Genomic DNA, 57671 nt, shown 5'->3' with positions numbered 1-57671 from the left:
ACCGAGGTCTAATAGCATTCAGCAAAGACTTGATGAAATAGCACAAAAAGAGCTTGAGCGCAAAAGGGCGCAAAAAAAACTTGATGTTTTTGATGAAGATATTAGTCGTCAGCTTAGTCGTGCAGTAAAAGAGATTTCAGAATTATCTAGCGACATAGATTCGGAAGATATTCGCCTTGATTTTAGTCCAAATGTTACGAATAGATTGCAAACACAATCTACAAAAAAAGATGATTTACAGGTTGCAAATGCACCGATTTTACAGCAAACTTCAAGCACATTAGAAACACTTAATAAACGAGTTGGATCAAAGTTGCAAGAGCGACAGAATCTGCAGGGGGCAAATGTAGAAGAGTTGCGTGGGATAAAGCAAGAGCTAGATAAATTAAATGATAAACTAAAGCTTATTCAAAACATGGTATGGGACGATAAAAGTCCAAAAAGTGAGGGCATAAATATACCCCATGAGTTTGCTGAAATCTATCGTATTGCAAAGAGTAGCGGTATCATTAAAAGTCATCTTGATGCGATTATGAGCCTTAGCCTTGAGCTTATGCCGCTTAAAATGCGTGAAAACTCTTTGACTATCAAGCGTTATTTTAGGGAAGTGCTGCGTAAAATGGTATATTGTCGTCCAGAAAGCAAGGATATGACAAAAAAAATAATGATGCTTGTAGGTCCAACAGGTGTTGGCAAGACTACCGCACTTGCAAAACTTGCTGCTAGATTCTCACTTGAGAAAAAGGCAAAGGTCGGCATTATCACCCTTGATAGTTACAGAATCGGTGCATTGCAGCAGCTTGAATGGTATGCAGAGAGAATGCGTATTAGCATTCAAATGGTGGTTGCCCCAGAAGAGTTTTTACAAGCCCTAGACTCACTTCGTTATTGTGATTATATTCTAGTTGATACTGCAGGTCGTAGTCAAAATGATAGTGAGAGAATTGCACAGATAAAAAAATACTTACAAGGTGATTATAAAATCAATACTTCACTTGTTATGAGTGCGACAACAAAATTTGAGGATTTGCGTGATATTTACGATGCATTTAGTATTTTGAATCTTGATACATTGATATTTAGCAAACTTGATGAAAGTCGCGGCTTAGGCAATATTTTTTCCCTTGCGTATGAGACAAAAAAACCCATCAGTTACTTTTCTATCGGGCAGGAAGTCCCCACAGACTTGGTTGTAGCAACTAATGAGTCGTTAGCTGATTGGCTTTTAGATGGTTTTATAAAACCTATACGATAGCTTTAGATTCTTAGAATCTTCTATACAAATATACATACTTTCACATCAACTTATCGTAACTATATGCTGTAAAATGGGGTTGTGTGTAGTTTTTACACATAGTTTTGTAAAAAAAGTTTTAAAACAAATTGCTAAAAGAATTTCAAAGTGATTATATCTTATAATGTTACGCGGAAGTATGCAGGGTAAATATGGCATACTACTGGCAAATCAAAGCTCATTTTAAGGGAGGCTTAATGCAAGAAGAGAAGGTGATAGAAGGTTATCTTGGCATAACCACAGAACGCAAAAAAAGTAGAGTGCCTGCACGATTAGACTGGTGGCAAAGTGCTACCGGGCTTTTTTTAGGCTTATTTATGATAGCACACATGTTTTTTGTCTCTAGTATTCTTATTAGCGATCAATTCATGTTTACCATCACGAAGTTATTTGAGGGTAGTCCATTTCTTAGCAAAGCTGGAGAACCAAAAATAGTAAGCGGTGTAGCGGCATTTGTATTTATTGTTTTTGTTGCACATGCTTTTTTAGCAATGCGAAAATTTCCTATTAATTATAGGCAATTTCTTGCTTTAAAAGCACATAAGCATGTGATGAAGCACAGCGATACAAGTTTATGGTTTATACAAGCGGCAACAGGCTTTGTTATGTTTTTCTTGGCAAGTGTGCATCTTTATATCATGTTTGCAGAGCCAGATACTATTGGACCAAGTGGTTCTTCATTTAGATTCTTTGAGCAAAACTTTTGGCTGCTCTATATTGTTTTACTTTTTGCGGTTGAATTGCATGGTTCTATCGGTCTTTATCGTCTTTGCATTAAATGGGGATGGTTTGAAGGGCTTGGAATCAGTGGTTTAAGAACTGCAAAATGGCTTATGAGTGCGTTCTTTATTATTTTAGGTCTAGCTACATTCTATGCGTATTTTAGTAAGGGAATGAATCAGGATTTTAAAAGCATTCAAGATGCTAAAGAGTATGACCATGAAAGATTTGGTGTTCATGTTGAAGCAACAAACACAAATGCAATGGCAGACAAAGCTCTTGCTATTGCAAAAGAAAATCTAAGCAAGTAATAGAAAAGGAAGATATATGAAAGTAGTATATTGTGATGCGTTGGTTATTGGGGGCGGATTAGCAGGGCTTAGGGCTTCTATTGCAGCAAAAGAGGCAGGATTAAACACAATTGTATTAAGTCTTGTCCCAGTAAAAAGAAGCCACTCGGCAGCAGCTCAAGGTGGTATGCAAGCAAGTCTTGGAAACTCTGTAAAGAGTGATGGTGATAATGAGGATTTACACTTTGCTGACACGGTGAAAGGAAGCGATTGGGGTTGTGATCAAGATGTAGCAAGAATGTTTGTTACCACCGCTCCAAAAGCAATTAGGGAGCTAGCAGGATTTGGTGTGCCTTGGACTAGAATCCAAAAAGGTGATCGTCCGGCAGTTATCAATGGCGAAAAAGTAACAATTACAGAAGATGACTTCCGCCACGGCTATATCCATTCACGCGACTTTGGTGGCACAAAAAAATGGCGAACTTGCTATACTGCCGATGCGACAGGGCATACTATGCTTTATGCGGTGGCAAATGAAGCTTATAAGCTTGGTGTGGATATACAAGATAGAAAAGAAGCTATTTCTATCATTCATCAAGATGGCAAGTGCTATGGTGCGGTTGTGCGTGATTTGGTAACAGGCGAGCTTATAGCCTATGTATCTAAAGGCACATTACTTGCCACAGGTGGTTATGGTAGAGTGTATAGAAATACGACAAATGCGGTAATTTGTGAAGGTATTGGTGCAGCTATTGCGATGGAGACAGGTGTTGCAAAACTTGGCAATATGGAAGCTGTGCAGTTTCACCCAACACCGCTTGTGCCTAGTGGAATCCTACTTACAGAAGGTTGTAGGGGTGATGGTGGAATCTTGCGTGATGTTGATGGCTATCGCTTTATGCCTGATTATGAGCCAGAGAAAAAGGAGCTTGCAAGCCGCGATGTTGTGTCTCGTAGAATGCTTGAGCATATCCGCAATGGTAAAGGTGTAAAATCACCTTATGGTGATCACTTGTGGCTTGATATTGCTATCTTGGGTAGAGCACATGTTGAGAGAAATTTACGCGATGTGCAAGATATTTGTAAAACATTTGCAGGTTTAGATCCAGCAGAAAAATGGGCGCCTGTGCGACCTATGCAGCATTACTCTATGGGTGGTATTCGCACAAATTATCAAGGTGAAACTTATCTTAAAGGATTATTTGCGGCGGGTGAAGTTGCGTGCTGGGATTTACATGGATTCAATAGGCTTGGTGGAAACTCTGTAAGTGAAGCGGTGGTATCTGGCATGATTATCGGTGGATATTTCACTGATTATTGTGTGAAAGCACAAATTGAAGTGCAAACTTCTGTGCTTGAGAAGTTTATTAAAGAGCAAGAAAGCTATATTGCTTCTCTTATTAATAATTCTGGCAATGAAGATGTCTATGAGCTTAAAAATGCGATGAAAGATATTATGGATAATGATGTGGGTATTTTCCGTGATGGTAAGAGTTTGCAAGAAGCTGTTAATAAACTTGAAGAGTTATTTAAACGCAGCAGAAATATTCATGTGAAAAACAAAAAGTTGCATAATAACCCAGAGCTAGAAGATGCTTACCGCACGCCAAAAATGCTTAAAGTTGCTTTATGTGTAGCGAAAGGTGCGCTTGATAGGACAGAATCTCGCGGGGCACATTCAAGGGAAGATTATCCAAAAAGAGACGATGCAAATTGGCTTAAACGCACACTTACAAGCTGGGAAGATCCAAACCAAACATTACCAACGGTAACTTATGAAGATTTGGATATTATGAAAATGGAGATTGCTCCGGGCTTCCGCGGATATGGTGCTAAAGGTATGATTATTGAGCATCCAAATAGTGCTATAAGACAAGCTGAGATTGATAGAATCACACAAGAGATTCAAGCTAAAGGTGGCGATAGATATGCCCTGCAAGAAGCTCTTATGCCATTTAATTTGCAACCACAATATAAAGCAAGAAATCAAAGATTAGGAGATAGATAATGAGTGCTGAAACTAAAGGAAGAACATTAACTATAAGAGCATTAAAATTTGACCCACAGAGTGCCACTTCAAAGCCACATTTTAGGGAATACAAAATTGAAGAAGCACATTCTATGACTGTTTTTATTGCGCTTGGTATGATTAGAGAGCAGCAAGACCCGGATTTGAGCTTTGACTTTGTATGTCGTGCTGGAATCTGTGGTAGTTGTGGCATGATGATTAATGGGCGACCCGGTCTTGCTTGCAGAACTTTGACACAAGATTTCCCTGATGGCGTTATCACGCTTATGCCTTTACCTGCATTCAAGCTTATTAAGGATTTAAGTGTAAATACAGGTGATTGGTTTGCAGGAATGACAAAACGAGTTGAAAGCTGGATTCACACACAGCATAAACCCGATATTTCAAAGCTTGAAATGCCTATAGAGCCTGAAGTGGCTGATGAAGTTTTTGAGCTTGATAGATGTATTGAGTGTGGGTGCTGTATCGCAAGTTGTGCGACAAAGGTTATGCGTGATGACTTTGTAGGTGCTGCTGGTATGAATAGAATTGTGCGATTTATGATTGATCCACATGATGAGCGAACTGATGAAGATTATTATGAGCTTGTAGGTAATGATGATGGTGTATTTGGTTGTATGAGTCTTATTGCTTGTCATGATGTATGCCCTAAAGAGTTGCCACTTCAAAGCAAGATAGCATATTTGCGTCGCAAGATGGTGGCTTTACGCTAGAATCTTAATGTTGATTCAGAACTATAAAATGTAGCCTTATTATTGACTTGCATAATTGCGAGTTAGCGTGAAGCTAGTGTCTAGTGCGAAACTTTAGAAAAGGCGATAACTGACTTATAGCTTGATATTGAGCAAGAATATCAAGCTTATGTTTAAAGATGTTTTATGTTCACTTCATTTTATTTACAAAAAATCTGTTTTTTTAAATGTCCTGATGCAATATTATATATTTTCTATATTTGACTATTAAGCATAATAGATACGCCAAGTATAAACTTTTATATTTACCTTACTTGCAATAATTTTTGCTACAATCTGCACTTTTATGGCGAGTTTTCGAAGTTGTTTAAAGAAAGGTTTGTAGGCATGAAAGGCATAGTTTTGGCAGGTGGAAGTGGGACAAGACTTTATCCATCTACGCTTATGGTATCTAAGCAATTGCTACCTATTTACGATAAGCCTATGATTTATTATCCATTATCTGTGCTAATGCTTGCGCAAATTAGAGAGGTTTTAATCATTTCTACCCCTAAAGATACACCAAGATTTAGAGAGATTTTTGGCGATGGTAGTTGGCTTGGTATGGAGATTGAGTATTCTATACAAGAGAGCCCTGATGGATTAGCTCAAGGACTTATTTTAGCAGAGCAGTTTGTAGGCAATGATGATGTAGCATTGATTCTGGGGGATAATGTCTTTTATGGGCAGGGCTTTTCGCCTATGCTTTTAGAGGCAAAGCAAGAGGCACAAAATGGCATTGCTACGATTTTTTCCTATCGCGTTAAAGACCCAGAGCGTTTTGGTGTGGTAGAGATAGATAAAGAGGGCAGGGCGTTAAGTATTGAAGAGAAGCCACTTAATCCTAAGAGTAATTTTGCGGTAACTGGGCTGTATTTTTATGATAACAACGCCATTTCTATCGCTAAATCTTTAAAGCCTAGTGCAAGGGGAGAGCTAGAAATCACTGATGTAAATATTGCGTATTTAAAGCAAAATAAGCTAAGATCTCAAGTGCTAGGAAGGGGCTTTGCGTGGCTTGATACGGGCACACACGATAGTCTTGTGGAGGCTTCTACTTTTGTGCAGACTATTGAGTTGCGGCAGGGCTATAAAATTGCTTGTTTAGAGGAGATTGCCTATCATAATGGTTGGATTGATGAAGAAAAATTGCTAGAGCGTGCTTGTGTTTTGCAAAAAAGTGGCTATGGTGAGTATTTGAAAAATCTTTTAGAACATTAGGTGGGGTAGGGCAGTGAAAAGTATTTTAATAACAGGTGGGGCTGGTTTTATCGGTAGCAATTTTGTGTTGTATTTTTTGAAAAAATATCCAAATTATCACATTGTAAATTTAGATCTGCTTACTTACGCTGGGAGTCTAGAGAATCTAAAAGGTGTGGAAAATTTCAGCAATTATACTTTTATGCAGGGCGATATTTGCGATGAAAGCTTGGTGAATGAGATTTTCACAAAATATGAGATTGAAAGTGTGATACATTTTGCTGCTGAATCTCACGTGGATAATTCTATTGCCAATCCCAATGCGTTTATAAAAACAAATGTCAATGGGACTTTTAATCTTTTGCATACTGCTTATTTACATTGGTTTGAAGCACCGCATATTGCAAAAAGAGGCAAGGAAAATTGTGTGTTTCATCACATTAGCACTGATGAAGTTTTTGGCTCTTTGGGCGAGAGTGGGTATTTTACAGAATCTACACCCTATGCACCAAACTCCCCCTATTCAGCTTCTAAGGCATCAAGCGATATGCTTGTGAGATCTTATATCCATACCTATGGATTAAAGGCATTTATCACAAATTGTTCTAACAATTATGGTCCTAAGCAACACGATGAGAAGCTTATCCCCACGATCATTCGTAACGCTCTGCAAGGTGAGACAATACCTATTTATGGCGATGGTAAAAATGTGCGTGATTGGCTCTATGTGGAGGATCATTGCCGTGCTATTGATGTAGTATTTCACTCACAATGCTATGGCGAGACTTTTAATGTCGGTGGGAATTGTGAGCGTGTGAATATAGAGATTGCAAAGCATATTTGTGCGTTGCTTGATGAGATTGCCCCAAGGGCGGATAAAAAGTCTTATCAAAGTCAAATTGCTTTTGTGCAGGATAGGGCAGGACACGATAGGCGTTATGCCATTGATTCTAGCAAGATAGCTAAGATTCTAGGCTGGAAGCCACAAGAGAGTTTCGCAAGTGGGCTAGAGAAGACATTGCGGTATTATGTGAGAAAATATAATGTATAAAGTTATGCAGTTACAAACGATCGGGGATAAACGCGGGAAACTCATCGCTTTAGAATCTAATAAAAATCTCCCTTTTGCGATTAAAAGGGTGTATTACATTTATGATACATTGCCTGATGAAGAGAGGGGATTCCACGCGCATAAGCATTTGGAGCAGCTTGTAGTGGCAATGGATGGTGCGTGTGAGTTTGTCCTAGATGATGGGCAAAAGCGGCAGTCTATATGGCTTAATCGCCCCGATGTGGGCTTATATATTGGCAAAAATATGTGGCGAGAAATGCGGAATTTCTCATATGGTTGTAAGCTAATGATTTTAGCTAGCGATTACTATGATGAGAGTGAATATATCCGCGATTATGATGAATTTTTAAAAGCAGTCAAAGGGTAAAAATGCAACGAGATATAGATAAATATACGCAAGATTATCTAGCGAGTTCTTATGACTTTGAAAGCATTATGGTGTCTTTTCGCCGTAAAAAAGTCTTAGAGTTTTTAGAATCTTATAATGCGAAACATATACTAGAGATAGGTTGTGGCAATGATTCTATAATGAATTATTATAAAGATTTTGAAACTTTTTGTATTGTTGAGCCTTCCAAAGTCTTTGCAGAGAAAGCACAAAAAGATTCTAAGGGTGCTAAAAATATTCAAGTGGTAAATGACTTTGTAGAATCTAAACTTATAGAGTTAAAAACACAAAAATTTGATTTCATTATCCTTAGCTCTCTTTTACACGAAGTGATAAATCCAGAATCTTTTTTAAAAGATATATTTAGCTTGTGTGATAGCGATACTTTACTTCATATTAATGTGCCTAATGCGTATTCATTCCATTTATTGTGGGCGTATCAAAGTGGGCTTATTGAGACAATTGGGGATATTACGAAAGAAGCGAGAGAGTTTCAAAGACATACGGCTTTTTCTCTTTCCACCCTTGTAGATTTTGTTATTAAGGTTGACAAGCAAGCAAGCATTGTAGATAAAGGCTCATATTTTATTAAACCCTTTAATCACAAGAAAATGCAAGAGTGTATGCAAAATGGAATCATTGATGAGAATCTGTTATTAGGACTAGATAAAATGACTGAATATCTACCAGAGTTTGGTGCAGAAATATTTCTAAATTGCAAAGTGAGTGCATGAAATGTTTCATAAGAATAAAAGCAGTCAAAGGGTAAAAATGCAACGAGATATAGATAAATATACGCAAGATTATCTAGCGAGTTCTTATGACTTTGAAAGCATTATGGTGTCTTTTCGCCGTAAGAAAGTTTTAGAGTTTTTAGAATCTTATAATGCGAAACATATACTAGAGATAGGTTGTGGTAGTGATTCTATAGTAAATCATTATAAAAATTTTGAATCGTTTTGTATTGTTGAGCCTTCCAAAGTCTTTGCAGAGAAAGCACAAAAAGATTCTAAGGGTGCTAAAAATATTCAAGTGGTAAATGACTTTGTAGAATCTAAACTTATAGAGTTAAAAACACAAAAATTTGATTTCATTATCCTTAGCTCTCTTTTACACGAAGTGATAAATCCAGAATCTTTTTTAAAAGATATATTTAGCTTGTGTGATAGCGATACTTTACTTCATATTAATGTGCCTAATGCGTATTCATTCCATTTATTGTGGGCGTATCAAAGTGGGCTTATCCCAGCACTTGGCGGTTTAACACATACTGCTAAAAATCTCCAGCAACACACAACTTTTTCCCTTGCAAGTCTTATAGACTTTGTAAATAAAACTAATGGGGGGGGGGGGTAAGCATTATGGATAAAGGCTCATATTTTATTAAACCCTTTAATCACAAGAAAATGCAAGAGTGTATGCAAAATGGAATCATTGATGAGAATCTGTTATTAGGACTAGATAAAATGACTGAATATCTACCAGAGTTTGGTGCGGAAATATTTCTAAATTGCAAAGTGAGTGCATGTAAGGCAAGTATAGGCAAGGTGGATATATGAGAATCTGTCGATACGAGATGAAGCATTGTGCTGATTGGAATGCTTTTAATAAAGATTCTAAAAATGGAATCTTTATGTTTGATAGAAATTATATGGACTATCACGCCGATAGATTTATAGATCATTCATTAATGTTTTATGAAGATTCTAAGCTTATTGCCCTTTTACCTTTAAATATCAAAGATTGTGTATTATATTCTCATCAGGGGCTAACTTTTGGTGGATTTATCACTAATTCCATAATGAAGCAATACAAAATGCTTGAGTGTTTCAAGGCGTTATTAGAGTATATGCGAGAGATTAAGGCACAAAAGATGATTTATAAAGCAATCCCCTATATTTATCACAAATACCCCGCACAAGAGGATATATATGCGTTGTCTCTCTTTGGGGCAAAGCCCTGCCGCACAGATTGCTCTTCAAGCATTAATTTAGCACATTTACTTTCAATGCCAAAGGGTAGAAAAGCACAGATTTCTAGGGCAAAGCGTGAAGGTGTGGTTATAGAATCTTCCACCAACTTCCCCGCTTTTATCACGCTATTAAATGAAGTCTTGCAAACAAAGCATAATACACAAGCTGTGCATTCAGCCAAAGAGTTAGAATTACTTCATAACAGATTTAAAGAAAATATTACTCTCTATATCGCAAAACAAAATAATGAGATTCTAGCAGCTACCCTGCTTTTTATCTATCCAAATCTCGTGCATACACAATATTTAGCAACAAGTGAAAAGGGCAGGGCAGTGGGTGCGCTAGACTTACTTATAAAAACATTGATAGATAAATATGCTACAACAAAACAATACTTTGACTTTGGAATCTCCACAGAGAATAATGGTTTATTCTTAAACGAAGGACTTATCGCACAAAAAGAGGGGTTTGGTGCAAGGACTATCGTGCATAGTTTTTATGAGCTTAGTGCTTTGGCGACTATAACTGCAAATGCCATGACTACTATGGGGGGGGGGGGTAAGTTACCTCTATTTTCGCTACTTTTTTGTTACCACATTTTTCTATACTTTTACTCTTTGTTGTTTGGTATTTTTGCGGTTAAATATTGCAAAAACAAAAGGGGGATTCTATGATTAGAATCTTGCCTTACACAAATGAGTATGCAAACACATGGAATGCCTTTAACAGAGATTCTAAAAATGGAATCTTTATGTTTGATAGAAATTATATGGACTATCACGCTGATAGATTTATGGATCATTCATTAATGTTTTATGAAGATTCTAAGCTTATCGCCCTTTTACCTTTAAATATCAAAGATTGCGTATTATATTCTCATCAAGGGCTAACTTTTGGTGGATTTATTGTTGATTATTCTATGCGACAGCAAAAAATGCTTGAGTGTTTTTGCAAATTGCAAGAGTATATGCGAGAAATTAAATCTAATCGCTTGATTTATAAAAGCATACCGCATATATACCATAAGGTATCAGCTGAGGAAGATTTGTATGCGTTGTTTAGAAGTGGAGCTAAGATAATGCGGATAGATTGTTCCGCTACGATTTATTTACAAAATCCCATTAGATTCAGTGAGTTAAGAAAAAGGGGTGTAAAAAAGGCATTAAAAAATGAAGTGCAAATAGAATCTTCCACCAACTTCCCCGCTTTTATCACGCTATTAAATGAAGTCTTGCAAACAAAGCATAATACACAAGCCGTGCATTCAGCCAAAGAGTTAGAATTACTTCACAATAGATTTAAAGAAAATATTACTCTCTACTTTGCAAAACAAAATAATGAGATTCTAGCAGCTACTTTGCTTTTTATCTATCCAAATCTCGTGCATACACAATATTTAGCAACAAGTGAAAAGGGCAGGGCAGTGGGTGCGCTAGACTTACTTATAAAAACATTGATAGATAAATATGCTACAACAAAACAATACTTTGACTTTGGAATCTCCACAGAGAATAATGGTTTATTCTTAAACGAAGGACTTATCGCACAAAAAGAGGGGTTTGGTGCAAGGACTATCGTGCATAGTTTTTATGAGCTGAATATTAACGGGGGGGGGGGGTAATAACCCTTAAGTGTTTTGCAACTAAAAGCGTTATATCTTGGCATACTCAATACAAAAGATTCAAATACTACTCTAGCAAACCTATTACAAACTTTGCTTTAAACCCCATTACAAAGGGGGCGGCGTGATACACCCACTCTCTGATGTGCAAAGCCAAAATATTGGCAAAGGGACTAGAATCTGGCAGTTTTGCGTGGTGTTACCCAATGCGATTATAGGGGAGAATTGTAATATTTGCTCTCACTGCTTCATTGAAAATGATGTTGTAATCGGCAATAATGTAACGATAAAATGTGGGGTGCAGGTGTGGGATGGACTAAGGATTGAGGATAATGTATTTATCGGTCCTAATGTGAGTTTTACTAATGATAAATATCCAAAATCAAAGCAATATCCTAGCGAGTTTTTAAAGACAACGATTAAAAAAGGGGCTTCTATTGGAGCGGGTGCTGTGATTTTACCCGGGATTACTATCGGTGAAAATGCGCTTATTGGAGCAGGCGCTATTGTAACAAAAGATGTTTGTGATAATGCTAAAGTAATAGGTAATAAAGTTGCTATACGGGGGGGGGGGGGTAACTAATCCCTATTTTACTGCTTTTTCTATCCTTTTAGATTCTGTGCTTCACTCTCTCATTTTAGCTACACATATAAGGCTGTATCGATGAAAATCTGTATAGCTGGAAAGAATAATATTGCAGTGTGGGCGCTAAGGTATTTATTACACATTGGTATTTGCAGGCAGGATATTTTCATTTTACCGAATGCAAGTGATTGTGGGTATGATACTTGGCAATATTCGCTTTTAAAATGTGCTAAAGATGAGAATCTTAAGGTTGTAACATTGCAGGACATATATGCAATGAGTGATTTATTATTTATTTCATTAGAGTTTGATAAGCTTATTGATATAGAAAAGTTTGCAAGTAAGAATCTTTTTAATATCCATTTCTCCAATCTTCCAAAATATAAAGGTGCTTATACTTCCATAATGCCGCTTTTATATGGGGAAAGTGAGGCTGGAGTTACGCTGCATAAAATAGATTCTGGTGTTGATACGGGTGATATTGTCGATCAAATGACTTTTGCTATCGGGCTTCAAGATAGTGCTAGAATGCTGTATGATAGCTATAACAAATACGCGTTTTTGCTCTTTAAACAGAATCTTTTTCATTTATTAAATGGCACTTATTCTGTAAAAAAGCAAAGCTATATGGGTGGGAGCTATTTTTCTAGAAAAGAGATTGATTTTAATAATATTGTAATAAATCTCAAAAAAACAAGCTTTGAGATACATAATCAACTGCGTGCTTTTATCTTTAGAGAATATCAACTGCCTAGTATTTGTGGTGTAAGGATTATGGAATCTGTTTTAACACAAGAGTTTATAGGAAGCAATGTTTTAATTGATAGTAATGAGTATTTTATAATTTCTGGTGTTGATGGATTTAAGATTCTTGCCTATAAAGATACTTATGGGGGGGGGGGGGTGAATACCTTGTAGCTATTTGGAATCTTTTAGCAAAATGTTTGACTACCCTATTGTGTCAATGCTTTTTATCGCAACGATTGCTTTTAGGGGTTGTGCGATGATGGCGGTGATAAAAGGTCGCAAGATTACTTTGCGTTTGGTGGAGGTTTTTGATGCGGAATTTATTTTATCGTTGCGTTCTAATCAACATAAAGCAAGGTTTTTGCACCCTATTGATAGCGAGATTGAAAAGCAAAGGGAATGGATTGTAGATTACAAAAAGCGTGAATCTTTAGGCAAGGAATATTATTTTGTGATAGAAGAGTGTGTGCCACTTGGCTTGGTGCGTCTTTATGATTTTTTAGAGGATTCTTTTTGTTGGGGGAGTTTTATCACTATTGAAAATGCACCTTTTTATGCTGCAATAGAATCTGTTTGTTGTGTTTATGAGTTTGCATTTTATGGACTTGGTTTCACACAAAGTCATTTTGATGTGAGAAAAGAAAATGAACGCGTAGTTGCATTTCATCAAAAGTTTGGTGCAAGTATTGTTGCAGAGGATACACAAAACTATTATTTCCATTTCACACGCCAAGAATACGAGAAAACTAAACAGAAATATCTAAAGTTTATGCCACTTGATATAGATTGCTTTATAGAATCTTTGAAAATTCAGTAAAAAACAGCAGTATTGTAGCAAAAAAAGATAGAATACACTTCTTTGAGATACATAAGCAACTGCGTGCTTTTATTTCTTATTTTAGCTACGCGCGTAAGGCTGTATCGATGAAAATCTATATAGCTGGGGAAAATAATATTGTCGTATAGGTTGCAGACATTTATACGCAATATCAAAATTACAGCGTCTAGAGATCCTAAAAATAGCTTACGACTTAAGCAAGGCAAGATAATCCTTTGCCCTCTGTCTATTTGGCTTTCTGCAAGAAAGGTGTGTGTAGATTGAAAGCTCATCACACACGCCAAAAAGCGACTTTTTCACAGAATCAAAGAAATAATCGCATATTTCAACAATCTCTTTTTGCGTGTTGATATGCTCATAATTCATAATGACATCATAATCTAGCTTGTATTTAAGTCTAAATTCTATGCCGGTTGAGAGTTTATAAGCCATAGTCCATAGGAATCTAGCTTGGCTTGGGATAGCAGCGGAAAACACGCCATCATCTTTCAGTAACAAGCACGAGTGTGCTACTACTTCAGGCAAGTTTGCAATATGTTCTAAAACCGCACAAGAGATGATTCTGTCATAAAATGGGCTTTGGATTTGGGATTTAATGGATTGCGTGGATTCAAGGGAAGTAGGGGATTCTATGTGGGATTTGGCAAATGCACTTATTTTATCGGCATTTGTATTTACCCCCCCCCCCCCCGTTAATATCACTGCTTTGTGCTACTTCTGCAATATCTTTATATATGGCATTGATATGTTGGAGTTTTGGGGAATCTTTATAAAGGGCTTCAAATGGCTCTATAATATCATAATGTGTGAAATCGTTTTCATAGGATATTTGATTAAGCGTTCCTGCACCTATTTCTAGGGTTTTATGTCCGCTAATGCCTTGTGTGTCATTGGCTACTTTGTAATGTAGCCAACGCTCTAGCTTTTGGGCTAAGCCACTTGCTACCCCTTCGCCCTCTCGATTGCTTTTATAAAATTGCTCATAAATCTCTTGGTAGGCTTGTGGTAGTGCCTCTCTTATCTTTGGAAAATTATCAAACATGACTTATCCTTTCTTTTATTGTTTAAATTATTTTCAACTACTCATTGAGATAATCTTGCAATGCTTTAGTGCTAACTCTTGTATTTTCATTATCATTGCTATTTGCCTGCATAGCAATAGCGGCACTCTTTGCACCTGAAATGGTTGTAAAATATGGGATATTAGCACGCAAAACGGCTTCTCTAATAAGCCTTGCATCCGGCTGGGCTTTATTACTGCTTGTGTTAATTACCATGTCGATTTCATGGTTTGCTATCATGTCGTTAATATGCGGTCTGCCCTCACTCACTTTTAGCACCGCCTTAGCCTCTATACCCGCCTCGCTTAGAATCTTATGTGTGCCAAGTGTGGCTACAATCTCAAAGCCGATTTCTTGCAGGGTTTTTGCTAGTCCTGCGGCGTGTTTTTTATCGCTATTTCTTAGTGAAATAAAGATTTTTCCCTTTTTTGGCAGTGGATTCCTACATGCACTTTGACTTTTATCAAATGCGAATGCAAAGCTTTTGCCTATCCCCATAACCTCCCCTGTGCTTTTCATCTCTGGTCCTAGTAGTAAATCAGCTCCCGGCAATTTATTGAAAGGAAAAACCGATTCTTTAACGCTGAAATGTTTTAATGGCTTATGTGTGAATATTTTATTTGTTTTAGAATTACTATTTAGAGATTCCATATCAACATAGCCTACTTCTTCAACCATATTATATTTATCATAAAATCTCAATGCCTCTTCTAATATAGAATCTTTAGATTCTGCTTTTTTTACACTATGATTCCACATAACCCTTGTAGCAATTTTAGCTAAAGGCAGTCCGGTAGCCTTGCTTACAAAAGGCACGGTGCGACTAGCGCGCGGATTTACTTCAATCAAATATAACTCATTATTATAGATTGCATACTGCACATTCATAAGCCCCACTACACCGAGTTTCAAAGCAATTTTAGCCGTGCTTTGCTCTATCTCTTTTAGCATAGATTCTCTAATATTTATCGTAGGCAAGGAACTCGCACTATCCCCACTATGAATCCCCGCTTCTTCAATATGCTCCATTATCCCGCCGATATACACACTCTCCCCATCGCTAATACAATCCACATCAAGCTCAATGGCGTATTCCAAAAACTTATCAATCAGCACGGGAGAGCTATCACTCACGGCAATCACCTCGTCCATATACTGCTTTAGCTCATCATCATCATACACTATCCGCATAGCCCGCCCGCCAAGCACATAGCTGGGTCTAACAAGCACTGGAAAGCCGATTTTATTAGCCACACTATAAGCTTGTTCTTTTTCATAAGCTATGCCATTTTGTGGTTGCTTTAGCCCTAGATTATTTACAAAACTTGCAAATTTTTCTCTATCTTCTGCGGTGTCGATGACCTTTGCACTTGTGCCGATGATTTTGGCATTGATTTTTGTTAGGGAATTTGCAAGTTTTAAGGGTGTTTGTCCGCCAAAATGCACGATTATGCCATCTGGCTTTTCTCTCTCAATCACAGCTCTTACGCGTTCAAAATCAATTGGCTCAAAGTAAAGCACATCGCTTGTGTCATAATCTGTGCTTACCGTTTCTGGGTTGCAATTATACATTATGCTTTTTATACCTAGATCATTTAGGGCAAAGCTTGAATGAACGCAGCAGTAGTCAAATTCTATGCCTTGACCGATGCGGTTAGGACCACCACCAATTATCATAACCTTGGGAAAATTCGTCTCGTGGTGAATTTCGCGGGAATCTGCAGAATTGCTTGTGCGACAGCCCTTTAGGCTAGTCTCCGCACAATTCTTTGATAACCCACGAACTTCACTCGCGATACTAGAATTTTCTGTGTTGCTAGAATCCATATCACTAGAATCTTGGCATTCTGTATTTACAGAATCCGCAATTCTAGGATTTGCGGTGTTGCTAGTGGAGCTTTTTGTGGATTTTAGGGGGGAGCTAGACATAGAGTCTGCGGTTCCCCTAAAATCCACAAAATCGCCGCTATGATTACCCAAAGCCGAATTGCCAACACTCATAAAGTTGCCAATTGTTGAGTAAAGGTAAGGCGTAAGACTTGGAAACTCCGCCGCACAAGTATCCACCTCATTATACACACACTCCACACCAAGCCCAATTCTAGCCTGATACACTTCACTCTCACTTATCTCCATTCCATCATTATGCTTTAGCCAATGGGCTATCATCTTATCGCTAAAGCCATAGCTTTTTATCCGCCGCATAAGAGATTCATCGCTTAGAATCTGCGAAGTAATACTAGATTCAGAATCTACAATCTCTTTTATCTCGTGTAAAAACCACTTGTCAATCTTGCATAGCTCGTGCATTTCCTCAATACTCATTCCAAGCCCAAAGCCTTCAGCGATATAAAGCAGCCTATTTGCATTTGGTCGTCTAATCTCTTTTTTGATAGTTTCTAAATCATTACAGATTTGATTTAGCCCAAAGATGCCTGTCTCAAGGCTACATAACGCCTTTTGCAAACTCTCTTTAAAGCTCCCGCCAATCGCCATTACTTCGCCAATAGACTTCATACTTGTTGTGAGTGTGGAATCTGCCTGTGGAAACTTCTCAAATGTGAATCTGGGTATTTTTGTAACAATATAATCAATGCTAGGCTCAAAACTCGCCGGCGTACCTGTAATGTCATTTTTTATCTCATCTAGGCTAAAGCCCACTGCTAGCATTGTAGCCACTTTTGCGATAGGATAGCCTGTTGCTTTACTTGCAAGGGCAGAGCTACGCGATACACGCGGATTCATCTCAATCACCGTCATTCTGCCATTTTTTGGATTTATAGCAAACTGCACATTGCTACCGCCTGTATCTACGCCGATTTCTCGCAAGATTTTAAAACTTGCATCACGCATTCTTTGATACTCTTTATCCGTGAGTGTTAAAGCTGGTGCGATCGTGATAGAATCGCCTGTATGCACGCCCATAGGATCAAGATTCTCAATACTACACACGATGATACAATTATCAAATTTATCGCGTATGACCTCCATTTCATATTCTTTCCAGCCAAGCAGGGACTCTTCAATCAAAATTTCATTAATGGGGCTTGTTTCTAAGCCATTTTTTGCCACCGCTTTAAACTCATCAATATTATATGCCACGCCACTGCCCCCACCTGCAAGAGTGAAACTAGCCCGAATAATAAGTGGGAATCCTATCTCTTTTGCCGCTTCTAGGGCTTCTTCCTCCGTGTAGGCATAGCGAGATTTTGGCAAGTCCATACCAATCTTTAGCATAGCCTCTTTAAAAGCCTGTCTGTCTTCACCTTTTTTAATCGCACTAGGCTTTGCACCTAAAAACTCTATGCCTTCTAACATTCCTTTTTCATACATACTCATTGCGACATTAAGGGCTGTCTGTCCGCCCATAGTCGGCAAAATCGCATCAACGCTCTCTCTTTTGATAATATCCGCAATAATCTCTTCAGTAATAGGCTCAATATAAGTGCGATCCGCAAAGTCGGGGTCCGTCATAATAGTCGCTGGATTTGAGTTTATAAGCACGACACGATAGCCTAAAGATTTTAGCGTCTTTACCGCCTGTGTGCCTGAATAGTCAAACTCACAAGCCTGACCAATGACAATGGGACCTGAACCAATGAGTAAAATCGTGTGAATATCGGTGCGTTTTGGTGCAATTTTTTGGGTTTGTTGTGTGGGGTTTGGCATATATATCCTTTAAGATTCTGTCTTTTTTTGCAAAATTATACAATAGAATCTTTATTACTTTGTTATATTGAGTGCATTAATATCGCTTAGTTATTGTGAGTAAAACTCACTTTGTTGTGTGATATTTTAGAATCCCTACATACTTAATCAAGGAATACCCCCTTAAGTCTTTTCAGATTATAAAAATTCCATTTATGATTTCTATGGTATAGAAATTCTCAAACAATCTAAAATGAATTTGAAAAAATAAACATAAAAACTTAAGAATCATATACAAAAATTATAACACAAGTTTGCTTGTAATATGTTTTTGTTTGCATGGCATGAATGGGTTACTTTCAAATTTTTTAAACTTACTCTTATACTCTCTTTTACATTTTAAAAGAAAACTTAAACTTATCGTAATAATCCAAATCTAACCTAAACAAAACTCTCATCATTAAGAAAACTATTTTATGAAAGTTTCCACAAACCCCCGAGTTTTTTATCCCATTCGTTCGGGGTGAATTTCTCTGTTCCCCCGCCGTGTGTAAAGGTAAGCTCCCCAACTATGATTTTGCCTTGAATGTTATACAAATCAACTCTTAGCATCGCAAATGGCATAGAAAGTCTTGTAGCTATCGTAAGCATTACCATAAAATTGAGTGGCTTACTAGGTGGCATTGTTGATTGTGGATAGCAAAGAGAGAAAGGCATAAGATTCCAATTCTCATCAAAAACACTTCGCGTATGTTCTACAAATCTATCGGTATCCACTTGTATGCATTGTGTTTTATCAAAGCAGTGGATTTTATAATCACTTGGCACTTTAGCTTCCCCATTTGCGTTAGTCTCAAGCAACATCTCCTCCGCAAAGATTCTAGGCTCTATATCTTTATAATGCCATTCTCTATACATTGTATAAAAATTTGTGTTTAAATGTGTTGTGAGTTTAGTCATAGCTTCATTAAAAGTTTTAGAATCTTTTAAAAAAGTGTCTTTATCTTTCACTAAGACTACACCACCACAATCGTGATTTGTCTTTAATACAAAGCTTTGTGGAAGTTTAGAGAAATCAATCTCATTAACACTTTTATAGATTCCATAGAGTTTTGGTAAGTATTGACATTCATTTGTATTAAAGAGCTCTTGTGTGAGTGTGTCAATAGGTTGGAAAAGCAGGGAATCTTTAGTAAGAAGTGAGTTTAGATTCTGTGTTGCTTGATTGGGTATAGGATTTTGTGGTGTGTTTTGTGTGGTTTCTAGATTCTGTATTGCTTGTGAGAATTTATTACCAGATTCTGTGTTGTTTTGATTTAGGCTATATTTGCCCCCCCCCCCCCCGTAGTTATATGAGTTATATGATTTGTATGAGAAACTAGAGTATTAGCATCTTTGTTAGAGTCTAGTGTATTGTTAGCATTAAAGTCTTTTAATATTGTTGCTATATAGATTCTAGCTTTGAGTTTATCTGCTAGGGCTGTGTATATTGGATTCCTATCAAATAAGATTCTATGAATGATTTTTTCATTAAAGGTTTGTGGATTTTTAAAGTCTGGTGTATAGCCAAAGATTTTTTTATGTCTGTATATGAAGTATTCTTCATCACTCATTTTTGATTCTTTCTTTGCTTGATAGTTTTTATACCAAGAAGTTTTTCTTATAAGTTTTCGTAATCCCATGTGTATCCTTTTGTGTTAATTTGTGGTTTTTTGTGAAGTGTGGGGTATTATAGCATAAAGTTTTGCGTTAATTGTGTTTTGGGATTTTGTAAGAATCTAAGTTGTGTTTTTTTGCTATTAAGCATTAAGTATTTAAAACACTATACACACAATAATAAAAAGCAATATGCACTAATCCTAGAACACATTATTTTCAATAAAACCCATTAAATACCAAATAAATACTTAGTTTTTTGCTATAATCATGGCTTTATTTTACGCAGAATGATAAACTGCAAGTAAGGAGATTATATGAAAACTAGCACAAAACTAATGGCAAAGACAGCGTTGATAGCAGGCTTATGTGTGCCTATAACACTATTAGCAAATGGAGATATGATGCATATGAATACACAAAGTATAGGGCAAAAAGGTGGCGTAGCAGTGAATCTTATAGGCGATTGGCGTGTAAGTCTTATTGAAATAGATGGTGCATTTACTCGTGTGCCAGAGCAAGCAGAGGGTGTATCTATGCAGATTAGTAGCAATCAAATAGCAGGCATTGCGGGGTGCAATAACTTTATGTCGCCCTACACTCTCTCTGCAAATAAGCAACAAATTACAATTAGTGAAGGTGCAAGCACGAGAAAAATGTGTCATCCAGAAGAAGTTATGCGTTTTGAAGATTCTTTCTTGCGTTTATTAAATGGCACATTTATGATTGAGAAAAACTTTGAGGGCATTACGCTTGTGCGTGATAATGTGAAAATCTATCTTGTGAAATAGGCATTCGTATATAATAATCTTATGGCTTTCTAACACATATTTACAATGCTTTTTAAATGTGATAATGTTGCATTATTAAGCTTAGCTAGGTAATAAAGGAAGTCATTATGCAAAATTTAGAAACACCATGTTTTAAACCTCCATTGCCATCACATGTATCAAATGCGATAGATCATAATTGTAAATAATTTACTATACATGTTTCATGGATTCTAGAATCTATACATTTTGCACCCCAAAGCCCTGCACCCGCCCAAGTGGTTGGGAATCTAGATTCTAAAAATTACGCCCTAAACCCTGCAGCCCACCCAAATTCAGCACAGAATCTAGAAACTTTATTTTTACACCCTAAATCCTAGCCTACTTAAGTGTAACTACAGATTTGCGAGTGCATGGATTTGATTATTTTTTTACCATAAGCATTGCAAATCACTCAAAAAATACAAAAAGATTCATAGAGAACACTAACCTCACATACTATTTACATTAGCGACAATTGAGACTTTTTAGAATCTCTCCATTAAATCCATCTTTTTGCAAATATTGCACAATCTCTTCTTCATAGAGTGGGGCGGCAAGTATAATACACTCAATATCTTCATAAGTTTCCTTGCATGGCTTTGCTACAACTATCTTGGAGTTTTGTAGATATTTGCCATGTTTTCTTGTATCTAGGTCATAACAGCATACAATTTTTACTCTATTCTCTAAAGTAAGAAAACTTAATAAAGAATTTCCATGCGCACCAGCTCCATATAATGCTATGCGTTTATACTTCGAGATTGCGATATTAAGCTTTTGTATCGCATTTTGCATTATCGTATATGTATTTTTAGGTAGCATGGCTGGTGTGTAGTCTTTTACATTTTGTGGTGCTTTCTTCTTAAAAAATAGTCCTAAATGCTGATTTCTATAAAGCATAAGCGTGTCGATATGCTCACACCCCATTGCATTAAAAATATTAATCAATGTAGATTGTTGATAATATCCGCAGTGATCATGGAAGATTTCATAGAATCTTGCATTTTCAAAAAACTCTCTTATATTAGGCACTTCTACATAGATGATACCATCTTGTGCGATTAGCTTTACCACATCTTCTAAAAACTCTCGTGGTGTATCAATGTGTTCTAGCAAATGCCTAAAGACAATGCAGTGAATTTCGTGTTTAATGTGTTTTTGCATGGAAGCTAAATTAAAAAAATCTTGTATGTGTAAGTGATTTGTAGTTTTTGCAAACTCAAGGGATACAAGAGATGGGTCAATGGTGTATAAAAATTCACAATATTTTGCAAGCTCCATGGCTAAATCGCCACTTCCGGGGGCTATCTCAATGAGATTTACCCCCCCCCCCCCCCCATAGTAGTAGCACCATTAATAGCGGCACAATGCGATATAATGGCATTTTTAATATTCTGTATAGAAGTATTCATAGAAGTTGAAACAATTTTTCTCGACATATAGCCACTTTTTTGATACTCTTTCCACATAGATTCCCTATCAAAACTTGCGTTAAAGACAAAGCCGCATTCAAAGCATTGCACTAAATCCATCTTAGCCTTACCACATGCATAATCATCGTTCGTGCAATCTGTGGCGACTGAATCTAATCTGCCACATGACACAAAAGTATTGTGATGACTAAAAACAGGTTGAAATTGAGAATTTTTGAAACACATTGGACATTTCATGTTATTTCCTTGTATTGAAATCGATTGCATATACACTACACAATACTGCCAAGCATTATAGTTATACTTTGTGCGGTTTGTATAAATGATTTGCGTTGTTTTATCTTTCAGTGTTTAAGCAAGATTTAGTGAAAGTATTGCAATCAACATTTCAAAATACAATTTAAACATTACTTTTTTTCCATTTTTGTTTATTATATGGATTTTTCGTAACATTTTTATTTAAAAATTTATTTTTTTGTTTATACTCATAAAAGTTTGTAATTTTAGATGGAAGGACTAGTTATGAATGAAGTGGTTGAAGCAGGACAATGGGCGCAAAACTACATGCCAGTTGCTGATAATATTTGGCTAAGTGGTTTTGTAGCGTTGCTGCCTATTTTATTATTTTTGGCATGTCTTGTATGGTTTAAGTTAAAGGGTTGGCTTGCAGCAAGTCTTACCGTTGGGCTTAGTGCGGTTATTGCCTTTGCTGTGTATGGTATGCCTTTAAATATGGTGGTTATGAGCTTTGTGCAAGGGTTTTTGACTGGACTTTGGCCTATTGCGTGGATTATCATCGCTGCGATATTCTTGTATAAAATCGCTGTGAAAACCGGCTATTTTGAGATTCTAAAAGAGAGTGTAATCGCTGTTACACCAGACCAAAGATTGCAAGTTATTTTAATCGCATTTTGCTTTGGTGCGTTTTTAGAGGGTGCTATTGGCTTTGGCGGTCCTGTGGCTATTACTGCGGCGTTGCTTGTTGGCTTAGGGCTTCGTCCTTTGTATGCAGCGGGGTTATGTATGATCGCAAATACTGCACCGGTTGCATTTGGGGCGGTTGGGATTCCAATCACTGCACTTGCAAAAGCAGTAGGACTTGATGCAGGGGATATTGCGGCTATGGTGGGGAGAATGCTTCCACCTTTAACGCTTTTTGTGCCATTTTTCATTGTATTTCTTATGAGTGGATTTAAAGGGGTGAAAGAGACTTTTCCAGCAGTTTTTGTAGCAGCAGTAACTTTTGCAGGTGTGCAGTATTGGAGTTCTAATCACTTAGGACCAGAATTGCCTGATATTATCTCTGCTATTGCGGCAATTGGGGTTACTTCTGTATTCTTAAAGTTTTGGCAACCAGCAAATATTGAAAGAGCTGAAAATAACACAGAATCTAGCATTGCAGTAAAGCAGTATCCACTCTCGCAAATAATCCTTGCATGGATGCCTTTTATCCTTTTGGTTCTTACAATCGGCTTGTGGCAAATGCCATTTTTTGCAGATTTGTTTAAACCCGGAAATGCACTAGCTAGCACAAATATTGTGTGGGCTATACCCGGTCTTGATCAGCTTATTATACAACAAGCCCCCATTGTTGCAAACCCAACAGCACTTGGGGCAGATTGGAAATGGCTTATTATCCAAAATCCGGGCACTGCAATCTTGCTTGCTGCATTACTTAGCATTATCGTGCTTCGTGCGAATGCGACACAAGTTATAGAATCTGCAAGTGAGACTATTAAAGAAATGTCTATCCCAGTGCTTACCATTGGACTTGTATTAGCCTTTGCTATCATCTCTAAAAATAGCGGTCAAGCTGCTACAATGGGATTAGCCCTAGCTCACACTGGCTCACTCTTCCCATTCTTCTCACCTTTTATTGGTTGGGTAGGGGTATTCTTAACCGGTAGTGATACAAGCTCAAATCTACTCTTTGGTCCATTGCAACAAGTTACTGCCAAAGCCCTTGATATGCCTGAAGTGCTTTTCATGGCGGCAAATACGGTTGGCGGTGTCGTAGGTAAGATGATAAGCCCACAAAGCATAGCTATCGCGTGTGCTGCAGTTGGGCTTGTAGGTAGGGAATCTGAACTCTTTAGATTCACTCTTAAATACTCCATTGGCTTTGTTGTGTTTATCGGTATATGGACTGCGATTATTGCATATATAATACCGGGCATTATTGTCGGCTAAATCCCTTGTATTTTACGCTTAGACTTTATTAAAAAGTCTTTGTAAAAAGCAAGCAAAAGATTCTAAAAAAGCAGTATTTTTTGAAATATAAGGTATCATTTCAAAAAATACATAGCAAAGAAACTATATGAGTGTATTAAAAGCAGAAAATCTAAGTAAATCTATCAAAAAAACAAGAATTGTAGAAAGCATTACACTTGAAGTGCATAGCGGCGAAGTCGTTGGATTGCTCGGTCCAAATGGTGCGGGTAAAACAACGACTTTTTATATGATTTGCGGCTTGCTTGAGCCAAGTGGTGGCAAGGTATTTTTAGACAATAGTGATATTTCTGCAAAGCCCCTGCATGAGAGAAGTCATTTAGGCATTGGCTATTTGCCGCAAGAATCTAGCATTTTTAAGGATTTAAGTGTAGAAGATAATCTTTTATTAGCCGCTCAAAGTGCCTTTAAAAGCAAAAAAGAGCAAGAAAATCGCATTGAAGTCATGCTAGAAGCTTTTAACATTGAAACAATCAGGGATAGAAAGGGTGTAAGCCTTAGTGGTGGCGAGAGAAGACGTGTAGAGATTGCTAGGGCTTTGATTAAGAATCCTAAGTTTATCTTGCTTGATGAGCCATTTGCTGGTGTAGATCCTATCGCTGTGCTTGACATTCAAAAGATTATACAAACTTTAGTGGAAATGGATATTGGTGTATTAATCACTGATCATAATGTCCGCGAAACGCTTGGGGTATGCCATCGTGCCTATGTTATCAAAAGTGGCGCGTTATTTGCAAGTGGCAAGGCTGAAGAGATTTATGAGAATCCTTTGGTGAGAAAATACTACTTAGGCGAAAATTTTAAAGCATAAAGATTCTATAAATAAGGAAAAAGATGAACGAATTAAGACATTTAGCAGTCGTTATGGATGGCAATAGACGATGGGCTAGAAAGAATGGAATCCTAGAGAAAATAGGCTATTTGCACGGGGCAAATACGATACAAAAAGTGATTGAAGTCTGCATTGAAGAAGGCATTAAACACTTAACACTTTTTGCTTTTAGCACAGAAAATTGGCAGCGACCACAAGAAGAGATTGACTATCTTTTTAAGCTATTGAAAAAATATCTTGATGAAAGTCTTGAGAGATTCTTAAGTAATGATGTGAGATTTAGAGCGATTGGACAGCTAGACAAACTTAGCCAAGATTTACGCAAAGATATTGCAGACTTTGAAGAGCAAACAAGACACTGCAAAACCTTATGTGTGAATGTCGCTATATCTTATGGGGCAAAAGATGAGATTGTGCGTGCGGTTAAAAGGGTGGTGGATAAGAAGTTAGAGATTACAGAAGAAAATATCAGTGCAAACCTTGATATTAGCGAAGATGTGGATTTATTACTTCGTGTTGGTAGCGCTTCAAGAATCTCAAACTTTTTATTATGGCAATGTGCGTATGCAGAGATATTTTTTAGCAAAACACTTTTTCCGGGTTTAACTAAAAAAGAATGTAAAAGAATTATTGATGATTTTAAACAGAGAGAGAGAACTTTTGGTAAGTAAATGATTTAACAGATTAAATCAGAGATAAAATTATAACTATTTAATTCTTCTGTTATATGACTTCTTTTTATGATTAAGATTATATGAATATCATAAATTCTATGAATGAAATAAAAGATTTTAAAGTGGCTAGATTCTAAATTTCATCAGTATGTCGTATTTAGTATATCATAGGATACAAAAGAATCAAGGCGAGATAAATCGCACCTTGATTCTTTCTTTCAGGGCGTTTAACTTTTCCTAAGAAAAGTTCTACTTTTATCTTATTAAGAAGCTATGAAACTTCCTATCACACTAACCAAGATACCATTTAGCATGATAAGCATGTTGTTTATAGTCTAACAGGCATGTTTCCCCGCCTAAAAGACTATAATGCTAAATAAGAGCTATTTATCTTGCATAGTCTTATATCACCAACTCTCAATACCATATTCACGCACAAGAGCGCCATATCCTTGACTAAGCAGTGCAGTCTTAATTTTCTCAAACTCTGCCTTATCTGCTTGATTATGTGTAGCCTTCAATGCTTTTGCTTTTTGTGCCAACTCTCTTGCATGTGCTGCATCTCTAATTGTCATAATAGACTCCTTAATAAAAAAATCTGCCAAATCTGGCATGTCGGCATTCTACAAAAAAAACAAGTCAAGCAAAAATATAAATACGATAAATAATTCCAAGAGGCTAATGTATCGCACATATATTTCATTCTAAATTTTGCAGTTTTTATGTTTTTATTATACATAAATGAGTAAAATACCAAAATATTTTTTAATAGAAGGATAGCAATGACAATTGAAATGGGCGATCTTAAAAAAGGTTTGAAAATCGAAATCGATGGAATCCCTTATAGAATCACAGAGTATCAACATGTAAAGCCGGGTAAAGGTCCTGCGTTTGTGCGTGTGAAAATCAAAAGTTTTTTAGATGGCAAGGTAATTGAAAAAACTTTTCATGCAGGTGATAAATGTGAAACGCCAAATATTATTGAAAAAGGTATGCAATATCTCTATCATGATGGTGAGCTGTATCAATTTATGGATAATGAAACTTATGAGCAGGTGGGTTTGAGTGAAGAGCAAGTTGGCGATAGTGCAAAATGGCTTTTAGATAGCATGAATGTGAGTGTATTGCTTTATAATGACAAGGCAATATCGGTTAATGTCCCACAAATAGTTGAGCTAAAGATAGTAGAAACTCCGCCAAATTTTAAAGGCGATACTTCAAGTGCGGGTAAAAAACCAGCGACTTTAGAGACAGGTGCGGTGGTGCAGATTCCATTCCATGTATTAGAGGGTGAGACAATAAGAGTGAATACAGAGACAGGTGAGTATATAGAAAAGGTTAAATAGGTTATGAATCTCTCACTAGATACTTTGCTTCCTTTGTTGCAACGAGATTTTTTTATGCGAGTTGTGCTTGCAAGTGTGGAGGTTATACGCCTTTTACATACGCAAGATTCAATATTGCATGAGAGTTTTGGCGTTGGTGCGGGTGGCGATCGTAGTAGTGGGGCGGATTTACTTGCAGAATCTATATTTTCTAAGTTTTTGTTGCCACATTATCATATTGATTCTGAAGAAAGCGGATTATTAAAAGGCGATAGTAATGCAAAAGGCACAATTGTGCTAGACCCGCTTGATGGCAGTAGTAACTTTAAGTCAAATATTCCATATTTTGGTGCGAGTGTAGCCTTGTGTGATGAGAATGGTAGAGTGCGTGAGGCTTGTGTGGTGAATTATATCTCATGTGAGATAGCCTATCTTAATGATGATTTATTAGCTCTTACAAAAATGCCTTGTATTTTTAGTTTGCAGACTTTTATTGCAGATTTGCAACCAGAATATATTGTATATGCAAGCACTGCAAAAAAGCCAACTTCTATGCACTCATGCTATATACCATGTAATTTTACAAGGCTTTTGCAAAATAGCAATACCGCAAAAAAAGATGTCTTTATAGCAAATGCGTGTGATGCGATTAGAGAATCTGCACAATATCTTCCAGCATTTGATACAAACTTTTTACATGCAATGTTTGCTAGTCAAATACTAATCTTTAGACCGCAAAAAGTTATCACAGAAAAGCTTGAATGTGGCATATTTGAAAAGGCTATGCAGCATGCTAAATGGGCGTCTTTTTTAGCAGAAAGCGGTTTGAAATTCCGCAGTCTTGGGGCTATTGCCCTAAGTCTTGCATTTAGCTTTCGCTATTTGTTTGTGCTTTTGCCAACGCAGGTTAGAAAATATGATGGTATGGCAGGATTCTATCTAGCTCAAAATCAAATCATTTGTGGCAATTTAGAATCTTATCATAAGGCTATACCAGCACTAAAGGAATGCAAGGAAGTGATTTCTCATATTTTAATTACAACAGATTTAGATATTGTTGATAAATTTAAAGGAAGGTAAAATGGGTTTTTCAGATTTTTTTAAAAACTTTAAACGAGAAGATTCTAGAGATAGAAAAGATGCAGCCCAACACTGGACAAAATGTCCCAGCTGCGGTGCGGTTATGTATAATAAAGAAGTGATTGAGAGTTCTTATGTATGTTCAAAATGTTCCCATCATTTTAGAATCAACGCACAAGATAGACTGAATCTTATTTGTGATTCTGATACTTTTATTGAATATGACAATGATTTAGCTCCAAACGATCCGCTTGCATTTGTGGATAAAAAAAGCTATACAAAAAGAATTGAAGAGGGCTTTGCAAAGACAAAGAGAAAAAGTGCGGTTATATCAGGGGAAGCCCTTATACATGGCAAAGAAGCACAGATTGTAATCTTTGATTTTTCATTTATGGGTGGTAGCTTAGGCAGTGTTGAGGGTGAAAAGATTGTAAGGGCAATCAATCGTGCTATTAGCAAAAAGCAAGGCTTAATCATTGTATCTACAAGTGGTGGAGCTAGAATGCAAGAATCTACCTATTCACTCATGCAAATGGCAAAAACTTCAGCGGCATTAGGCAAACTTGCTGAAGCAAAACTACCTTATATCTCTGTGCTAACTGACCCTACTTTCGGGGGTGTTTCAGCGTCATTTGCATTTTTAGGGGATATAATCATTGCAGAACCGGGTGCTATGATAGGCTTTGCAGGGGCAAGAGTTATTAAGCAAACAATTGGCACAGATTTACCAGAGGGCTTTCAAACTGCAGAGTTTTTGCTTGAACATGGACTAATAGATATGATTGTATCGCGTAAAGATTTGAAGCATACTTTAAGCGATCTTATTAAAATGCTTGTGCCTTATGAAAATACATATATATACAATTCATAAAAATGAAATGCTAGGGGATATAATGCAGTATTATAGCAAGGCTTGCAAGGGTTTTGGTGCTACACTAAGCTTTTTTAATATGTTTAATAAACGCATACAAGAAGCACAAAAGCAAGATTTTAATATCGCAAAGCAAAGCTATACAATGGCATTTTCTAAATACCTTGATAAGCAAAGCGTTTTACTTGATGCAGAGGGAGAAAAGCTTACTTCAATAGGATTTAGTCGCATGATAGAATCTTATAGCACACAAAGTGGCATTATAAAATTTTTTATTGCAGGGGCATTTGGCTTTGAAAAAGAAGTATTAAAACAGCATAAAACAATCAGTCTAAGCACATTAACTTTTAGCCACGAAATTGCAAAAATTGTGCTTTTAGAGCAGATTTATCGCTCACTGAGTATTATCAATAAACACCCATACCATAAGCTTTAGTAAGGAAAAAGAATGCGTGATGAAGATTTGTTATCATTGAGACAAACATTAGAAAAACGATTAGAATATTTAGATGGATTAAGCTTAAACTTACATAAAAGCTTACAAGAGATGAGTGCGTTAAAACTCAATGAAAATGCAGATATTATCTCTACACAATCACAACTGCGATTTGATGATTCCATGTTAGAACGCAATCAAAAAGAGATGAAAGAAATCAGCGCGTCTCTTGCGAAGTTTGATGATGGAATCTATGGCATTTGTGAAATGTGTGAAGATGAAATTGGCATTGAGAGATTGCAGGCAAAACCGCATGCAAGATTCTGTATTAATTGTCGCGAGATTTATGAAAAAAGCGAAAAGCAAAAGGAGAGAACATGAAGATTCGATATTTTTTTAGTTTTGCATTATTGTTTTTAGTGCTTGTTGGTGCTTATACATTCTATATTAGCACAGATTATTATACACTTCAAAATACGCTTTTAGTGGAGTTTAGTATAACTTTGCCTGTTGCATTATGGATATGTTTGCCTGCAGTATTTTTATTTGTGCTTGCCTTGCTTTTTATGGGCTTTGCATCACTTGTGCAAAAGTTTAAAAGCATGACTTTGCATAGAGATATTGAGAAGCTTTTCACTCAAATACAAGAACAAATGTTAGGGAATCCTGTAAGAGAGAGAGTATTTTCAAACACAGAGTTAAAGACACTTTCAAAGACTTTGCAGAGATTTATTTTATTACCCGATACAAAATCACATAACACAAACTATGAAAAGATAGATTCCATATTTAATAGCTTTAAAGAAATAGAAGATGGCAAAAATGATCCTAAAATACGCTTAAATCCAAGCCACCCACTCTATAATCTCAATGCAAAAAATGCTATCAAAGATGATTCTCAAAAAGCATTTGATACACTGAAACAAGACTTTAATAAAGATTTTATGGGGCAGAATCTTTATACACAAAACAGCACACAAGCAATTTATGATAAGGCATGGGAAGTTTTACTGAATGGGCAACAAAAAGTCTTGCAGAAGGCATTGAATCTAGATAAAAATCATCTCACATACACTACACTTCTAGGGCTTGTGAAAACATGTGCGAAAGGTAATATTAGCATACAAAAAGATATGGTAATACAAACATGCAAAAAAGTAAGCATGAATGAGAGAGAATATCTAGGATTAGCGATTTCTGTATGCGAATTATTACGACAAGATAATATTAATTTCTGGCTTAGTGTCTTTGAAACTTTAAGCAAAGAAGTAGAACAAAGCGTATTAGCCTACTTTTATATCTTGCTTGAAGTCGGCAAAACAAGCGAGGCAATGGACTTAAAACAGCAATATCCAAAAGATGACTTCCTGCCTGTGAGTGCATTTAGCACATTAAAAGAAAAAGGCTATCCATTACTTGTATTCTTTGACCCGCTTTTATATCGAGCAAGAAAGCAAGAAAAAGTGCCAACAGAAAATGTAGCTATGAAGCAAATAGATTATGTGAATCATTAGAATCTAGTCGCATGCTTTTTGTAGAGTGCAAGTGCATTTTTATTAAACAAAATTTGCTAGAATACAAGCGATAATAATTATTTGTTATCGTTTAATATTTTTTTAAGGAGACATTATGTTAGTAACAAGAAAAGCCCCAGATTTTACTGCTCCAGCTGTATTAGCAAATGGTAGTATTGTAAATGATTTTGAATTAAGTAAAAATTTAGGCAAAAATGGTGCAGTCCTATTTTTCTGGCCCAAAGACTTTACTTTTGTATGCCCTAGTGAAATCATCGCTATGGATAAGAGAGTGAAAGCTTTTAATGAACGCGGTGTGAATGTAATCGGTGTATCTATTGACTCTGATGTTGTGCATTTTGCATGGAGAAACACACCGGTAAATGAGGGTGGTATAGGACAAGTTAGCTTCCCTATGGTATCTGATATTACAAAGCAGATTTCAAGAGATTATGATGTGCTATTTGGCGGTGCGGTTGCATTACGCGGTAGCTTTATCATTGATGAGAATCAAATCGTGCGACATGCAACAATCAATGACTTGCCACTTGGTAGAAATATGGACGAATATTTGCGTTTAGTTGATGCGATTTTATTCCATAAAGAACACGGCGAAGTATGTCCTGCTGGCTGGCAAAAAGGTGATAAAGGTATGAAAGCTACAGCTGAAGGTGTTAAAGAATATCTTTCACAAAATAGTGCTAAACTTTAATCTAAGCATTTTTCAAACCATTCCCATCTAAGCAGAATGGCTCAAGTCTATCACAAGATTTGAGTCTTTTGTCTTTCTCACAATACATATATTTATCCCTATCGTAAGTTTTTCTCGTCTATTTTTGATATACTTTCTCTTTAGAATCTTATATTAGGATTAGTCTATATTTAAACCATCTTAAAGGAAATACAAATGAATATTGTTATCCCTATGGCTGGGCTTGGTTCTCGCTTTGCAAAGGCTGGGTTTATAAATCCAAAACCGCTCATTGATGTAATGGGTAAGCCAATGATTGTGCGTGTTTTAGAGAATCTTTATTATCCAAATGCAAACTATATTCTCATCGCACGAAATGAATATCTAGCAAAGACACAACAGGTTATACAAGAGTTACTGCCCAATATGAATGTAAAACTTATTGGTATAGATAAGATTACAGAAGGCAGTGTTTGCACGATTTTATATGCACATAGATATGTGAATAACGATACACCACTACTCATTGCAAACACCGATCAAATCATAGAGCACAATATCGCTGATTTTATTAATGATTGTAAGCAAAGAGAGCTTTGTGGCTCTATACTCACTTTTGAGGACAAAGAGAAAAATCCAAAATGGTCATTTGCAAAAATACAAAATAATTTAGTTGTAGAAGTGAAAGAAAAAGTGGCTATCTCTACACATGCTACCGTTGGGATTTATCTTTTTATGCGCGGAAAGTTGTTTGTTGATAGTGCGATTGATATGATTATAGCAAATGAACGCGTTAATAACGAGTTTTATACTTGTCCTGTTTATAATTACGCAATAAAATCTGGTGCAAAAATCGGAATCTATAATATAGAATCTAACGCCATGCATGGTATTGGCACACCTGAAGATCTAGCCTTGTATGAAGAGTATTGTAAAAATAAGAGACTTTAAAATCATTAAATATAACGATTTCGCGTATTCAAAATTGGAATGCAAGAATGCTTGTTAATATTGCTCTTTGGCAGAAAGTACGGGTAAAAATGTTACGCAATAAAATACATTTGTTTTTTTTATGCTTATTTTTATTTCACTTAATAAAGCTAACCTTCCGCTATATAGATATTAATGAAATAAGCAGCCCGAAAAAAGTATTTACTTTTATACTAAAAATAGCTTTATCTTACCCAAACAGCATCGCAAATTAATAGGTCAGATTAAAAGTTTTGCAAATTTCATGAAAGACTTATAGAATTAAAAATAATGCTAGGTGTTTAAGTTTATGAGTTTAAAGCTTTTTAGCTAGACAATGGCTTTTTAAAACCCTTGTTAGATACACATTTGTGTTTATAGTGATTAAAGCTATATCCTAAGTTTTACTATAAAACACAGCTATGTTATTGGATTTAGGTAAAAACAGATAAAACTATAATGAATATTTATCCCTGAAATCAAGATAAAAAGCAATAACGCCAAATACAGCTGATAGTAGCACAGCGATAACTATAAAGCAGCGGTTCTTAACCATACATCCATCTTCAAACTTATCTAAAATCATAGACAAATAACACGCAAAAGATTCTACTGCAAGGCTTGATACGCAATGTCTTTTCTGTAATGTTTGCCTTTAAAATCTATCTTTTCTACAAGTCTATAAGCATTATCTCTGGCTTCTTGTAGGCTTTTGCCTTTACCAATGGCAACTATGCTTCTTCCGCTATTTGCATGTAATACAGAATCTTTTAAGCTTGTATTTGCAAATACGAGATGTCCATATTCTGTATTTATGTCTTTTGGATTTATATCATTAAAAGTTATTTTTGCTGGATAATCGCTTGATTTAGAATCTTGTGCGTAATCGCTACTAGTCATTACCACGCATACAACACAAATATCATTAAAGAGAATCGACTCTAAACTCTCACCCTTAGCATAGCTATACATAAGCTCTAGGGCTGAAGTCTTTAAAAGCGGCATTAAGACTTCGCATTCTGGATCGCCAAAACGCACATTATATTCAAGTAAGTATGGCTCATTTTTTACCACCATAATCCCTGCAAATATTACGCCTTTATAGGGTGTGTTATTCTCTTTTAGTGCGTTAAAGGTTGGAGTTAGAATCCTATCTTTAATCTTTTCTTCTAAAACTTTATTATAGAGTTTTTGAGGCAGGTTTGTATAAGCACCCATGCCACCTGTATTTGGTCCTTTATCATTATCAAATAATCTTTTATGGTCTTGACATGCTGGTAATACGACATAATCATTCCCATTACTTAAAGCAAATACGGATAACTCATAACCATCTAAAAACTCTTCAATAACGACTTCTTTCCCTGCATCACCAAAGAGTTTGCCCTCTAGCATAAGTAATAATTGCTTCTTTGCCTCTTCTTTAGAATCTAGTATCAATACACCTTTACCACCACAAAGTCCGCTTGCTTTAAGCACGATAGGTAAGGGCAGGGCGTCTATAAAGCTATATCCTATCTCTATATTTTTTAATGTGATTTCCTTATATCTTGCGGTAGGAATGTTTAGCTTATGAATAAAGCTTTTCATATAAGCCTTTGAGCCTTCAAGCCTTGCGTTTGCATAACTTGGACCAAAAACTAAAATATTATGAGATTCTAAAAAATCACTCACACCTTGCATGAGTGGGGCTTCTGGTCCTATGATAACAAAGTCTATATTATGTGCTTTTATATGTGTTAATAACTCATCATGGTTTTTATAGCTAAAATGTCCTGCATTGAAAAATAGCGTTGCGGCTGGATTCTCTGGAGTGAAAAAGATTTTATTTACTTTTTTATCTTGCTGCAAGGCAAGGGCTATGCTGTATTCTCGTCCACCATTGCCGATAATTAAAACATTGATTGATTGTAGTGTATTATATGAGTTTTGCAAAATATGCCTTTGTGTTAGAATCTTATACCCAAAGATCCGCTACTCTCGTGTATTGTGTAAGCCCAACTAAAGCTACAACAAATAGGGTCTTGCGAGTTAATTAGGCGGCAGATCTTAAAGCTTATAAAGCCCTTCACTATAAAAATAGAACAGAAATACCGACACACATAGCTCTAAAGCGTAACCCAAAAATATATTTTAAATAGACTACCAATTATAAAAGAGAAACACGAAACCTCTAGGCAGCAAAATTATAGCAAGTTTTCGCTAAAATTCATTTATTAATTTCGTGTTAGGAAAACAAATGGAATTGCTGTATCATTTTTGTATTTTACATGATTATATGCGGCTTGATAACGCATTGCAAGAGATTCTAAAGATTTCACGCTCACAAGCTAGTCAATGGATAGAATCTAATCTTGTAAAAATGAATGAAAAAAATACAAAAAAATCACAGATTCTAAAAAAAGGCACTTGTATTGAAATCTATACAATAAAAAATACTTCAAAAGCAATAAACACAGATGAGTTAATACAGGGGCTAGATATAGAAGTGATACATGAAAATAGCGATTATCTTATCCTTAATAAGCCAAGAAATCTAGTCGTCCATCATGCCCCAAGTGTGAAAGAAGTTACACTCACTGATTATTTAAGCGCAAAAAATTATGAATTATCAACGATTAATGGAGAAATGAGGTTTGGTATCGTGCATAGGCTTGATAAGGATACAAGCGGTGCGATTTTAGTAGCAAAGAATAATGCTAGTCATTTGCGTTTTGCTGAAATGCTGCAAAATCGCACAATGGGTAGAATCTATATCTGCGTGATTAATAAAGCCTTGCAACATAACACTTTTGTGGAATGCTATATGGGGAGAAATCCTAATAATCGCTTGAAAATGGCAAAGCTTGATAAAGAAAAATATCCATTCGCAAGAGATTCTAAAAGTGAGTTTAGAAAGATTATGGAGAGTAAAAATGGGGTATTTGAGCTTATTGGTGTGCGGCTTTTTAGCGGTAGGACACATCAAATACGGGTGCATTTAAGCACACTGCAACGCTATATCTATGGTGATATGCTCTATAGCCCAGAGAATCTAAAAAGCACATATAAGACAAAAATGCTACTACACGCACAGCTACTTTATTTTGATGGAAATGTTTTTAGTGCAAAAATACCCAAAGATTTGCTAAAATTCCTAAATGAAAATTTTATTAACTATGAAAGTAAGCTAGAAGCATTTTTATCTCAATGGCAAGATGAATTAAGAAAAATTGCAAGAAACTAGATTCTAAATACGAAATATTACAAGGAGCATAGTATATGATTTATGTATATAGACAATGCCTTATTATGTTATTTTTATTATTGCATGTAGTGGTATTTTCTGCATGTTCAAGTTCAAAAATCTTTAGTTTTATTGGTATAAAAGATGAGATAGACCCTAATTTACCTGTGGTTAAAACCTTTCGCGCATTGCCTGATGTAACCTCTGTTGGCTTTGAGTGGAAAACACCAGAAGATACGACAAATATTGATGGCTATGTGATTTATCGCGAGAATAAAAAGAAGGAATTTGAGACAATCGCTGTTATAAAAAATGCCTTTTCAACGCATTATTATGATGATAAGCTAGAACCACAAACTGAATATACCTATGCGATTGCTGCGGTAGGAAAAGATTCTAAAGTATCAAAGAAAAGCACACCACTAAAAGTAAAAACTTCTTTTATAGATCCTGTGAGCTTTGTATATGCCTCGCAAGATTACGCACAAAAGATTAAGATTTTTTGGAGTCCTAGTCCAAATCCTATTGTAAAGAACTATATTATTGAAAAGCAAGAGAAAAAGGGGAAGTTCATTGCCATTGGTTCGACAACAAATCGCATGTTAGTAGAATTTTTTGATAGAAATATAGAAAATGGAGCAGAGCATACCTACAGAGTTATAGCACAAAGTCATGATGGCACAAAATCTGTGCCAAGTCAGCTAGTAGTCGGCAAAACAAGGGCATTGCCGCCTGTTGTAGCAGGCATTAAGACCACGCAAAATAGATTGCGTGAAATTTGGCTAGAATGGGATAAAAGTGATTCCAAAGATGTGATTGGCTACAATGTGTATGTATCAAATACTCTAAATGATAATTATAGAAAAATCGCTTTTGTAACAAGGGAATCTTATACTGACAAGATAGATTCACACGGGGCTATAAGATATTATAAAGTCAGTGCGATTGATAAATATAAACTGGAATCAAACTTGCAAGAAAATGGCGTTGGCGGACAGACACTTCCACCACCACTCGCTCCAAACCTAACAAAAGGTGCGATAGAAAATACAAGTGCAATAATCGCATGGGAAGGGGCAAGTGATAATCGTTCAACGAGCTATATTGTATATCGTAGTGGCAGTGATGGCACAAACAATAAATTTAATCAAGAACAAAATACAAGCTTTACAGATAGAAGTATAAAAGAGGGTGTAAGCTATACCTATCATGTTGTCGGTGTGGATAAATATGGTATAGAATCTACTCGAAGCAGACAAGTTACCCTGCAACTTGCACCACAACCAGCAGCACCAAATATACCAGTTTTACAACCAGCACAACCTGTATCGCCAGAGCCACAAAATGCAAATACAGCTAAGCAAGATTCAACAAAAAAGTAGGGCTTAGTGTATGCCGCATTTTATTAGCAAAGACATGTTTATATATGATAACGATATAGCATACGATGATTTTATTATAAAAGAAATGCTTGTGAATAAGAGATTTAATAATCTTTTTTAATCCCCATAATCCATGAAGAAGAGATGTTTTTTATACGATGTGTGAAAAGGGCAAATGATTTTTTATATAAGGTTGATAAAATCACGCGTCCTAGCAATCTTTTATTCATTAAAAAAGTATTGCAATTTATCGCATCTCATCTTAATGTAATTACACATAATTTAAATCAAACGCAAAATAAGCATACAAGAGGTATGCAGTTGGGTTATTTAGTGAATCTTGAAAGACTTTCTACATTAACGCCAGATTATATTGAAATAGGTTTTGGTAGTGGGCGACATATCCTTGATTTAGCGAAGAAAAATCCACAGAAACTAATTTTGGGCTTTGAGATTCATACACCTTCAGTAAGACAGGTTATAAATGCGATAGAATTATATAATTTAGAGAATCTTTTTATCTGTGATTTTGATGCAAGGCTTGGCATTCAAGCCTTAAGTAAGAAAAGCGTAGAGACCATATTCCTGCATTTTCCAGTCCCTTGGAATAAGGCAAAGCATAGAAGAGTATTTCACAGAGAATTTTTAGAAAATAGTTTTAGAATCTTAAAGGATACAGGGCATATCAATCTGCGTAGTGATGACTATGAATATGTGTTAGATAGTATGAAAGAAGCGATGAGTGCGGATTTTACGCATTTTGAGATTCTAAAAAATAGAGATATAGATATTGTGAGTAAATATGAGGCAAGATGGAGTAATATGAAAAAGGATATTTATGAAATGCGTATTTTCCAGCATGATTTTAGACAGCAAAATCATGATAGCCTTGAGGGCGTGTTTTCTTTACCGAGTTTAGAAAGAAAAGTAGATTCTATAAATACTAGAAATCAAGAAATACAGAATCTAGATTCTAAAAACATGCGCCCTAAACCCTGCCCAGATTTGGTAGAAAATCTAGAATCTACAACAAATTGTCATGTTGAGCGTAGCGAAACATCTAATACAGAATCTACAAGGGATTTTTCGTGCTTACGCACTCAAAATGACAAGAAGCTAGACTTAACTAAAAACACAGATTCCATAAACAATAAAAGCCAAGCAATACAGAATCTAGATTCTAAAACTTACATATTAAACCAAAATTTAGAATCTAATCTTTGTCATGTTGAGCGTAGCGAAACATCTAATATAGAATCTACAAGGGATTGTACGCAAGATTCTAAAATGGAATCTAAAAAAGATTTTTCGCCTTTTTCAAAGGCTCAAAATGACAAGTTTCCAGATTCTAACACAACACAACACAACAAAATTCTAGAATCCCTATGCAATAAAAAATGGATACAAGATTCTATATTCATTAGTATCGGCGATATATACTCCACGCAATCTAGTACAAATGAAAATATAAGCATTGCTAATCTTACTTTTGGTAGCTTTTATATGCCTTTTAATACTTATTTAATCCTAGATTCTAATCATAAATTACATTATCTAAAAAAGCCCTTATCTATCCGCTCTCATTTACAAGCACACAAATTTTTATGTAAAATATTGCAAGAAGCCATAGAATCTGCTTCTATCACGCTAGATTCTAAGCAAGATTCCAATAAACTAGAATCTACTAAAAAAGATTCTATAAAAACAGCAAACTAGCATAAAGGTTATAAATGGATACGATTATAAAAGCAAAGCAACTTTGTCTAGGCTATAAACGCACAGGGCTTGTGATAAAAAATGCAAGTTTCAATATATATCCCAAAGATTTTGTGTTTATTTCAGGTGCGAGTGGTAGCGGTAAAAGCACACTTTTGCGTTCCATTTATGGCAATATCAGCGTGCAAGAAGGTGAGCTTAGTGTTTTGCATTCTAATATGAAAAAGATTAGCAGTCATAAACTCATGCTTTTGCGGCGTAAAATGGGGATTGTTTTCCAAGATTATAAGCTTATACAAGATTGGAATGTAGAAAAAAATATCGCATTACCTATGATTATTAATAAATTTCCAAAAACAGAGATAAAAACCCAAGCAGAAAAATTACTCTCTCACATTAGCCTTTTACATAAAGCAAATAAATATCCGCAGGAATTAAGCGGTGGAGAGCAACAAAGAGTAGCTCTAGCAAGGGCGATCGCACATAGACCAAGGCTTATTCTCTGTGATGAGCCTACAGGGAATCTTGATGATTATTCTAGCGATATGATTTGGGGACTTTTGAAGTCATCAAACGAGCAATTAAACATTACAATAGTCGTTGTAACGCATAGAATCCCAAAGCATTTGAATCTAAAATATAGAAAAATAGAAATTAAAGAAGGTTTAATACATGAATACGCTTAAACAACACCTATCATTACTTATACCGCTTATTACCATGCTTTTTAGTTTGCAATGTCTGCTTATTTTAGAGCGTATTGTAGCAAACCAAGAAAGATTTATTACACAAAAATATGCTATTGGAATCACGGCTAAAAAGCCCATTAGCTTTGATTCTGTGCGTAAAAAAATAGTTGAAGCAAAGGCATTAACAGAGATTAATCCAAAAGATTCTATTGCAAAACTTACAAAAGATATTAATGATACAAATCTTACAAATTTAACAAGGCAATTACCCTATTTTTATAGCTTAAGCTTAGAGTATTTTCCAAGCACAGAGAGATTAAGCACGATTGAAGCAGTGTTGAAAAAAAATCCTAATGTATTATCCGTTGATACTTTTTCAAAAAGGCATTTAGAAAACTATACTTTATTGAGTTTTATTAAGTTTAGCGTTATTACTTTTGCGGTGATTCTAGCAGTTGTTAGCTTTATGCTTATGTTAAAGCAAATTGAGATATGGCGTTATGTCAATAAGGATAAAATGGAGATTATGGATATTATGGGGGCAAATATTTGGATACGCAATAGAAGCTTATTTAAACTTGCCCTAATAGATTCATTTTTAGCAAGTTTCTTTATTGTTATCCTTGTGTTTTATATAGCAAATTTGCAAATCACACTTGAAACATTACAAGCATTAAATATAGGATTAAATATATTTCGCATTCCACCAGATTTTATAAAGCTATTTTTGGCTGCTTTCATATCATCTAGTTGCTGTGTTATATTTGTGATATTATCAAAGGCGCGTGCATGAGAGAATGCCTTGAGCGATTTATCCTTATTAGTGCATTTTTATGCTATGGTGCTATGGCAGTAGATTTAAATGAGATTAATCAAAATATACAAAAAAATGAAGCACAAAAAAGCAATATCGATAAACAAAGGGCAAATCTTAATCTAAAGTTAAGCACATTGGGACAAAACATCAACAATAATATGCAGCAGATTAAAAAGCTTGACACAGAGATTCAGAATCTTGCAAAAAATATTGAAAGCAATAAAGACCAAAATAAAAGCCAAGAAGCAAGACTGCAAACCCTTGAAGATAATCTAGCAACACTAAATGTTTCTTTAAATCAATCACAAACAAAGCTTTCAAATCTCATACTCCAACACATGACTATTGCCTATGTGCTTGATGATGAAGAGAGCCTAAACCTTGAAGATATGGTAACAAGAGAAGCCTTTAAGATTCTAAAAAAGCAAACAACAAACGAGATTAAAGAGATTGAAAAGCAGCAAAGAAGCATAGTAAAGCAGATTAATGATATTAATAGCAGCATTAAGGAAGTAACGCAAATTATTACTACACAGGAGACAAGACACCAAGATTTGCAAACAATGATAGCTAAACAAAAGATTCTAGTAGATAACATGCGTAATGAAATGCAGGTTTATAACCAGCGATTAAAAGCCATTGATATGCAAAAAAAAGAGCTTGATAAACTTTTGGGACAGTTAAATATCTTAAAGAAAAATACACAAGAAGAAATCCGTAAAAAACAAGAAGCAGAGAGAAAAGCAAAGTTAGAGCGAGAAAGACTAGCAAAGCTAGAAAGGGAGAGAAAGAGAAAAATAGAAGAAGAGAAAAAGAGAGCAGCCCTAGCGAAAGCAGAAGCAGAGAAAAAGGCGAAAGCAGAAGCAGAGAAAATCGCAAAAACAGATAGCAAAAAAGCACAGCAATTCTTAGGTGAGCAAAATAAGGCGATACAAAGAAAGTATGATGCGGCAGTGAGTTCAGCTGAAGCGTCAAATACTATTAATAGCTTTGAAGAGCTAAAACGAGTAGATAGCGTATATCAGCGTCCAGAAACTGCAAAATATACAGGCAAAAGGGCAGGGTCCCCACTTGATTCTTATGTGATAGAGCAGGCATTTGGCGATTATATTGATCCCGCTTATAAGATTAAAATCTTTAATAATGGCGTGGTGCTAAAACCAAAGAAAAATGACGCACAAGTCTATAATATTATGGATGGTAAAGTCATCTATGCAGAAGAGATGCCCGGACTAAAAAAGGTTGTGGTTGTAGAGCATGCAAACTCAATGCATACAATCTATTCTATGCTTGATAAGATTGCCCCCACTTTAAAGAAAGGCTTTGTTGTAAAAAGGGGATATGTCATTGGGCGCATTCATGATAGATTGAATCTTGAAATCGTGCAAAATGGAAAGCATATCAACCCCGTAGAAGTTATGGCAAAGAATTAAAAGTGAGTGTAAATGACAAAAAAGGAACGCATTGTAAATATTAAAAACTTATTTTTAGAGCATTATAAAGACGCACAAACTGAATTGCAATATACAAATTTATATGAGTTATTAATAGCCGTCATGTTATCAGCCCAATGCACTGATAAACGCGTAAATATGGTAACACCAGCCCTATTTAGAGCCTATCCTAGCACAAAAGAATTAAGCAAGGCAGACTTAGGGAGTGTCGCAGAGATTATAAAATCTGTCTCTTTTTTTAATGCAAAAGCAAAGAATCTAATCGCAATGGCAAAGAAGGTAGAGATAGAATTTAATGGCGAGATTCCCACAAATCAAAAAGATTTAATGTCGCTTAGCGGTGTTGGACAAAAAAGTGCAAATGTTGTATTAGGTGAGTTTTTGGGTATGAATTACATGGCAGTTGATACACATGTATTTCGCGTTAGTCATCGACTCGGTTTAAGTAAAAGTAAAAGTGCGATTGATACAGAAAAGGATTTGACAAAAGCTTTTAAAGAGAATCTTAATATTTTACACCAAGCCTTTGTGCTATTTGGTAGATATCAATGCAAGGCATTAAAGCCTATGTGTGATGATTGCTTTGTAGCAATGTATTGTGTAAGTAAGGCAAATTTTAAACCGCAATGAAATTTCAGAATCTTTAAAGAATAGAATCTCTATAAACTAGGGCAGGGTAGGGCGAGATTCTCAAAGTCTTATTTTATAAGATTTTTTTGCATAGATAATATACATATTTACCACACATTAACCTATATTTAACTCAAAATATAACACTAATTAAAAATTGAAAAATAACAGACTAAACTTATAAAATATTGTATTTTTTCTGTTATAATGGCAAAACTTTTTCAGTCAAAAAACATAGATCATTATTGTTTCAATTTTTATTATTTTCAAAAGGAATTGTATATGCTAGAATGGATGCAAAAGCACAAGAAATATTTAGTTATTACCGTATGGGTAAGTGCTTTGGCATTAGTTTTTGCAAGCATGGTAGAGTGGGGTGGTGGTGGCTTCTCCGCAGTATCAAGCGATAGCGTTGCAAAGGTTGGCGACATATATATTAGCCGTCAAGAATATCAAAGAAAATATAATGAAATTTATGATAATGTTGCTGAATACATGCGTCAAGTGGGGCTACCAGATGATGGTAAGCCTATGCCAGAAATAGAACAAGAAGCCTTTAGAATCTTAGTGCAAGAAAAACTGCTAGAAATGCTTGCAAAAGACATTGGTGTAAGCATAACTTCAAATGAGATTCTAGAAGCTTTGCTTAATACGCCTGAATTTCAAGATGCAACACATACTTTTAATAAAGAACAATACGAAAAGCTATTACAAGCAAATCGTTGGAATACCGCTGATTATGAAGCGTTTGTAGCAAAGGCTTTGTTGCAAGAAAAAATGCAAAATTTTCCATTAGCACCAGTTTCTACACTTGAGACAAACGCTTTTATGAGTGCGGGTAAGATTAAAGATGTTGCGGAGTTAAGATTGCTGCATAAAGATTCTGTGCTAAAAAATGCTGTATTGCAAACAACAGATTCGGAGGTTCGATCCTATTGGGAAAGAAATAAAGAAAAGTATTATAAACCAGCAAGTTATAAGATAGCCTATATGGCACTTGATATGGGTGAAATTAATCCAGATAAGCAAGTGCTTGAGAAGTTTTATAAAGATAATGAGAGAAAATATAAGAATCTAACATTTGAGCAAGCCTTAGAGGAAGTGGAAGCAGACTATCGCAAAGCGATTTTAGGTTTTGCTAGTTCTTATATGGCGACTATAAGCAAAAATATTGCTGAAAATAATAAAGATTTACAGATTAAAACAAGCAATGTTATCACCACAATGGAATCTCAAAGCATTGCTTTATTACAAAAGCATTTTGATGGTGATTTAGATATTAAAGATATAGCATTACAAGATATTCCATTGTATAGTTTGCAGCTTAATGATGATGGAAGTGATCATTCTGCTTTGATTACTGCAGTAAGCGGTGGTGAGGGCTTACTTGCACCTTTAGAATATAGCAAGGATCATTGGATTATCCCTTATATTACCGAAAAGATTCCAAAACAAGCACTTAGTTTTGAGTTAGCAAAAGAGTTAGCTAGTAGGGATTTAATGGCAGAAAAGCAAAATGATGAGTTTAAGAAAATGGCATATACTAAGCTTTCACAAATAAGTGGAGAGAGTCTAGGAAATGTCGTGCCACTACATTTATCGTTATGGCAAGAGCAAAATATGCAATCTCATAAGCAATTACTCTCGCTTGGTCTAAATGATATGGATATACGACAGGCATTAGATTATATCATGCGACATAATAAAAAAGAGGGCGTTGTGTTTCTTGGTAGCGACAAAGCACTTTTATTTAGAGTTGTTAAGCAAGAAATGCCTAATTATGCAGATCTAGTAAATATTACAAATGCAGAAGATGAAGCCCTGCAAGAAGCAAAGGTGAGAGATCTTAGAAATGCTATGTTTGAATATGCTATGAAACATTATAGGGTTATTGACTATAGGAGGCAGAATTGAATAAGATTATTCTAGGTGTTGATGTTGGGTCAACAAAAATCTGCTCTATTATTGCTGATGTTAGGGGTTCTGATGTGCAAATCATTGGGGCTGGGACATGTAAGACACAAGGTGTTAAGAAAGGTGCAATTGTAAATATAGAGCAGGCTGGCAGTGCCATTAGAAAGAGTATCCACGAAGCAAAGCTAATGGCTGGAGTGGATGTCTCAAAAGCCATAGTATCCTTGTCTGGTGCGCATACAAAAAGCATAAATGTAAGCGGCAGTGCTAATGTAATGGATAGAGAAGTTAATATCGACACTATCAATGCCGCATTGAGTTTTGCTGTGCATAATGCTGGGATTCCAAAGGATTATTCAATCGTGCATGTGCTTCCCCATCATTTTAGATTGAATGATAAAGAGCATGTAGAAGATCCTATAGGTATGACGGGTAGTCGCTTAGAAGTTGATACCCATATAGTTACTGTGCAGACTGCGAGTTTAGAGAATCTCAAAAAGGCTATTCGATTGGCTGGAGTTGAGATTGAAAACATTGTTCTTGCGTCTTATGCAGCATCAATTGCGGTATTACATGAAGATGAGAAAGATTTGGGTGTAGCATGTATTGACATGGGAGCGCAAACTTGTGAGCTTATGGTCTATGATGGTAACTCTATGTGCTATAACGATTTTCTTGGCGTAGGTTCTAATCATATCTCAAGCGATATGGCGAGATTTCTTAATACGCCTTTAAAAGTTGCTGAAGAAATTAAGATTAAATTTGGGAATCTTTTGCCTAGTGCAGAAGAGCAGGGCAGGGTGCTTGAAATCCCGCGTATAGGCAATAATGAAGAAACCATTGATGTTCCTTTGCGTGATATATATTGTGTCATGGGTGATAGGGTAAAGGAAACCTTGCGGATATTATCAGATTCTATTGGCACGAGTGGATTAAAAAAACAGATAACAGGCGTGGTGCTTACAGGTGGAATGGCAAATTTAAAGGGCATGCGAGAGTTTGCTTCTGCTGCGTTTAGCCCGCTTTCTGTGCGTTTGGCGCGTCCTACTGAGATAGATGGCTTATTTGATAACTTAAAAGATTCTAGTAGTTCTGTTGTGGTGGGGCTTATTCTTTATGGTGCAGGAAACTTCACCAACTATGAAAAAGATTCACAAAATAATATTAGGAGTAGGCATAATGCGTTAAATATGGTAGAATCTGATTACGAAACACAAACACAGACAATGCAAACAGACTCTAATTTTCAGATAGATTTGCGGGATTTAGATCAGCCCAATGCTGATGGACTTGAAAATCAAGCTGGGAATACAAGCAGTTCGCAGGACGAAAAGCCCTCATTCTTACAACGAATCAAGGCTTGGAGTAAAGATTTATTTTAAACAATTAAAGGTGAAAATATGAATAACAATGAAGTAGATTTACGAGAAATACCAAACGAAGAAATAGGACATGCTCCAGTTATAACAGTTGTCGGTGTAGGTGGTGGTGGCAATAATACTATTCGCCATTTAAAGAATAAAGGCACTTTTTCAAGCATTCGTTTAATGATAGCAAACACTGATTTGCAGCACATGCACAATAGTCCTGTGTCAAATCATATTGTTTTAGGTAGAAAGCTTACAAAAGGCTTAGGTGCAGGTATGAAACCTGAAAAAGGTAAACAAGCCGCAGAAGAGAGTTATGATGATATTAAACAAGCGCTTCAAGGCTCTGATCTTATCATCATTGCCGCTGGACTAGGTGGTGGGACTGGGACTGGTGCTGCCCCTGTTTTTGCAAAAGCCGCACAAGAGACTGGTGCATTAACTATTGGCGTTGTTACAAAACCTTTTGCCTATGAGGGCAGTCGCCGTGCGAAGTTGGCAGAAGAGGGCTTAAAAGAGTTGCATGAAGTTTGTGATTCTATCGTTGTTATTCCTAATACAAAACTGCTTAGTGTAATCGGTAAAAATACAGGTTATAAAGAAAGCATGAGTTATGTTGATGATGTTGTAGCGCGTGCGGTGAATGGAATCTCAAGTGTGATTTTAAATAACTCTGATGAGGGAATCAATGTGGATTTTGAAGACTTACGCACGGTTATGAGTCACAGAGGTTTAGCATTAATGGGTATAGGTGAAGGGCAGGGTGAGAATGCCGCTGATGATGCAATCACCAATGCAATACATTCACCACTTTTTGACAATATGTCTATTAATGGTTCTATGGGTGTGATTGTGAATTATGAGTTTAACTCTAATTTCCCATTTGTTGCGATTTCAGAATCTATGGCAATCATTCAAGAAGCCGCAAGAGACGATGCGGATATTATTTTCGGGACTATGCCACGAGATGATTTTGAGATGGATAAAGTGCGTGTTTCTATTATCGCAACAGGCTTTGAAACAAATAAACAGCAAGAGATTCCAGCAAAGCCACAAGTTGCAACGCAGGTAGCACAACCACAACAAGAAGTAGCAGGGCAGCAGGCACAAAAAGAACCGAATCTATTCACTTCTACACCAGATATTTTTGTGCATAGAGCGACAAAAATTAGCAGTGGCGATTATGATGACGATGATTTGGACACGCCAACATATATTAGAAACCAAAAAGATTAAAGTATTAAAATTATAAATATGCAAACTTTTATTGTATTGCATTTAGGGGTATGGATTTGATACACCATCATGAAACTGGTGAAGTTTTACTAGAAACTCGCAATTTATACAAATCATTTAACAACAAAACACAAGGTAAAATTCAGATTCTAAAAGGTATTAACTTTTCTCTTAGAGAAAGCGAAGTTGTTTCAATTATCGGTCCTAGTGGTTGCGGTAAAAGCACTTTTTTACGATGTTTGAATGGGCTTGAAAGTATTGATTCTGGGGAAATTATCTTCGATGGAAAAGCAATTCAAGCAAACTCAAATTGGCGTGTGTTGCGGCAACAAATTGGTATGGTTTTTCAAAGTTATGAGCTTTTTCCACATTTAAGTGTGCTTGATAATGTATTATTGGCACCTTGTAAAATACTTAAAAAAACCAAAGAAAGTGCCACAGAAGACGCACTAAAATGGCTAAAGCGAGTTGGATTAGAAGAAAAAATACATCATTATCCACGAGATCTAAGCGGCGGACAGAAACAAAGAGTAGCAATCGTTCGTAGTCTTTGTATGAATCCAAAAGTTATGCTTTTTGATGAAGTAACTGCAAGTCTAGACCCAGAAATGATAAAAGAAGTGCTTGAAGTTATAAAGTCGTTGGCAATTGATGGCATGAGTATGGTTATTGTAACTCATCAAATGCGATTTGCTGAAGCAATCAGTCATAGAGTTATGTTTTTTGATGGTGGTGTTGTGGCTGAAGAGGGTCAGGCACAAGAGTTCTTTAAAGCACCAAAAACAAAAAGAGCCAAACAATTTTTAACAATTTTTGATTTTGAGTGAAATACTATAAATAATAAATTACGCAGAATTTGCAACTCCATATTGAATAACAGGTTTAAAGTTGCATGTTTTTTGCTTTCTAAAGATGGAAGGGGAGAGATAGAGCCTTGAATAAATAAAAATTTGAAAATTAAAGTTTTCATATATTTTTATTTATCATTCTCGCATCTCACAGATAGGCGTAGCAAAACATGTATGGGATTATCCGCTAGAAACCCATATTTTTATGTAAGCTTTAGCTTTATTCGTGTTTTTTTGCTGGACTTATATCTATATATTAAACAATAAAATTTCTTACCGATCATCAATAATAAAAGCATAATAAATTCTTTGCTATTATTGATTTAACATGCTTTTGAATTTATCTACACAGAAATCGATGGAATCCACCTTAACCTAAACCTATATTGCAAAAAACATAACACAATGGAGTTAAAAATATCCATAAGATAAATTGATAAGAAATAAAGAGAGATTTAAGCAAGAATTAAACTTCAATCTTGCAACGCTATGTAATAAAACGATAGCAAATATACACACAACAACTTTTCTGTAATGTCGTTGCAAAAATATTAAAGCAAATATATAAGAGATTTGTGTAGTAGCTTATATATTCATGCCGCCATAAATTTGTGCCTTATCCTCTTCTCTATCATCAGCCTCTAATTTATCTTCGATGATTGTTCTGATCTCATCATATTTCTTTGCTTTTGCATAGTTTGCAAGCCAACTATCTACCCATTCAGGCGTTGTGCCGCGAGAATTCCAGCCTACAACCCCAGTATATCCCGCATTTACCATTGCCGCAAATTCTTTTTTTTTCAGTTTCAGCACTTTTAGCTGATGTTCAAAATTTTCAATAGTCATTTCAACCTCACTTAATTAAGATTACTTTCACAAGAACTCATCATTTTGTAACACTCTGATTCTGCATTCGTGTAAAAGATTAACATGAAATTTTATTTACTTTTTATCAATTAATTACTAATAATCATAAATATTTAGTAAAAATATATAGAAATTTTGATTATATTGACTATAAAATTACCATATAAATAACTTTAAATGCTTTTAGTATCATTAAATACATCTAGTAATAGAGTAAGGCTTGTTGTAAGAATAGATTGCACCGCCCTACCCTATTCCATAAATGAAATAGCTTTGAAACTCCAAAACCCTTAAATTATAGAATCCTTTGTATTCCATTATGCAACCTCAATGCAAATTAAAAATATAAAACTAAGGCTATTTTTCATTATCTCTTGAATCGTTTTTTTTTTTTTGTAGAATAGCTGACATCAAAATATAAGGGACTAGCATGGGTATTATCAGTAAAGAGATAGATGGCAATAAGGAAGTAAGAAAGATATTGGGTATCCCCCTACTCACGACACATAAAAAACAGATTCGAAACAGCATAAGAAAGCGATATAAATTATTTGGTATCCCAGTATATCAGCGTAAGAAGAAAAAATACAGCAATGAGAGCATTTTACTCAACATGCAGGAAAAGGTAAATCGAGTTGAATATCTCATAGATTCTCTATGGCTATCAAACCTGCAAAATGAAACATTCTGTGGGCAGCTTGGACAAGACGCCCTAGCCTATTCTATTCTGCATAAAAAGAAACGAGGCTTTTTTGTCGATATAGGCGCACATGATGGAGTGAATATTAATAATAGCTATTTATTTGAGCGACTTGGGTGGAATGGATTTTGCGTTGAAGCCAATCCAAAAACCTTTGAAGAATTAAAGAAAAATAGAAAATGTGATACCTATAACCTTGCGATTTTCTCCAAAAATATCGGCACAACAACCCTTGTAGCTTCAGATTCTGAATGTTCTGTGCTTGATACATTAGAGCTAAACTTGACACAGCACCATAAAGGTCGCCTTGATGAGTTAGGGCAAACTAAGACTTTTTCAGTGCAAACTGCAACTTTTAATGAAGTTATGCAAAATTACCCCAATATTTTTCATATAGATTTTATGACTTTAGATGTTGAGGGTGGTGAAATGGAAGTGCTAAAAGGCATAGATTTTGACAAATATAGCTTCAGCGTGATGACAATAGAGCATAATTACACAGAATCTAAAGAGCAAATAATAGACTTTTTACACACAAAAGGCTATCGCGTATTGCTACAAAATGCGTGGGATATTATGTTTGTAAAATCTTTATACGTTGAATATAAATATTAATTTAGTTTCTAAATATAATTACATTGTATGGCTATCTGCCAAACAAACCAAAAATATGTCAAAACTTTACACCACACACTAGATTCTAAGCAACAATAAAACAATATTCACACAATAAATATGCTACAATAAGATTTTTCTACAACCAGAAGGATACACAAATGGACAAAGAAAAGTCAATGAAAGAGTGGCAAGACAAGGCAAAAATATTAATAGAATCTTTGCCCTATATCCAGCTATTCCGTGGCAAAACAATGGTGATAAAGTATGGCGGAAGTGCCATGTTAAACGAAGAATTGCAAAAAAGTTTGATACGCGATGTAGCCCTACTTCATTCAATCGGATTCCAACCCATTATCGTGCATGGCGGGGGCAAGGATATTGATAAATGGCTAGAAGTCGTAAAGATTGAACGAAAGTTTAAGGACGGCTTAAGGGTTACTGATAAAGATACGATGAAAATCGTTGAAATGGTGTTAAATAAAATCAGTAAAGACATCGTGGGTATGTTATGTGAGTTTGGCGTGCAAGCATGCGGCATAAGTGGCAAAGATGGCAGAATGCTGCAAGTGCGACCAAAGGATAGTGAGAATCTTGGCTATGTTGGCGAAGTAGTGCATGTGGATACGACACTTGTAAGTGCGATTTTGCAAGATGGCTTTGTGCCTGTGATTTGCCCTGTTGGTATAGGGAGCGATCATAATAGCTACAATGTTAATGCCGATGATGCAGCATGTGCGATTGCTGAAGCCCTACATGCTGAAAAGCTTGTGTTTTTGAGTGATATTGAGGGCGTGTATGAGGATTATGATAATAAAGATTCTTTTATTTCAGAGCTTAGTTTGCGTGAGGCACAAAATCTTATCGACACAGGCAAAGTAAGCGGCGGTATGATACCAAAGTTACAAAGTTGCATACATGCTATTCACAATGGCGTTTCTCGTGTGCATATACTCGATGGAAGAGTGCAGCATTGCCTACTTCTAGAGTTTTTTACAAATAAAGGCATAGGCACAGCAATATTAAAGAAATAGATTCTATCTTGTATTCTTAAATCTTGCTTGGATTTATCACATATTGTTTAGATAGTTAAATCCCCCCTACCCCTTTTAGTATATTGAGATTTAAAATGTTTAGAGATTGGATTCCTAGCTTTAATGGGATACAGGATCAATTAGATTCTAAGTTCTTTGCGTTTGTTGCAAATCTTTATTTTGTGTGTTGAGTAAAAAACATATTTACGGAATCTAAACTTTGTTTAGACACACATATACATAGAAGTTTCGTGTTCTTCAACGCAACAAGCTGTTTTAGAATTCAGATTTCATGCAAAATAAAATCTAAGTTGAGAATGCAATAAATTATAGATATATTGAACAATAGTGTAACAGCAAGTTGTATCTACACTTATAATGTCTTGCATTATTAATATAAATGTGTCATAAATCCAATTTACTCTCTACGCATTTTAAACATTAGCTTTTATAGCTTCATAATAAAATAGGAAATAAGGTAAATTTGCTTATTGTGTTTAAAAAACCGCTTTTAAGATTCTAAGTTGCTAAATTTTACAAAGATACTCTAACTTATGGCTGTATGTTTGAATCTCTAAAGATTGTGATACATAGCATAATGCTATAAAAATTACTCTCAAAATGCCAATAAGCTATTTTTCAGAATCTCTAGGCTTTGTTTGCTTTTTTGGCGGTGGATTCCACAATCTTAGCTTCATTGTTGTGCTATTAAATGCTCTCTCCATTCTGCCTTCTGCTTGATAGTCGATGCTAAATCCAGCTTTAATATCGACTTGCCCATCTTTATCGACTTTTAAGGCGTAGATTCCATGTGTGCCAATCGGTATGGTATTAATATTTGTGATAGTTGTGCCAGCAGGGATTGTGAGTGGCTTTTGACTACTTGCGATTAAGTTACCATTAAGATATAAGCCTGTATTAAAGATAACCAAAGGCTCATTTGTAAGATTTCTAATATTAAAAATAACCGCACTATTTGTGATTTTAAACGCACTTGCACTTACCGCAAGATTGTAGTCTTCAATGATTATTGGGGGGATTGTAATCTCTCTCATTGCAATTTGAGCGGGAGTTATGCCCTGAAAATTTGGAGTATTCATATCGCCTTGTGCGTTTGTAAGGATATTAAGCGTTTGTCTATCGCTATTTAATGCCGCATAATGCAAGGGCGTGTTACCATCACTCTCATCTTGTATATTTACTTTTGCCCCAGCGGTTACTAAGAGTTGTGTTATATAGGCATTTTTATTACGCACGGCTTCATGCAATGCGGTCTTTCCATGATTTATCGCATTGACATCAGCCCCACCCATGATAAGTAAATATGCGATTTCTAAATGATTATTTTTCACCGCGGTATATAAGGGAGTGTTTCCCTGCCATCTAGCATTTACATCAGCTTTTAGGTCAAAGCCACTTTCCACATCGCTTAAAACATGGCTAAACAGCAAATAATCATATTGATTTGCCTTTAAGATTCCAAAAATAAAACATAAACAAACATAGATTTTTTTCATTTTATTCCCTTTTAGTTATATAAATGCTTCTTTGCAAGAGATGAAATTTTATCATAAATAGAATCAAAATCGACACCATACACACGACTATTTGCAATGCTGGTAATAAAATTTGTATCGCCTATGAAACGCGGGACAAAATGCAGGTGTAAATGCTCTGGGATACCTGCCCCTGCTGCTTTTTTGATATTTATCCCCATGTTTATACCGCTTGCCCCATACTCTTCTAACATGGCGATAGCCTTTTGTGATAAGGTATTTAAATGTTGCCATTCTTCTTGTGATAGAAGTGTTGGTGTGTCAATATGTTTATGTGGGATAAGCATGAAATGTCCGGGCATATATGGATATAGATTCATAACGCCAAAGCATATAGAATCTCTATAAAAGACACGATTTTTTGTATCATTATGTGGATTATTTGCTATATCACAAAATACACATTCTTCACTGCAATCTGATGAAAAGTAGCCACTTCGCCATGGTGAATAGATATGTGATAGCACAATAACCCCTTAACTTTATAATTTATTGTGTTTTAGCAAATGTTATTCCATATTTAAGTTTTAATGGAATGCTAATTGCTTAAGTCGTTGCTAATACTCTAAACAGAGATAAACACAAGCTGATTAGCCTTGTGAAAATTAAGAGAAGGTTGCGATAATGAGAGTAACATTTGGGACAAAATACAATCAAATGCTAAATAATAATGGCAATATTACCTCAAACCTTAATGATATGAATACAAAGATTGCAAGTGGTAAAAAGATTCAGTATGGTTGGCAAGATGCAAGTGTGTCAAATCAGAATCTAAAGCTAGAATATGATGAGACGACTTTGCAGCAAGGCATAGATGTAGCACGCACAGCAGAGACTCAAACTCTAAATACAGATAAGGCTTTGCAAGAGATTTCACTTGCGATGGTGCAGTTTAAAACAAAGCTTTTACACGCAGCAAATGACTTGCATACGCCAACTTCAAGGGAAGCATTAGCAAGAGATTTAGAGGCTACAAAAGCACATATTATTAGCATTGCAAATACTTCTGTGGGTGGGAAGTTTATCTTTGCGGGAAGTAAAGTCGATGTGCAGCCTTTTGATTCTGTGGGGAATTATTATGGCAATGATGAAGAGTTAAGCGCACTTGTGAGTTCTAAGAATCTAGTCCCATTTAATATTACAGGTGAAGAGCTTTTCTATGGTTTTGATAATGATAAACACAGACTCATTACAACAAATGGGAGAATGCTTAATCAAACGCGACTTCACCCAGCAATTATGGATAATTCCGAAAAGCATAGTGAGCCAACTGAAGTATATATCAAAGAAGATGATACGCTTAGAGACTTAATAGGCGATAATGATAATAATCCACGAAATAACGGAAAAGAGTATTTCTATGTGCAAGGGGTAAATAGTCGCGGTCAAAGCTTTAAAGAAAAGTTTGCCCTAGATGTGGGCTTTACAAATCCAAAGAATGCTACGACGGTTAGAGACTTGCTTGATAGAATCGGCAAGGCATTTGGCAATACGCATGCGACAAAAGTCGTTGATGTGCGGTTGAATAACTGGGGGCAAATTGAGATTAAAGACTTAAAGCCCGGTAGCTCTAGTATTGACTTTCACATGATTTCAAGTGAAGCTGATGTAGAGAATCTAGCCGACCTTGAGAAGCTTGGGGCAAGAGTGCAGGTATATAGCAGTCAGAATCTTACTTCAGAATTTAGTGCGAGTAATCTTAAAGGTGTGAATGATTTATATGATAATCGCCTTACACATATCCCAACGACACTTATCCGCAAAGATAATGTAATGACAGAGATAGACACAAAGCTAGAGGATATTCTATCCGTGCCAACAAGATATATTAAAATCACAGGCACACCGCCAAATGAAAAAGATGGCACGATTAGCAATAGAGAGTTAGGTGAGCCTTTATTGTTTGATATAAGAGGGCAGGAAGTAAGAGATTTATTTGATGCGATTAAAGAGTATTTTGGTGGTAATATTGATGTGGAATTAGACCATGGACAAATAAATATCTATGATAGAAATGTGCGAAATAAAAGCACAGATACACTAAAGCCGCCATTTGATGGAGAAAGGGGCTTTTCTATACGCCTTGAAACGCTTGGTGAGAGTGAAGAAGAGGTGAATGGCTTTACCTCAAGTCTTGGTGTGAGTTATACAAAGACTGGATTCCAACAACTAGGCTCAAAGATTAGAGGCAATATTTCACAATCTCTATCAGGGACTTCTGTGCTTGCAAACGATCATACAAAGCTTATTGAAGTAACAGATGGCTCACTCAATGGCAAAACCTATGGTTTTAAACTGCACGATCATAATGGGATAGAGCTTGAAGCAAGTATTACTTTTACAAAACAAGGAAGCTTTTTAGAGCTACCCGCACAACATAGTGATAAAACTATAAAGATTCCATTATTTGATCCTTATGATGAGCCACCAGCAGTAACCATTAGCGATGGAGATTCTGTAACTTATAGGCAGCTTATGGACGCTATGTCTATTGCGCTAAATTATAGTAATGAAGATGATAAATCTCTTAGTGCAGCACAAGTAAAAGGCGGTAAGCCCACTCAAGCACAAAAAGATGCGTATGAAGAATTGCTAGATAGAGCAAAATCAAACATTACCATTGACTTTGATAGCGAAGGAAAGATTGAAATTCAAGATAATTTAAGGGCAATTACTCGTATGACAATGATGTTTTATGACAAAGCACAAGACGACTTTAGCCCGGAAGCTATCCGTTATTCAAATGCGAATGTAAGACTTAATGCAAATGGTTCTCTTGTAGTAGATGATCCAAAGATTCACTTCTTTAGAGGGCTAGATGATGCGATCCAGTCTGTAAGAGATGGAATCTATCGTGCAGGGGCATTACATGGGCAAAGATATGATGATACAATGAAAAGTCTTGGTATCCAAAATTGCATTGAATTAATCGATCATTTAAGCGATCATATAGAAAAAGTCATATCTAAAAATGGAGCTCATACTCGCACATTCCAAAACTCTGTGGCAAGAAATGAGATTATTAAAACGCAAGTAAGCGGTATTAAAGGCGATACGATAGGAGCAGATTTGGCAGAAACTTATAATAAATTCACAAATCTAAGTAATAACTATCAAGCTGTGCTATCATCAACAAATCGCATTAATAACCTTTCACTTGTGAATTATCTTAATTAAGATTCTAAAGAATCATAATCACAAGGAAGTGCAAGGGTAAGGAAAAGTATGTATAAAGCTATATTACTAAGCATAGGCACTCCAACGACACTTGGAATCTATTATGAAGATATGAGTCCAAATGAAGATAAAATAAATAAAGCGAGTTTAAAAGAAGCGGTATATACTGATAAAGCAGATAATGAAAGCACACTAGAAAATAAAGCCCCAAAGCTTATTTTCATTTTGCGTATAGATGGGAAGACAAGCGATGTTTTACCCTTGCTTTTTGTATCACATAGTTTAGATAAAAAGACTACTTATACAAGTTTAGAATCTTTACTCACACCTGAAGTGCTATCTAAATGCAGTTTAGCTGAATGCTTGATTGATTCTAGTTTTTTAAAAGAGAATAAAGAGATAAAGCATATTTTAGAATCTCTTGATATAAAAGATTCCATAGATTCTACATATAGTAATCAAACTAATTCAGCCAATCGCCCAAATTGTATAGACAAAGGTGCGAATTTAGAGAATCTAGACACTAAACACAATATATACTTGAATGAAAAAATAGATTCTAAAACCAACATAGATTTTATAAAACTTGATTGTAATCTCACTAAAGCCTTATATCTACTCTCATATTTTATGCCCTTAAATGCGATCTATTATTCCCGTGGGGTTGGGAGTTTGAGTGCTATAAAGCTTACGCATGTATTTTTACATACCCTTGCTTTAAGTAGCGATATTAAGCTATATGCTACAAATAGTTTCTATTTTGCTCAAACAAATGAGATAAAAGCATTTGCAAATATGTCTTTTTATCTTAAACCAGATTCTAAACATGTGGTTATCACGGATTCTAATGTTAAAGATTATATTCATATTGCCCCAAGTAACATAAATGCAAGTAACATAAATGATAGTTTAGATTTATCAACACTATTTTTACCATACAGACTTATACATAATGATTTTTTAGAATCTTGCACACCACTTTATGTAACCCCAGCAGTTTAAAGCAATACTCACAAAAACATGCTAAAATCACACAATACTTTACACATATAAGGCAAATCCATGCAAAGCGTAAATACACAGCAAACAACAAAGCCAGATTCTCTAACACTTAATAATAAGACAATACTAATCACAGGGGCAGCAGGATTTATAGGTAGTAATCTTGTAGAATATTTTGCTACACATCATAAAGACTGCAAGATTCTAGCCCTTGATTATTTTCGAGATTCTAAGACTTTTCCTAATGGCAATCCCACAACACTAGGGCATTTTAAGAATCTCTCTCTTTACCCAAATGTTGAGGTCTTATCACTTGATATTGCAAATGAAAAAGAGTTAAAATCATTGCAAAGAGACTATGGCAAGATAGATTATATCCTGCATGAAGCCGCAGTTTCAGATACCACTTGCATGGATATGCGTCATGTTATGCAGGTAAATTTCAATGCTTTTAAAGCCCTAATCAAACTTGCTATGAAGCATGAAGCACATATTATATACGCAAGTTCAGCCGCAGTCTATGGTAATACAGAGATTCCAAATAGCGTTGGGACAAATGAGATTCCAGAAAATATCTATGGCTTCTCAAAGCTTTGCATGGATAAGGAAAATGTGAGATTACAAAAGAGTTTGCAAGAAAAGGGCATAGGGCTTATAGGTTTGCGTTACTTTAATGTATATGGCAGATATGAGTTTTATAAATACAAGACTTCATCTATGA

General features: G+C 35.7%; 55 protein-coding genes (2 of these 55 cut by a window edge). 43 read left to right on the top strand and 12 right to left on the bottom strand.

All coding sequences use genetic code 11. From position 1 onward, the window contains the following. From flhF to XJ32_RS00450, 15 genes are all read left to right on the top strand, one after another. Nucleotides 1-1255, top strand: the 3' portion of a protein-coding gene (flhF, locus tag XJ32_RS00515) for a flagellar biosynthesis GTPase FlhF (protein ID WP_034565430.1). The gene continues 194 nt to the left of window position 1, outside the view; 1255 of the gene's 1449 nt are visible here — the last part of the coding sequence; the start codon falls outside the window, past its left edge; its stop codon occupies nucleotides 1253-1255. 236 nt (nucleotides 1256-1491) lie between these two features. After that, on the top strand, nucleotides 1492-2325 hold the full coding sequence (locus tag XJ32_RS00510; RefSeq protein WP_004087235.1) for a fumarate reductase cytochrome b subunit: 834 nt from the start codon (nucleotides 1492-1494) through the stop codon (nucleotides 2323-2325). A 16-nt stretch (nucleotides 2326-2341) separates the two neighbouring features. Further along, complete coding sequence (locus XJ32_RS00505; RefSeq protein ID WP_005218160.1) at nucleotides 2342-4312, top strand: fumarate reductase flavoprotein subunit; 1971 nt, start codon at nucleotides 2342-2344, stop codon at nucleotides 4310-4312. Then, nucleotides 4312-5046, top strand: a complete 735-nt coding sequence (locus XJ32_RS00500) for a fumarate reductase iron-sulfur subunit (RefSeq protein WP_004087231.1) — start codon at nucleotides 4312-4314, stop codon at nucleotides 5044-5046. The genes XJ32_RS00505 and XJ32_RS00500 overlap by 1 nt, the downstream gene beginning before the upstream one ends. Nucleotides 5047-5412: 366 nt before the next feature. After that, nucleotides 5413-6285 carry a glucose-1-phosphate thymidylyltransferase RfbA gene (gene rfbA / locus XJ32_RS00495; RefSeq protein ID WP_020995901.1) on the top strand — a complete coding sequence of 291 codons (873 nt, stop codon included), beginning with the start codon at nucleotides 5413-5415 and terminating at the stop codon, nucleotides 6283-6285. A 13-nt stretch (nucleotides 6286-6298) separates the two neighbouring features. Further along, entirely contained in the window at nucleotides 6299-7315 is a 1017-nt protein-coding gene (gene rfbB, locus XJ32_RS00490; protein ID WP_077387972.1) for a dTDP-glucose 4,6-dehydratase, read from the top strand. Between the two features lie 4 nt (nucleotides 7316-7319). Then, the gene (locus tag XJ32_RS00485; RefSeq protein WP_410780175.1) at nucleotides 7320-7703 is read left to right on the top strand and encodes a sugar 3,4-ketoisomerase; all 384 of its coding nucleotides are present in this window, start codon (nucleotides 7320-7322) and stop codon (nucleotides 7701-7703) included. Between the two features lie 2 nt (nucleotides 7704-7705). Then, complete coding sequence (locus XJ32_RS00480) at nucleotides 7706-8458, top strand: class I SAM-dependent methyltransferase (RefSeq protein ID WP_020995906.1); 753 nt, start codon at nucleotides 7706-7708, stop codon at nucleotides 8456-8458. A gap of 37 nt (nucleotides 8459-8495) precedes the next feature. Continuing rightward, complete coding sequence (locus tag XJ32_RS00475) at nucleotides 8496-9080, top strand: class I SAM-dependent methyltransferase (RefSeq protein WP_254422399.1); 585 nt, start codon at nucleotides 8496-8498, stop codon at nucleotides 9078-9080. A 5-nt stretch (nucleotides 9081-9085) separates the two neighbouring features. Continuing rightward, a complete protein-coding gene (locus XJ32_RS12520; RefSeq protein ID WP_237022133.1) occupies nucleotides 9086-9283 on the top strand; it encodes a hypothetical protein in 198 nt (65 codons plus the stop codon). Continuing rightward, nucleotides 9280-10371, top strand: a complete 1092-nt coding sequence (locus XJ32_RS00470) for a GNAT family N-acetyltransferase (protein ID WP_077387970.1) — start codon at nucleotides 9280-9282, stop codon at nucleotides 10369-10371. Before XJ32_RS12520 ends, XJ32_RS00470 begins: the two co-directional genes overlap by 4 nt. Next, on the top strand, nucleotides 10368-11318 hold the full coding sequence (locus XJ32_RS00465; protein WP_077387969.1) for a GNAT family N-acetyltransferase: 951 nt from the start codon (nucleotides 10368-10370) through the stop codon (nucleotides 11316-11318). The genes XJ32_RS00470 and XJ32_RS00465 overlap by 4 nt, the downstream gene beginning before the upstream one ends. 124 nt (nucleotides 11319-11442) lie before the next feature. Next, nucleotides 11443-11901: an acyltransferase gene (locus XJ32_RS00460; protein WP_077387968.1), complete on the top strand. Its 459-nt coding sequence runs from the start codon at nucleotides 11443-11445 to the stop codon at nucleotides 11899-11901. 81 nt (nucleotides 11902-11982) lie between these two features. After that, a complete protein-coding gene (locus XJ32_RS00455; RefSeq protein ID WP_077387967.1) occupies nucleotides 11983-12822 on the top strand; it encodes a formyltransferase family protein in 840 nt (279 codons plus the stop codon). A gap of 22 nt (nucleotides 12823-12844) precedes the next feature. Next, entirely contained in the window at nucleotides 12845-13468 is a 624-nt protein-coding gene (locus XJ32_RS00450; protein WP_367635282.1) for a GNAT family N-acetyltransferase, read from the top strand. A 207-nt stretch (nucleotides 13469-13675) separates the two neighbouring features. Here XJ32_RS00450 and XJ32_RS12515 read toward each other — a convergent pair whose 3' ends face one another. From XJ32_RS12515 to XJ32_RS00430, 5 genes are all read right to left on the bottom strand, one after another. Continuing rightward, nucleotides 13676-14191, bottom strand: a complete 516-nt coding sequence (locus XJ32_RS12515) for a class I SAM-dependent methyltransferase (RefSeq protein WP_254422398.1) — start codon at nucleotides 14189-14191, stop codon at nucleotides 13676-13678. Then, on the bottom strand, nucleotides 14148-14531 hold the full coding sequence (locus tag XJ32_RS12130) for a hypothetical protein (RefSeq protein ID WP_167619973.1): 384 nt from the start codon (nucleotides 14529-14531) through the stop codon (nucleotides 14148-14150). The genes XJ32_RS12515 and XJ32_RS12130 overlap by 44 nt, the downstream gene beginning before the upstream one ends. Before the next feature lie 37 nt (nucleotides 14532-14568). Then, on the bottom strand, nucleotides 14569-18219 hold the full coding sequence (carB, locus tag XJ32_RS00440; RefSeq protein WP_077387966.1) for a carbamoyl-phosphate synthase large subunit: 3651 nt from the start codon (nucleotides 18217-18219) through the stop codon (nucleotides 14569-14571). A 453-nt stretch (nucleotides 18220-18672) separates the two neighbouring features. Then, nucleotides 18673-19278, bottom strand: coding sequence for an ATP-grasp fold amidoligase family protein (locus XJ32_RS00435; RefSeq protein WP_254422543.1), 606 nt, complete (start codon nucleotides 19276-19278; stop codon nucleotides 18673-18675). Nucleotides 19279-19514: 236 nt separating this feature from the next. Beyond that, nucleotides 19515-19880, bottom strand: coding sequence for a hypothetical protein (locus tag XJ32_RS00430; protein ID WP_077387964.1), 366 nt, complete (start codon nucleotides 19878-19880; stop codon nucleotides 19515-19517). A 291-nt stretch (nucleotides 19881-20171) separates the two neighbouring features. Here XJ32_RS00430 and XJ32_RS00425 point away from each other — a divergent pair, with 291 nt between their 5' ends. Continuing rightward, the gene (locus XJ32_RS00425) at nucleotides 20172-20645 is read left to right on the top strand and encodes an META domain-containing protein (protein WP_005218022.1); all 474 of its coding nucleotides are present in this window, start codon (nucleotides 20172-20174) and stop codon (nucleotides 20643-20645) included. Nucleotides 20646-21131: 486 nt separating this feature from the next. On the opposite strand, the gene XJ32_RS00420 is transcribed toward XJ32_RS00425, so the two are convergent. Beyond that, nucleotides 21132-21947, bottom strand: coding sequence for a methyltransferase domain-containing protein (locus tag XJ32_RS00420; RefSeq protein WP_077387963.1), 816 nt, complete (start codon nucleotides 21945-21947; stop codon nucleotides 21132-21134). 38 nt (nucleotides 21948-21985) lie between these two features. After that, nucleotides 21986-22336 (bottom strand): hypothetical protein, encoded by a 351-nt coding sequence (locus tag XJ32_RS00415; protein ID WP_077387962.1) that lies wholly within the window; start codon nucleotides 22334-22336, stop codon nucleotides 21986-21988. 285 nt (nucleotides 22337-22621) lie between these two features. On the opposite strand from XJ32_RS00415, the gene XJ32_RS00410 reads away from it, so the two are divergent. The 3 genes from XJ32_RS00410 to uppS all read left to right on the top strand — a co-directional run bounded on the left by XJ32_RS00410 (nucleotide 22622) and on the right by uppS (nucleotide 25831). Next, on the top strand, nucleotides 22622-24289 hold the full coding sequence (locus tag XJ32_RS00410) for a lactate permease LctP family transporter (protein WP_077387961.1): 1668 nt from the start codon (nucleotides 22622-22624) through the stop codon (nucleotides 24287-24289). Nucleotides 24290-24416: 127 nt separating this feature from the next. After that, nucleotides 24417-25139: an LPS export ABC transporter ATP-binding protein gene (lptB, locus tag XJ32_RS00405; RefSeq protein ID WP_005218076.1), complete on the top strand. Its 723-nt coding sequence runs from the start codon at nucleotides 24417-24419 to the stop codon at nucleotides 25137-25139. Nucleotides 25140-25162: 23 nt separating this feature from the next. Next, nucleotides 25163-25831 (top strand): polyprenyl diphosphate synthase, encoded by a 669-nt coding sequence (uppS, locus tag XJ32_RS00400; RefSeq protein ID WP_004086656.1) that lies wholly within the window; start codon nucleotides 25163-25165, stop codon nucleotides 25829-25831. Between the two features lie 410 nt (nucleotides 25832-26241). On the opposite strand, the gene XJ32_RS11595 is transcribed toward uppS, so the two are convergent. Then, a complete protein-coding gene (locus tag XJ32_RS11595) occupies nucleotides 26242-26409 on the bottom strand; it encodes a hypothetical protein (protein WP_004086655.1) in 168 nt (55 codons plus the stop codon). A gap of 207 nt (nucleotides 26410-26616) precedes the next feature. Here XJ32_RS11595 and efp point away from each other — a divergent pair, with 207 nt between their 5' ends. The 8 genes from efp (at nucleotide 26617) to XJ32_RS00360 (ending at nucleotide 32702) form a co-directional block, all read left to right on the top strand. Beyond that, on the top strand, nucleotides 26617-27180 hold the full coding sequence (gene efp / locus XJ32_RS00395; RefSeq protein WP_004088911.1) for an elongation factor P: 564 nt from the start codon (nucleotides 26617-26619) through the stop codon (nucleotides 27178-27180). A 3-nt stretch (nucleotides 27181-27183) separates the two neighbouring features. Beyond that, the gene (locus XJ32_RS00390; RefSeq protein WP_005218279.1) at nucleotides 27184-28239 is read left to right on the top strand and encodes an FIG domain-containing protein; all 1056 of its coding nucleotides are present in this window, start codon (nucleotides 27184-27186) and stop codon (nucleotides 28237-28239) included. 1 nt (nucleotide 28240) lies between these two features. Continuing rightward, complete coding sequence (accD, locus tag XJ32_RS00385; protein WP_004088908.1) at nucleotides 28241-29110, top strand: acetyl-CoA carboxylase, carboxyltransferase subunit beta; 870 nt, start codon at nucleotides 28241-28243, stop codon at nucleotides 29108-29110. 22 nt (nucleotides 29111-29132) lie between these two features. Further along, nucleotides 29133-29546 (top strand): 23S rRNA (pseudouridine(1915)-N(3))-methyltransferase RlmH, encoded by a 414-nt coding sequence (locus XJ32_RS00380; RefSeq protein ID WP_254422397.1) that lies wholly within the window; start codon nucleotides 29133-29135, stop codon nucleotides 29544-29546. 12 nt (nucleotides 29547-29558) lie between these two features. Next, nucleotides 29559-29927, top strand: a complete 369-nt coding sequence (locus XJ32_RS00375) for a TraR/DksA C4-type zinc finger protein (protein ID WP_005218277.1) — start codon at nucleotides 29559-29561, stop codon at nucleotides 29925-29927. Next, entirely contained in the window at nucleotides 29924-31060 is a 1137-nt protein-coding gene (locus XJ32_RS00370) for a LapA family protein (protein WP_077387959.1), read from the top strand. The genes XJ32_RS00375 and XJ32_RS00370 overlap by 4 nt, the downstream gene beginning before the upstream one ends. Before the next feature lie 115 nt (nucleotides 31061-31175). Next, entirely contained in the window at nucleotides 31176-31772 is a 597-nt protein-coding gene (locus tag XJ32_RS00365) for a peroxiredoxin (protein WP_004088897.1), read from the top strand. A gap of 195 nt (nucleotides 31773-31967) precedes the next feature. Continuing rightward, complete coding sequence (locus XJ32_RS00360) at nucleotides 31968-32702, top strand: glycosyltransferase family 2 protein (protein ID WP_077387958.1); 735 nt, start codon at nucleotides 31968-31970, stop codon at nucleotides 32700-32702. A 627-nt stretch (nucleotides 32703-33329) separates the two neighbouring features. Here XJ32_RS00360 and purD read toward each other — a convergent pair. After that, on the bottom strand, nucleotides 33330-34655 hold the full coding sequence (purD, locus tag XJ32_RS00355; RefSeq protein ID WP_077387957.1) for a phosphoribosylamine--glycine ligase: 1326 nt from the start codon (nucleotides 34653-34655) through the stop codon (nucleotides 33330-33332). 304 nt (nucleotides 34656-34959) lie between these two features. Between purD and XJ32_RS00350 the strand changes: the two genes are divergently transcribed. The 11 genes from XJ32_RS00350 to XJ32_RS00300 all read left to right on the top strand — a co-directional run bounded on the left by XJ32_RS00350 (nucleotide 34960) and on the right by XJ32_RS00300 (nucleotide 47978). Continuing rightward, nucleotides 34960-35946, top strand: a complete 987-nt coding sequence (locus tag XJ32_RS00350) for an RluA family pseudouridine synthase (RefSeq protein ID WP_077387956.1) — start codon at nucleotides 34960-34962, stop codon at nucleotides 35944-35946. A 35-nt stretch (nucleotides 35947-35981) separates the two neighbouring features. Beyond that, nucleotides 35982-37328, top strand: coding sequence for a fibronectin type III domain-containing protein (locus XJ32_RS00345; RefSeq protein WP_254422396.1), 1347 nt, complete (start codon nucleotides 35982-35984; stop codon nucleotides 37326-37328). 144 nt (nucleotides 37329-37472) lie between these two features. Beyond that, on the top strand, nucleotides 37473-39044 hold the full coding sequence (gene trmB, locus XJ32_RS00340) for a tRNA (guanosine(46)-N7)-methyltransferase TrmB (RefSeq protein WP_254422395.1): 1572 nt from the start codon (nucleotides 37473-37475) through the stop codon (nucleotides 39042-39044). 14 nt (nucleotides 39045-39058) lie between these two features. Then, entirely contained in the window at nucleotides 39059-39730 is a 672-nt protein-coding gene (locus XJ32_RS00335) for a cell division ATP-binding protein FtsE (RefSeq protein WP_004086969.1), read from the top strand. Continuing rightward, entirely contained in the window at nucleotides 39717-40526 is an 810-nt protein-coding gene (locus XJ32_RS00330; protein ID WP_005219815.1) for an FtsX-like permease family protein, read from the top strand. The genes XJ32_RS00335 and XJ32_RS00330 overlap by 14 nt, the downstream gene beginning before the upstream one ends. Beyond that, nucleotides 40523-41983 (top strand): murein hydrolase activator EnvC family protein, encoded by a 1461-nt coding sequence (locus XJ32_RS00325; protein ID WP_077387955.1) that lies wholly within the window; start codon nucleotides 40523-40525, stop codon nucleotides 41981-41983. The genes XJ32_RS00330 and XJ32_RS00325 overlap by 4 nt, the downstream gene beginning before the upstream one ends. 12 nt (nucleotides 41984-41995) lie before the next feature. Next, nucleotides 41996-42634 carry an endonuclease III gene (nth, locus tag XJ32_RS00320; protein ID WP_077387954.1) on the top strand — a complete coding sequence of 213 codons (639 nt, stop codon included), beginning with the start codon at nucleotides 41996-41998 and terminating at the stop codon, nucleotides 42632-42634. A 282-nt stretch (nucleotides 42635-42916) separates the two neighbouring features. Next, the gene (locus XJ32_RS00315) at nucleotides 42917-44548 is read left to right on the top strand and encodes a SurA N-terminal domain-containing protein (RefSeq protein WP_077387953.1); all 1632 of its coding nucleotides are present in this window, start codon (nucleotides 42917-42919) and stop codon (nucleotides 44546-44548) included. Next, a complete protein-coding gene (ftsA, locus tag XJ32_RS00310; RefSeq protein ID WP_077387952.1) occupies nucleotides 44545-45930 on the top strand; it encodes a cell division protein FtsA in 1386 nt (461 codons plus the stop codon). Before XJ32_RS00315 ends, ftsA begins: the two co-directional genes overlap by 4 nt. Before the next feature lie 18 nt (nucleotides 45931-45948). After that, nucleotides 45949-47151 (top strand): cell division protein FtsZ, encoded by a 1203-nt coding sequence (gene ftsZ, locus XJ32_RS00305; protein ID WP_005219811.1) that lies wholly within the window; start codon nucleotides 45949-45951, stop codon nucleotides 47149-47151. 50 nt (nucleotides 47152-47201) lie between these two features. Continuing rightward, a complete protein-coding gene (locus XJ32_RS00300) occupies nucleotides 47202-47978 on the top strand; it encodes an amino acid ABC transporter ATP-binding protein (protein WP_051355146.1) in 777 nt (258 codons plus the stop codon). Between the two features lie 606 nt (nucleotides 47979-48584). On the opposite strand, the gene XJ32_RS00295 is transcribed toward XJ32_RS00300, so the two are convergent. Further along, nucleotides 48585-48845 (bottom strand): hypothetical protein, encoded by a 261-nt coding sequence (locus tag XJ32_RS00295; protein ID WP_004086953.1) that lies wholly within the window; start codon nucleotides 48843-48845, stop codon nucleotides 48585-48587. Between the two features lie 451 nt (nucleotides 48846-49296). Here XJ32_RS00295 and XJ32_RS00290 point away from each other — a divergent pair, with 451 nt between their 5' ends. Then, a complete protein-coding gene (locus XJ32_RS00290) occupies nucleotides 49297-50181 on the top strand; it encodes an FkbM family methyltransferase (RefSeq protein ID WP_077387951.1) in 885 nt (294 codons plus the stop codon). Between the two features lie 179 nt (nucleotides 50182-50360). Continuing rightward, nucleotides 50361-51215 carry an acetylglutamate kinase gene (gene argB / locus XJ32_RS00285; RefSeq protein ID WP_027338288.1) on the top strand — a complete coding sequence of 285 codons (855 nt, stop codon included), beginning with the start codon at nucleotides 50361-50363 and terminating at the stop codon, nucleotides 51213-51215. Nucleotides 51216-51847: 632 nt separating this feature from the next. Here the strand turns inward: argB and XJ32_RS00280 are convergent. After that, nucleotides 51848-52732, bottom strand: coding sequence for an ankyrin repeat domain-containing protein (locus XJ32_RS00280; protein ID WP_077387950.1), 885 nt, complete (start codon nucleotides 52730-52732; stop codon nucleotides 51848-51850). Between the two features lie 11 nt (nucleotides 52733-52743). Then, nucleotides 52744-53238 (bottom strand): HIT family protein, encoded by a 495-nt coding sequence (locus XJ32_RS00275; protein WP_077387949.1) that lies wholly within the window; start codon nucleotides 53236-53238, stop codon nucleotides 52744-52746. 157 nt (nucleotides 53239-53395) lie between these two features. Between XJ32_RS00275 and flgL the strand changes: the two genes are divergently transcribed. The 3 genes in view from flgL to XJ32_RS00260 are tightly spaced (at most 60 nt apart) and all read left to right on the top strand, a layout consistent with a single transcriptional unit that may run on beyond the window. Further along, nucleotides 53396-55948 carry a flagellar hook-associated protein FlgL gene (gene flgL, locus XJ32_RS00270; RefSeq protein WP_005217831.1) on the top strand — a complete coding sequence of 851 codons (2553 nt, stop codon included), beginning with the start codon at nucleotides 53396-53398 and terminating at the stop codon, nucleotides 55946-55948. A 48-nt stretch (nucleotides 55949-55996) separates the two neighbouring features. Continuing rightward, on the top strand, nucleotides 55997-56950 hold the full coding sequence (locus XJ32_RS00265; RefSeq protein ID WP_077387948.1) for a hypothetical protein: 954 nt from the start codon (nucleotides 55997-55999) through the stop codon (nucleotides 56948-56950). A 60-nt stretch (nucleotides 56951-57010) separates the two neighbouring features. Continuing rightward, a protein-coding gene (locus XJ32_RS00260; RefSeq protein ID WP_077387947.1) for an NAD-dependent epimerase/dehydratase family protein crosses the window boundary here: on the top strand, nucleotides 57011-57671 show its 5' portion. The gene runs 578 nt beyond the window's last position; the window shows 661 of its 1239 coding nt (coding positions 1-661); its start codon is at nucleotides 57011-57013; its stop codon lies beyond the right edge, outside the window.

The organism is Helicobacter bilis (assembly GCF_001999985.1).
GTDB lineage: Bacteria > Campylobacterota > Campylobacteria > Campylobacterales > Helicobacteraceae > Helicobacter_A > Helicobacter_A rappini.
Note: the sequence above shows the minus strand (reverse complement) of the source record. Positions and strands in the feature narration are given on the sequence as shown.

Excerpts from the sequence above, each read along its gene's own strand:
- XJ32_RS00510 (WP_004087235.1), top strand. The coding sequence starts at position 1,492 with ATGCAAGAAGAGAAGGTGATAGAAGGTTATCTTGGCATAACCACAGAA.
- XJ32_RS00505 (WP_005218160.1), top strand. The coding sequence starts at position 2,342 with ATGAAAGTAGTATATTGTGATGCGTTGGTTATTGGGGGCGGATTAGCA.
- XJ32_RS00500 (WP_004087231.1), top strand. The coding sequence starts at position 4,312 with ATGAGTGCTGAAACTAAAGGAAGAACATTAACTATAAGAGCATTAAAA.
- rfbA (WP_020995901.1), top strand. The coding sequence starts at position 5,413 with ATGAAAGGCATAGTTTTGGCAGGTGGAAGTGGGACAAGACTTTATCCA.
- XJ32_RS00485 (WP_410780175.1), top strand. The coding sequence starts at position 7,320 with ATGCAGTTACAAACGATCGGGGATAAACGCGGGAAACTCATCGCTTTA.
- XJ32_RS00480 (WP_020995906.1), top strand. The coding sequence starts at position 7,706 with ATGCAACGAGATATAGATAAATATACGCAAGATTATCTAGCGAGTTCT.
- XJ32_RS00475 (WP_254422399.1), top strand. The coding sequence starts at position 8,496 with ATGCAACGAGATATAGATAAATATACGCAAGATTATCTAGCGAGTTCT.
- XJ32_RS12520 (WP_237022133.1), top strand. The coding sequence starts at position 9,086 with ATGGATAAAGGCTCATATTTTATTAAACCCTTTAATCACAAGAAAATG.
- XJ32_RS00470 (WP_077387970.1), top strand. The coding sequence starts at position 9,280 with ATGAGAATCTGTCGATACGAGATGAAGCATTGTGCTGATTGGAATGCT.
- XJ32_RS00465 (WP_077387969.1), top strand. The coding sequence starts at position 10,368 with ATGATTAGAATCTTGCCTTACACAAATGAGTATGCAAACACATGGAAT.
- XJ32_RS00455 (WP_077387967.1), top strand. The coding sequence starts at position 11,983 with ATGAAAATCTGTATAGCTGGAAAGAATAATATTGCAGTGTGGGCGCTA.
- XJ32_RS00450 (WP_367635282.1), top strand. The coding sequence starts at position 12,845 with ATGTTTGACTACCCTATTGTGTCAATGCTTTTTATCGCAACGATTGCT.
- XJ32_RS12130 (WP_167619973.1), bottom strand. The coding sequence starts at position 14,531 with ATGTTTGATAATTTTCCAAAGATAAGAGAGGCACTACCACAAGCCTAC.
- carB (WP_077387966.1), bottom strand. The coding sequence starts at position 18,219 with ATGCCAAACCCCACACAACAAACCCAAAAAATTGCACCAAAACGCACC.
- XJ32_RS00430 (WP_077387964.1), bottom strand. The coding sequence starts at position 19,880 with ATGGGATTACGAAAACTTATAAGAAAAACTTCTTGGTATAAAAACTAT.
- XJ32_RS00425 (WP_005218022.1), top strand. The coding sequence starts at position 20,172 with ATGAAAACTAGCACAAAACTAATGGCAAAGACAGCGTTGATAGCAGGC.
- XJ32_RS00420 (WP_077387963.1), bottom strand. The coding sequence starts at position 21,947 with ATGGAGCTTGCAAAATATTGTGAATTTTTATACACCATTGACCCATCT.
- XJ32_RS00415 (WP_077387962.1), bottom strand. The coding sequence starts at position 22,336 with ATGAAATGTCCAATGTGTTTCAAAAATTCTCAATTTCAACCTGTTTTT.
- XJ32_RS00410 (WP_077387961.1), top strand. The coding sequence starts at position 22,622 with ATGAATGAAGTGGTTGAAGCAGGACAATGGGCGCAAAACTACATGCCA.
- lptB (WP_005218076.1), top strand. The coding sequence starts at position 24,417 with ATGAGTGTATTAAAAGCAGAAAATCTAAGTAAATCTATCAAAAAAACA.
- uppS (WP_004086656.1), top strand. The coding sequence starts at position 25,163 with ATGAACGAATTAAGACATTTAGCAGTCGTTATGGATGGCAATAGACGA.
- XJ32_RS11595 (WP_004086655.1), bottom strand. The coding sequence starts at position 26,409 with ATGACAATTAGAGATGCAGCACATGCAAGAGAGTTGGCACAAAAAGCA.
- efp (WP_004088911.1), top strand. The coding sequence starts at position 26,617 with ATGACAATTGAAATGGGCGATCTTAAAAAAGGTTTGAAAATCGAAATC.
- XJ32_RS00390 (WP_005218279.1), top strand. The coding sequence starts at position 27,184 with ATGAATCTCTCACTAGATACTTTGCTTCCTTTGTTGCAACGAGATTTT.
- accD (WP_004088908.1), top strand. The coding sequence starts at position 28,241 with ATGGGTTTTTCAGATTTTTTTAAAAACTTTAAACGAGAAGATTCTAGA.
- XJ32_RS00380 (WP_254422397.1), top strand. The coding sequence starts at position 29,133 with ATGCAGTATTATAGCAAGGCTTGCAAGGGTTTTGGTGCTACACTAAGC.
- XJ32_RS00375 (WP_005218277.1), top strand. The coding sequence starts at position 29,559 with ATGCGTGATGAAGATTTGTTATCATTGAGACAAACATTAGAAAAACGA.
- XJ32_RS00370 (WP_077387959.1), top strand. The coding sequence starts at position 29,924 with ATGAAGATTCGATATTTTTTTAGTTTTGCATTATTGTTTTTAGTGCTT.
- XJ32_RS00365 (WP_004088897.1), top strand. The coding sequence starts at position 31,176 with ATGTTAGTAACAAGAAAAGCCCCAGATTTTACTGCTCCAGCTGTATTA.
- XJ32_RS00360 (WP_077387958.1), top strand. The coding sequence starts at position 31,968 with ATGAATATTGTTATCCCTATGGCTGGGCTTGGTTCTCGCTTTGCAAAG.
- XJ32_RS00350 (WP_077387956.1), top strand. The coding sequence starts at position 34,960 with ATGGAATTGCTGTATCATTTTTGTATTTTACATGATTATATGCGGCTT.
- XJ32_RS00345 (WP_254422396.1), top strand. The coding sequence starts at position 35,982 with ATGATTTATGTATATAGACAATGCCTTATTATGTTATTTTTATTATTG.
- trmB (WP_254422395.1), top strand. The coding sequence starts at position 37,473 with ATGTTTTTTATACGATGTGTGAAAAGGGCAAATGATTTTTTATATAAG.
- XJ32_RS00335 (WP_004086969.1), top strand. The coding sequence starts at position 39,059 with ATGGATACGATTATAAAAGCAAAGCAACTTTGTCTAGGCTATAAACGC.
- XJ32_RS00330 (WP_005219815.1), top strand. The coding sequence starts at position 39,717 with ATGAATACGCTTAAACAACACCTATCATTACTTATACCGCTTATTACC.
- XJ32_RS00325 (WP_077387955.1), top strand. The coding sequence starts at position 40,523 with ATGAGAGAATGCCTTGAGCGATTTATCCTTATTAGTGCATTTTTATGC.
- nth (WP_077387954.1), top strand. The coding sequence starts at position 41,996 with ATGACAAAAAAGGAACGCATTGTAAATATTAAAAACTTATTTTTAGAG.
- XJ32_RS00315 (WP_077387953.1), top strand. The coding sequence starts at position 42,917 with ATGCTAGAATGGATGCAAAAGCACAAGAAATATTTAGTTATTACCGTA.
- ftsZ (WP_005219811.1), top strand. The coding sequence starts at position 45,949 with ATGAATAACAATGAAGTAGATTTACGAGAAATACCAAACGAAGAAATA.
- XJ32_RS00300 (WP_051355146.1), top strand. The coding sequence starts at position 47,202 with ATGGATTTGATACACCATCATGAAACTGGTGAAGTTTTACTAGAAACT.
- XJ32_RS00295 (WP_004086953.1), bottom strand. The coding sequence starts at position 48,845 with ATGACTATTGAAAATTTTGAACATCAGCTAAAAGTGCTGAAACTGAAA.
- XJ32_RS00290 (WP_077387951.1), top strand. The coding sequence starts at position 49,297 with ATGGGTATTATCAGTAAAGAGATAGATGGCAATAAGGAAGTAAGAAAG.
- argB (WP_027338288.1), top strand. The coding sequence starts at position 50,361 with ATGAAAGAGTGGCAAGACAAGGCAAAAATATTAATAGAATCTTTGCCC.
- XJ32_RS00280 (WP_077387950.1), bottom strand. The coding sequence starts at position 52,732 with ATGAAAAAAATCTATGTTTGTTTATGTTTTATTTTTGGAATCTTAAAG.
- flgL (WP_005217831.1), top strand. The coding sequence starts at position 53,396 with ATGAGAGTAACATTTGGGACAAAATACAATCAAATGCTAAATAATAAT.
- XJ32_RS00265 (WP_077387948.1), top strand. The coding sequence starts at position 55,997 with ATGTATAAAGCTATATTACTAAGCATAGGCACTCCAACGACACTTGGA.